The sequence below is a fragment of the Enterobacter sp. 03-F-07-AD-ECC genome, assembly GCF_047530935.1.
In the GTDB taxonomy this organism is placed as follows: domain Bacteria; phylum Pseudomonadota; class Gammaproteobacteria; order Enterobacterales; family Enterobacteriaceae; genus Enterobacter; species Enterobacter cloacae.
Map to the genome: position 1 here is coordinate 1 of NZ_JBLKBZ010000004.1, position 56,851 is coordinate 56,851.

Below are 56,851 nucleotides of genomic sequence, written 5' to 3' on the forward strand. Positions count from 1 at the left end.
GAGACGGCTGAATATAGTTAACGAGATGAAAAAGCTGGGAAAAGAGTACAGTAATATGGTCATGGTGGCATGACCATATTACTGGGGATCCCTCAGCCCTGTGGGAGAGGGTTAGGGTGAGGGCACCAGACCGCACCATCCCCTAAACCGCACAATCCATCACCCAACAATCCCCCATCCTTCACAATCATTGGTTATTATTGTTTCCGGAAAAATAATCACTTAACTAATGATTTCTGAAACCCATGACAAAAACATCTCAGGGGCTTAGCCCCGCGCTTATTCTTTTAATGTCCGTGGCAACGGGTCTGGCGGTCGCCAGTAACTACTACGCTCAACCTCTGCTCGATACCATCGCCCGGGCGTTTAACCTTTCTGCCAGCTCGGCAGGCTTTATTGTCACCGCCGCGCAGCTCGGCTATGCCGCCGGGTTGCTGTTCCTGGTGCCGCTCGGCGACATGTTTGAGCGCCGGATGCTGATTGTCTCCATGACCCTGCTGGCCGCAGGCGGCATGCTGATCACCGCCAGCAGCCACTCTTTAACAATGATGATTATCGGCACCGCGCTGACGGGTCTGTTCTCCGTGGTGGCGCAAATTCTGGTTCCACTGGCCGCCACCCTCGCCGCACCGGAAAAGCGCGGCAAAGTGGTGGGCACTATCATGAGCGGCCTGCTGCTGGGGATACTGCTGGCACGTACCGTAGCAGGTCTGCTGGCCAGCCTTGGCGGCTGGCGTACCGTCTACTGGGTGGCAAGCGTGCTGATGGTGGTGATGGCGCTCGCGCTCTGGCGCGGCTTGCCGAAGGTGAAGCAGGAAAATCACCTGAACTATCCTCAGCTTCTGGCCTCCGTGTTCAGCCTCTTTACCCGGGATAAACTCCTGCGCACCCGCGCGCTGCTGGGATGTTTCACCTTCGCCAACTTCAGCATCCTATGGACGTCGATGGCCTTTCTGCTGGCTGCACCGCCATTTAACTATTCCGAAGGGGTGATTGGTCTGTTTGGTCTGGCCGGTGCGGCGGGGGCGCTCGGCGCGCGTCCGGCAGGCGGGCTGGCCGATAAGGGCAAATCTCACATGACCACCAGCGCGGGACTGGTGCTGCTTCTGCTCTCCTGGGCGGCCATCTGGTACGGTCATACCTCCGTGCTGGCGCTGATCGTCGGCATTCTGGTGCTCGACCTCACCGTACAGGGCGTGCATATCACTAACCAGACCGTGATTTACCGCGTGAAGCCAGACGCGCGAAACCGTCTTACTGCCGGGTACATGACCAGCTACTTCATCGGCGGTGCTGCGGGCTCGTTAATTTCCGCCTCGGCGTGGCAGCATGGCGGGTGGACAGGCGTGTGCGCGACAGGGGCCGTTGTCGCCGCGCTAAACCTGGTAGTATGGTGGCGTGGATACCATCGTCAGGAAGCCATTCACTAAGTTTTACATAGCTTTGGGCCTCTTAGGGTGTAAAGGGGCCCCTCACTCTGTTAATGTAAACGTAATCATTTATCCCAGAAATTTTAATGTGGGTGACATATTTTCAAACGGCATGAATAGTTCAGACCCCTGTCCTCACATCCTCTCTTCCGCGGGTTCATCCCTCTCTCTTTCTGTGCTCACCGGGTCACGGACTTACCCGGCGCTTTCTGATAGTGACATTAGTTTGGCGGATTTAACCGCACAAATAATTCATTTACATTATTTGTCACTGTCGTTACTATATCGGCTGTAATTAATGAGGTTATGCCCAAATGGATAGTTCGTTTACGCCCATTGAACAAATGCTTAAATTCCGCGCCAGTCGTCATGAAGACTTCCCGTATCAGGAAATCCTGCTGACCCGCCTGTGCATGCACATGCAGGGGAAACTGCTGGATAATCGTAATAAGATGCTGAAAGCTCAGGGGATTAACGAGACGTTATTTATGGCGTTGATTACGCTGGAGTCTCAGGAAAACCACAGTATTCAGCCGTCTGAGCTGAGCTGCGCGCTGGGTTCGTCCCGTACGAACGCCACCCGTATCGCTGATGAACTGGAAAAGCGCGGCTGGATTGAACGCCGTGAAAGCGATAACGACCGCCGTTGCCTGCATCTGCAACTGACCGACAAAGGTCACCAATTCCTGCGTGAGGTGCTGCCACCTCAGCACAACTGCCTGCACAAACTCTGGTCTGTCCTCAGCACAAGCGAGCGCGATCAGCTTGAGCACATCACTCGCAAGCTGCTCACCCGTCTGGATCAGATGGATGAAGATGGCGCCATCCTTGAGGCGCTGCGCTAACGCGACGACACGCTCGAACATCCAGATTTAATAAAAGAAAACTGACAGGCCAGCACGTGACACTGCTGGCCTTTCTGACAACAGGTCGGCTCAGCCGATGTGAAAATAAGAAGATCGTGGAGAACAACAATGAGCGCAAATGCGGAGAACACAACCCCGCAGCAACCGGCCAACAAGAAAGGCAAACGTAAGAGCGCCCTTCTTCTGTTGACCTTGCTCTTTATCATTATTGCCGTGGCATATGGGATCTATTGGTTTTTAGTCTTGCGTCATGCAGAAGAGACAGACGACGCATACGTGGCAGGGAATCAGGTACAAATTATGGCGCAGGTGTCGGGCAGCGTGACGAAAGTCTGGGCTGACAATACCGACTTTGTGCAAAAAGGGGATGTGCTGGTCACGCTGGATCCGACCGACGCTCAACAGGCGTTTGAAAAAGCACAGACCGCGCTGGCCTCCAGCGTGCGTCAGACCCGTCAGCTGATGATCAACAGTAAGCAGCTGCAGGCCAACATCGACGTGCAGAAAACCGCACTCGCCCAGGCGCAGAGCGATTTGAACCGTCGCGTGCCGCTCGGCACCGCCAATCTGATTGGCCGTGAAGAGCTGCAGCACGCCCGCGATGCCGTTGCCAGCGCCCAGGCGCAGCTGGATGTGGCTATTCAGCAGTACAACGCTAACCAGGCGATGATTCTCGGTACCAGCCTTGAAAACCAGCCTGCGGTACAACAGGCGGCGACCGAAGTGCGTAACGCGTGGCTTGCCCTGCAGCGTACCAAAATCGTCAGCCCGATGACCGGCTACGTCTCCCGTCGTTCCGTACAGCCAGGCGCGCAGATCAGCCCAACCACGCCGCTGATGGCGGTCGTGCCGGCGGACAATCTGTGGGTTGATGCTAACTTCAAAGAGACGCAGCTTGCCCATATGCGTATCGGCCAGACCGCAACTGTTATCAGCGACATTTACGGCGACGACGTGAAGTACACCGGTAAAGTGGTGGGTCTGGATATGGGTACCGGCAGCGCCTTCTCGCTGCTGCCTGCGCAAAACGCCACCGGTAACTGGATCAAAGTGGTGCAACGTCTGCCCGTGCGTATCGAGCTTGATCCTAAACAGCTGGCAGACCATCCGCTGCGTATTGGCCTCTCCACGCTGGTGACGGTGGATACCGCTAACCGCGACGGCCAGATCCTGGCAAGCCAGGTACGCAGCACCCCGGCTTATGAAAGTAACGCCCGTGAAATTAGCCTCGATCCGGTCAACAAGCTGATCGATGACATCGTGAAGGCAAACGCCGGTTAATCCGAAGGTGAGCGTTATGCAACAGCAAAAGCCGCAAAAACCGCTGGAAGGCGCGCAGCTGGTCATTATGACCATTGCGCTGTCGCTGGCGACATTCATGCAGGTGCTGGACTCCACCATCGCAAACGTGGCAATCCCGACGATCGCCGGGAACCTTGGCTCGTCATTGAGCCAGGGAACCTGGGTCATTACCTCGTTCGGGGTGGCAAACGCCATCTCCATTCCGATTACCGGCTGGCTGGCGAAGCGCGTCGGTGAGGTGAAGTTGTTCCTGTGGTCAACGGTGGCGTTTGTGCTGGCCTCCTGGGCGTGCGGGATGTCCAGCAGCCTGACGATGCTGATTTTCTTCCGCGTCATCCAGGGGATTGTCGCCGGGCCGCTGATCCCCCTTTCGCAAAGTTTGCTGCTGAGTAACTACCCGCCTGCAAAACGCTCCGTCGCGCTGGCGCTGTGGTCAATGACCGTGATCGTCGCGCCTATCTGCGGACCGATTCTCGGCGGGTACATCAGCGATAACTACCACTGGGGCTGGATCTTCTTCATCAACGTTCCGATTGGAGCGGTTGTGGTTCTGATGACGCTGCAATCCTTGCGCGGTCGTGAGACCCGTACCGAACAGCGGCGAATCGACAGCATTGGTCTGGCGCTGCTGATCCTCGGTATCGGCAGTCTGCAGATCATGCTCGACCGGGGTAAGGAGCTGGACTGGTTCAACTCGCAGGAGATCATCATCCTGACCATTGTCGCGGTGGTGTCGCTGAGCTTCCTGATTGTCTGGGAGCTGACAGACGACAACCCGATAGTCGATCTCTCGCTGTTTAAGTCGCGAAATTTCACCATCGGCTGTCTGTGTATCAGCCTCGCCTATATGCTCTACTTCGGCGCGATTGTTCTGCTGCCGCAGCTGCTGCAGGAGGTGTATGGCTATACCGCGACCTGGGCGGGTCTGGCCTCTGCGCCTGTTGGGGTGATCCCGGTGCTGCTGTCGCCAATCATTGGCCGCTTTGCCCATAAGCTCGACATGCGCAGGCTGGTGACCTTCAGCTTCATTATGTATGCGGTGTGCTTCTACTGGCGCGCGTATACCTTTGAACCGGGGATGGACTTTGGCGCCTCTGCGTGGCCGCAGTTTATTCAGGGCTTCGCGGTAGCGTGCTTCTTTATGCCGCTGACCACCATCACGCTGTCTGGCTTACCGCCTGAGCGTCTGGCGGCCGCGTCGAGCCTGTCGAACTTTACCCGTACATTAGCGGGCTCCATCGGGACATCGATCACCACCACGCTGTGGACAAACCGGGAATCGATGCACCATGCGCAGCTGACCGAAGCGGTAAATCCGTACAACCCGAATGCGCAGCAGATGTATAGCCAGCTTCAGGGGATGGGCATGACGGAACAGCAGGCGTCCGGCTGGATTGCCCAGCAGATCACCAACCAGGGGCTGATTATCTCGGCTAACGAGATTTTCTGGATATCCGCGGGGATCTTCATCGTCCTGCTGGGGCTGGTGTGGTTTGCCAGACCGCCGTTTGGTGCCGGCGGTGGAGGGGGTGGCGCGCACTAGTCCTCTGCGTGAAATGCCCGGTGGCGCTTCGCTTACCGGGCCTACGATATGTGCACATCCGGCAGAACCCGCGCTGTTGTCCAAAACGCGACAGCAATTGTCACATCCGATAAAGCAGCGCTCCTGAAATCGATTCACGATAGTGAAAAGACAACAGGAGCGCATCATGCTGAACACACCCGCCGACAAGTACCAGCCTTATCCCGTTATTTCTCTTCCCGACCGTCGCTGGCCTGAGCAACGCATCACCCATGCCCCGCGCTGGCTCTCAACCGATTTACGAGATGGCAACCAGGCCCTGGCCGAACCCATGGACAGCACGCGCAAGCTGCAGTTCTGGGATCTGCTGTTAAGCTGCGGGTTTAAAGAGATTGAAGTTGCCTTTCCTTCTGCCTCGCAGACGGATTTCAACTTTGTTCGCCAGTTGATTGAAGAGAATCGCATCCCGGATGACGTCACAATTCAGGTGTTAACCCAGGCACGAGAAGACCTGATCGTCCGCACCTTCGAATCGTTACGTGGCGCGAAACAGGCCACCGTCCATCTGTATAACGCCACCGCCCCGCTGTTTCGCCGCCTGGTGTTCGGCCTGGAGAAAGCGCAAATCGTTGAGCTGGCAACACGCTCCACGCGGCTTATCCGCACGCTGTGCGAAGAGAACCCGGAGACGCGCTGGCAGTACGAATACTCCCCGGAGACCTTCTGCTTTACCGAGCCGGAGTTTGCGCTGGAGATTTGTGAAGCGGTGGCGGAGATCTGGCAGCCCTGCGCCGAACGGCCCATGGTGATCAACTTACCGGCCACCGTGGAGGTCAGCACGCCAAACGTGTATGCCGATCAGATCGAGTATTTCTGCCGCCACTTTAGCCGTCGCACCGATGTTTGCATCAGCGTTCACCCGCATAATGACCGCGGCACCGGCGTGGCCAGCGCAGAGCTGGCGGTGATGGCGGGTGCGGACCGGGTGGAAGGCTGTCTGTTTGGCAACGGCGAACGCACGGGTAACGTCTGCCTGGTAACGCTGGCGATGAATCTCTACAGCCAGGGGATCAGCCCGAATCTCAACTTTAGCGATATGAACCGGGTGGTAGAAGTGGTGGAAGCCTGCAACCAGCTTCCGGTACACCCGCGCCATCCGTGGGCGGGACGGCTGGCCTATACCGCCTTCTCGGGCTCGCATCAGGACGCCATTAAAAAAGGCTTTGATGCCCGCAAACCGGGCGAGCGCTGGGTGATGCCGTATCTGCCCGTCGATCCGCAGGATATCGGCTGCACGTATGAAGCGGTGATTAGGGTTAACAGCCAGTCCGGGAAAAGCGGCAGCGCCTGGCTCATCGAGCAGAATCATGGTCTGAAGTTGCCCCGCGCGTTGCAGCAGGATTTTAGCCAGCATGTGCAGCAGGAGACCGATCGCCATGGTAAAGAGATGACGCAGCACGCCCTGTGGCAGCTGTTTCGCAGCCGCTACGGGCTGGTCGCAGACCCACACTTTGCCCTGCAATCTTATCGCAGCGACAGTCAGCAGGACGGTCAGTTACGTTTGACGGCAAGCGTCGTGACGCAGGGCGCAACGCGCCAGCTTGAAGGCCAGGGCAACGGGCTATTATCCGCGGCAGCCAGTGGGTTAAGCCGCTGGCTCAACACCCCGTTTGTGATTAAAGACTACCACGAACATACGCTGGGGGAGCGCAGCGACAGCCGCTCGGTGGCTTACATCCGCTGCCTGTTCCAGGACGGCAGCAGCCGTTGGGGAGTGGGCATTGACAGTGACGTGGCGCGCGCCTCGCTCCAGGCGCTGTTTAATGCGGTGAGCTGTCTTTGAAGTAATCGCTGGGTGATGTCCCCATCACCCGGCGAAACATCGCGGTAAAGGCGCTGTGGCTACCGTAGCCCAGATCCAGCGCTACGCGTAGCACGGGCTGCCCCTGAGCCAGCCGTTGCAACGCCTCCAGCAGGCGCGCCCTTCTCAACCACTCCGCGTAGCGTAAACCGGTCTGCTGTTGAAAATGACGGTTCAGTGTGCGCTCGCTCATGCCTGCGCAGCTCGCCGCCTCAGTACTGCTCCAGCTTTCACCGGGTGCCTGGCGGATCCGCTGGCAAAGCTGGCGTAACGGCTCGCTTTCCGGCTCCGGCAGATGAAACGGCAGCACTGGCATCAAACGGATCTCATCCAGAATCAGCTCATACACCCGCTCGTCGCGGCTCCCCGGCGAGTAAGACTCATCAAGCAGCAGGGAAGCGAGGATCAGTTCGCGTAACAGCGACGAGATCTGCACGATCTGGCAGGTTGCAGGGAGATCGGCCCGCGCCAGCGGATCGATAAACAGCGTACGCGCCGCCACGTTGCCGGTGATGCGAAGCGAGTGTTGCGTTCCTGCTGGCAACCAGACGCCACGGCCCGGCGGAACAACCCAACAGCCCGATGCGGTATCCACTCTTACCACCCCGCTCAGGGTGTGCAGCAGCTGGGCACAGTCGTGCTGGTGCCACGGCTCGCTGTCACCATGAACGTAATCATGGGCAAACGGAACGAGGGGACGATGGGTAAAGGAGAAGGTAGACGTTGTGGTCATGGGTTAAACAACCCTCACCCTACCCTCTCCCGGTGGGAGAGGGAAAAGGTGCACTAGATGTGCAGTTCCTGCAGTTTTTCTTTTGGCAGGGCCAGCTCTTCGTTGCTGTTGACGCGAACATCACGCTCGATGATGTGACGCGCGATCTCCTGGGCTTCTTCCAGAGAGTGCATCTGGTATGTGCCGCACTGGTAGACGTTCAGCTCGGGGATCTGGTTCTGCTCTTTTACCTTCAGCACGTCCTGCATGGCCGCTTTCCAGGCATCAGCAACACGCTTCTCTTCAGGCTGGCCGATCAGGCTCATGTAAAAACCGGTACGGCAGCCCATCGGAGAAATATCGATAATCTCCACGCCGTTACCGTTCAGGTGGTCACGCATAAAACCAGCAAACAGGTGTTCCAGCGTATGAATGCCTTTCTCCGGCATCACTTCTTTATTCGGCACGCAGAAGCGCAGATCGAAAACGGTGATCGTGTCGCCGTGCGGGGTGTTCATGGTCTTCGCCACGCGGACTGCAGGTGCTTCCATACGGGTATGGTCGACAGTAAAGCTATCTAATAACGGCATACGTCACCTCCGATAGTGATTTTTTTTAAAATAAACTGAACTCTTCTACAGAATGCACGTCTGAGTATATGAAAGACGCGCATTTGTTATCATCATCCCTGAATTCAGAGATGTATATTTTGGCCACAGCGATGTGGCCTTTTTCTTTTCTGCTTAAGCCTGCTTAGCCAGAAACGCCTCGAACGACTCCGTATCCGCCGCTTCGACCTCTTTCTGACGTACGACAGACGCATCGCGCTCCGCCGCAAAATCCGCTTCGCTCAGGATCTCTAATGGCTCCTGCATCAGCATTTCACGGTACTCCGCGGAGAGGGCACGCCCTGTTCCGCCGATGCCCTGATCAATCATAGAACGCAGAATACGCGCCGAGAATGTCAGTTCCGGGTTATCAAAGCATTCCACTAACTGGTCGCAGACCTGTTGATACGCTTCGCCACCGTAAAGGCTGTCCATTGTCTGGGCAACGCGCTTCAGGTCGCGGAACAGATCTTTACCCACTTTCGGCAGCGGGAACTGCGCAGTTTCACAGCCGATACCCAACGTCAGGCCCGGTTTGCGTCCTTCCAGGATCACGCGGTTCCAGTTAGTGCGGGTACAGAGCAGTTCGTCTGAACTCATTTCCGGCGCATCGGCCAGCACACACCAGACCATAAACAGATCCAGGAAGCGAACCTGCTGCTCATCAACACCGACCGGTGAGAACGGGTTGATATCCAGAGAGCGCACTTCAATGTATTCGATCCCGCCGCGCTGCAACGCATCCGACGGGGTTTCACCGCTGCGCGTCACGCGCTTCGGACGAATCGGTGCGTACAGTTCGTTTTCAATCTGCAGCACATTGCTGTTGATTTGCAGACGTTTGCCGTCTTTTTCGAGGCCGATTTTCTCGTACTCTTCCGACGGGGTTTTGATCGCCCGCTTCAATCCTGCCACATATTCGTGCAATTCGTTAAACGTAATACCGAGATTGCTTTGCGATTTATTGGTATAGCCAAGGTCGCTCAGACGCAGCGAGGTGGCATACGGCAGGTAGTACATTCCGCACGCGGTCTTCTCGAACGGCAGCGTCGTCGGTTTCCCCTGCAGGAACGAGGAGCATATAGCCGGAGACGCACCAAACAGGTAAGGAATAACCCAGCCAAAACGGTAATAGTTGCGGATCAGGCGGAAATAACCCGCGGAGATCGCGTCCTTATCCGTTTCACCGCATTTCGCCTGCCAGAAAGCCATCGGCAAAGAGAAGTTGTAATGTACGCCTGAGATCGTCTGCATCAACGCGCCGTAGCGGTTTTTCAGACCCTCGCGATACAGCGTTTTCAGTCGACCGATATTCGACGTGCCGTATTGCGCCAGTTCAATCTCCTGCCCCTGCTCGATATAGCAGGGCATGCTGAGCGGCCACATACGCTCATCGCCCATATTTCGGGCGGTGTAGCGATGGATGTCGCGCAATATCGTCAGCATATGATCAATATCACCGTCCACCGGAGTGATAAATTCCAGCAGTGCTTCAGCGAAATCGGTAGTGATCCATTTATGTGTCAGCGCCGAGCCTAACGTCTTCGGGTGACCCGTCGTCGCTAAGCTGCCATCCGCGTTTACGCGCAGCGTTTCACGCTCAAGGCCACGCTGAATACCCTTCAGTGCCTGAGGGTGGTTTTCCAGCCAGGCCAGCGCCTGTGATACGTCCGGGATCAAATTGACCTCCCGCCTGTCAAAGTAATGTTACTCAGCATAATTGTAATGGTTGACGATTGAAGGTCGCGTATTCATTCCACCAATTAGTGCCACCACGTCATACCCTGTAGTGTTGCCCACGCCACAAGAACATAGCGCAACGCCTTGCCAAGGCACAAAAAAAAGAGCACCGGCCCCCAGGAGATGCGCATCCATCCCGCCAGCAGACACAGTAAATCGCCTATTACAGGCATCCAGCTTAATAACAGCGTGGCAGCGCCATAGCGTTTTAGCCAGCCGACTGCCTTTTCCTGCCAGCGCGATTTTTCACGCAGCGGAAAGAAACGCCCAAGAATAACGTTAGTCAGCCCTCCAAGGCTATTACCCATTGTTGCTATTAACACAAGCAACCAGGGCTGACTCACGCCAGACAACAGCATCGCCACCAGCACCACTTCCGAATTACCCGGTAAGAGCGTAGCACTTAAAAAACTGCTGGCGAATAATGATAAAAGTGACAGCGCGTCACTCACAGTAAGCGAACATCCACCGCATCCATTCCGGCAGCACGCGCGGCCTGCATGCCAAAGTCGGCATCTTCAAAGACAACGCATTTTGCCGCCGGCACACCCATTCGTTCTGCGCAAAGCAGGAAGGTGTCCGGTGCGGGTTTGTGATTTTTAACATGGTCGGCGGCAACCACCGCAGAAAAATAGTGGCGCAGGCCAAGATGGTTGAGCAGCGCTTCGGCGATGGTGCTTTCGCTGCCCGTGCCGACCGACATCGGGCGACGTCCGTGCCACTCTTTTACCACGTCAATAAGCGGCAGAGGACGCACGGTATCCAGCAGGATAGCTTTGACTGCATCGGTTTTTTCACGCGCGAGCTGGTGCGGATCGAGATCGGCCTGATTAAGTTCAATCACGGCCTGTGCGATACGCCAGGTAGGAGATCCGTTGAGGGCAATCATCGCCTGGAGATCGAAGCGCATACCGTAACGTCCAAGAACGTCCGTCCAGGCCTGGCGATGCGTGGGTTCGGTATCCAGAAGCGTGCCATCCATATCGAAGATCAAACCGTCATACTGTGCGTACATCGTGCTCTCGCTAACCGATTAACAAAGGGTTACTTTATCGTAAACGGGCGTTTTTGTCGCTGACAGAGAGTGTGATTGCTGACGGAACGTCGAAGGAATAAACAAACCAGGAGAAGATGGTGCATCCGGGAGGATTCGAACCTCCGACCGCTCGGTTCGTAGCCGAGTACTCTATCCAGCTGAGCTACGGATGCATCGGGATTTACTGCTATTGCTGCTGAAACTTGGTGTCACTTCAAAAGCAACACAAAGTAATAGATGGTGCATCCGGGAGGATTCGAACCTCCGACCGCTCGGTTCGTAGCCGAGTACTCTATCCAGCTGAGCTACGGATGCATCAGGGTACTGCTTTCAGAAATAGTAAATGGTGCATCCGGGAGGATTCGAACCTCCGACCGCTCGGTTCGTAGCCGAGTACTCTATCCAGCTGAGCTACGGATGCATCGGGATTTACTACTGTACTGCTCGATGTTCATATCACTTCTAAAGCAATATGAAGTAATAGATGGTGCATCCGGGAGGATTCGAACCTCCGACCGCTCGGTTCGTAGCCGAGTACTCTATCCAGCTGAGCTACGGATGCAAAATGGCGGTGAGGCGGGGATTCGAACCCCGGATGCAGCTTTTGACCGCATACTCCCTTAGCAGGGGAGCGCCTTCAGCCTCTCGGCCACCTCACCACACAACGCCTCTTTCGAGTGCTTCGAGCCACTCGTTAAGAGCTTCTCGTCGCTGCGTGGCGCATATATTACTTTCTGGGACTTATAAGTCAAACAATTTTCCAAAAGCTTTTATCGTTTGCACAAATCACAGGCAATTCGCATGTAAAAGCCGCAAAGAGAGTGTTTTATAAGCGGATTTTGCAGGCATCCTCACAGAAATCTATGAAGAGAAGCGTGTGGTTTGGACGAGATAAGCTGGCGAGAGTGGTTAAAAACAGAGCGATTGAAATCGAACGGTAACTTTAAGCAGGAAAAATAACAGGAGGGGTTGCGTCTCGCCCGACAGCGAGACGCGACAATATCAGTAACTGGACTGCTGGGATTTTTCAGCCTGGATACGCTGGTAGATCTCTTCACGGTGGACAGATACTTCTTTAGGAGCGTTAACACCAATACGTACCTGGTTACCCTTTACCCCTAAAACTGTCACGGTGACCTCATCCCCAATCATGAGGGTCTCACCAACTCGACGAGTCAGAATCAGCATTCTTTGCTCCTTGAAAGATTAAAAGAGTCGGGTCTCTTGTATCCCGGCATTATCCATCATATAACGCCAAAAAGTAAGCGATGACAAACACGTAAAGTGTAAGCAGTCACGGCATCACATTCTGTTAAACGTAAGTTTAGCCGATATACACAAACTCAACCTGACTTTATCGTTATCGATAGTGCAGTGAACAAGACGCCATAACGTTACCGCTATGGCGTCTGTTTGTGCTTTGTAGTTATTACAGTTTCGCGCTTACCCAGCTTTCAACGCTGGCCAATGCCGCAGGAAGTGCCGCCGCATCCGTACCACCGGCTTGCGCCATGTCCGGACGACCGCCACCTTTGCCACCCACCTGCTGGGCAACCATGCCAATCAGTTCCCCTGCTTTAACGCGGTCGGTCACATCCTTAGAGACGCCCGCAATCAGAGAAACCTTACCTTCTGCTACCGTCGCCAGTACGATAACCGTCGAACCAAGCTGGTTCTTGAGATCGTCGACCATGGTACGCAGCATCTTAGGCTCTACACCTGCCAGATCGCTGACAAGCAGTTTGACGCCCTTAATGTCTACAGCCTTGCTGGAGAGGTTTGCACTCTCCTGCGCCGCAGCCTGCTCTTTCAGCTGCTGCAGCTCTTTTTCCAGCTGGCGAGTACGATCCAGCGCAACACGCACTTTCTCGCCCAGATTCTGGGTATCGCCTTTCAACAGCTGCGCGATATCGTGCAACTGGTCGCTCTGCGCATGCAGGCTGGCAATCGCGCCTTCACCGGTCACCGCTTCAATACGACGCACACCTGCCGCCGTACCTGATTCAGAAACGATGCGGAACAGACCGATATCACCCGTACGCGATGCGTGTGTACCACCGCACAGCTCGGTAGAGAAGTCGCCCATGCTCAATACGCGAACACGGTCGTCATATTTCTCACCAAACAGGGCCATCGCACCTTTTTTCTTCGCCGCGTCGAGATCCATAATGTGGGTTTCGATTGGCAGGTTACGACGGATTTGCGCGTTCACCAGATCTTCCACCGCACGGATCTCAGACGGTTTCATCGCTTCAAAATGCGAGAAGTCGAAACGCAGCACTTTGTCGTTAACCAGAGAACCTTTCTGTGCAACATGCGTTCCCAGAACCTCACGCAGTGCAGCGTGCATCAGGTGCGTTGCCGAGTGGTTGAGACGGATGCGTGCGCGGCGCGCTTCGTCAACATTAGCCTGAACGCCCTCGCCCACTTTCAGGGAGCCTGAAACCAGTTTACCCAGATGACCAATCGCCTGGCCGTATTTCTGAGTGTCGCTCACGCTGAAGCTGAAACCGTTGCCTTTCAGTTCGCCTTTATCGCCAACCTGACCACCGGATTCCGCATAGAACGGGGTTTTATCCAGAATGACAACTGCATCCTGACCTGCACTGATACTGTCTACGGCTTTGCCGTCAACAAACAGGGCGGTCACTTTGCCAGTCAGTTCCAGCGCTTCATAACCTTTGAATTCAGACGCGCTGTCCACGCGGATCATCGCGTTGTAGTCTGCGCCAAAACCGCTGGACTCACGCGCACGACGACGCTGCTCTTCCATCGCCGCTTCGAAGCCTGCTTCGTCCACTTTGATGTTGCGCTCACGGCAAACGTCCGCCGTCAGGTCAACCGGGAAGCCGTAAGTGTCGTACAGGCGGAAGGCGGTTTCGCCATCCAGCGTGTCGCCCTTAAGCTTAGCGAGTTCTTCATCCAGCAGCGCCAGACCACGCTCCAGCGTACGGGCAAACTGCTCTTCTTCAGTCTTCAGAACTTGCTCAACCTGCGCCTGCTGGCGTTTCAGCTCGTCACCTGCAGAACCCATTACGCCAACCAGTGGCCCAACGAGCTTATAGAAGAAGGTGTCCTTCGCGCCCAGCATGTTGCCGTGACGGATAGCACGACGAATGATACGACGCAGCACATAGCCACGGTTTTCATTCGACGGAATAACACCGTCAGCAATCAGGAACGCACAGGAACGGATATGGTCTGCGATTACGCGCAGTGATTTGTTGTTCAGATCGGTCGCGCCGGTCACTTCTGCAACGGCTTTGATCAAGGTGCTGAACAGATCAATTTCGTAGTTGGAGTTAACGTGCTGCAGAACAGCCGCAATACGCTCCAGGCCCATACCGGTATCAACGGACGGTTTTGGCAGCGGCTCCATGGTGCCGTCGGCCTGACGGTTGAACTGCATGAAGACGATGTTCCAGATCTCAATGTAGCGATCGCCGTCTTCTTCGGGGCTGCCTGGAGGGCCACCCCAGATGTGGTCGCCGTGATCGTAGAAGATCTCGGTGCATGGACCGCAAGGGCCGGTATCACCCATCTGCCAAAAGTTGTCAGACGCGTACGGTGCGCCTTTGTTGTCACCGATGCGAATAATACGTTCGCGCGGGATACCGACTTCTTTTTCCCAGATTTCGTAGGCTTCGTCATCGGTTTCATAGACGGTAACCCACAGACGCTCTTTCGGCAGGTTGAACCAGTTTTCACCAGTCAGCAGTTCCCACGCGTATTGAATAGCATCATGTTTGAAATAGTCGCCGAAGCTGAAGTTACCCAGCATTTCGAAGAAGGTATGGTGGCGCGCGGTGTAACCGACGTTTTCCAGGTCGTTGTGTTTACCGCCCGCACGCACGCAACGCTGTGAGGTTGTGGCGCGGGAATAATTACGCTTGTCGAGACCAAGGAACACATCCTTGAACTGGTTCATCCCGGCGTTGGTAAACAGCAGAGTTGGGTCGTTGTTCGGCACCAGGGAGCTGCTGGCAACAACCTGGTGTCCCTTACTATGGAAAAAATCGAGAAACGCCTGACGGATCTCAGCGGTGCTCTTGCTCATAATTATCCTGAAATCAAGCTAACGAAATGTCGTAGCAAGCCGGTATCGGTAAACCCCTGGACAGACCTGCTACTGGAAAAAGTGGGAATAAGATAAGTTTTCTTTGGTGGGAAGTAAAATCCCGCATGCGTTCAATCGGCAAAATTACGCCAGATATCCTGAATATCTTCCATCAGAAAGCCGCGGTAGAGCAAAAAGCGCTGGATTTTGACTTTTTCTGAAAATTCACGCGGCAGCGGTTCACCGTATTTACGAATCGCCTGCTCTTTTGCCAGCGCACACCAGTCGGTGTCACAGTCGCGCATTGCTTTTTCGATGGACTCACGGGCAACGCCCTTCTGGTTCAGCTCCTGACGGATACGCGCCGGACCGTATCCCTTGCGGCCACGGCTGGCCAGGAACCGGGAAGCAAAACGGTCGTCATCCAGGTAGTGATGCTCATAGCACCAGGCAATCACCCGGTCATAATCTTCCGCGGTGGCATCAATCTCTTCCGGCCCATTTTTACTCATCACCGGGGCCGACAATTTACGCCGCAGCTCTTGTTCACTGTGGTCACGCACGGCAAGGATCCGCACCGCGCGGTCCAGTAATCGCGCATAAGCGGGTCGACGCGTTGTGGATTCGCTCATAAAAAACCTGCTGGTTCTGAAATGCAAAAAGGGCCGCATCAGCAGCCCTTCATTTTTAAACGAAAGCCTTAAAAGTCTTCGTTAGTTTCTTCAGCATCCGCACCATCAACCACAAAATCAGGTTTAGAGTCCTGGTTGTTCAGCAGAAGCTCACGCACTTTCTTCTCGATCTCTTTCGCTGCAGCCGGGTTCTCTTTCAGCCAGGAGATCGCATTCGCTTTACCCTGACCAATTTTATCGCCGTTGTAGCTGTACCATGCGCCCGCTTTTTCGATCAGCTTCTCTTTCACGCCCAGGTCAACCAGTTCGCCGAAGAAGTTGATACCTTCACCGTAGAGGATCTGGAATTCAGCCTGTTTGAACGGCGCGGCAATCTTGTTCTTCACGACCTTCACGCGGGTTTCACTCCCCACCACGTTCTCACCCTCTTTCACCGCACCGATACGGCGGATATCCAGACGGACAGAAGCATAGAATTTCAGCGCGTTACCACCGGTAGTGGTTTCCGGGTTACCGAACATTACGCCAATTTTCATACGGATCTGGTTGATGAAGATCAGCAGCGTGTTGGACTGCTTCAGGTTACCGGCCAGCTTACGCATTGCCTGGCTCATCATACGTGCGGCGAGGCCCATGTGAGAGTCGCCGATTTCGCCTTCGATTTCCGCTTTTGGCGTCAGCGCAGCAACGGAGTCGACCACGATAACGTCAACCGCACCGGAACGCGCCAGCGCGTCACAAATCTCCAGCGCCTGTTCACCTGTATCTGGCTGAGAACACAGCAGGTTATCGATATCCACGCCCAGCTTACGAGCATAAACAGGGTCCAGCGCGTGCTCGGCATCGATAAAGGCACAGGTTTTACCTTCGCGCTGCGCCGCGGCAATCACCTGCAGCGTCAGGGTGGTTTTACCGGAGGATTCTGGCCCGTAGATCTCTACGATACGGCCCATTGGCAGACCGCCCGCGCCGAGCGCGATATCCAGAGAAAGCGAACCGGTGGAGATCGTTTCCACATCCATGGTACGGTCTTCACCCAGGCGCATGATGGAGCCTTTACCGAATTGCTTTTCGATCTGGCCCAGTGCTGCCGCCAACGCTTTCTGTTTGTTTTCGTCGATAGCCATTATTACTCCTGTCATGCCGGGAGAAGCGACTGTGCTTCACCGTGGATTTCTGTTCTGTTGGTGCAATTATACTGTATGGTCATACAGTATCAAGTGTTTTGTAGAAATTGTTGCCAGAGCGTTTTTAACGCATAAACGGTGGCCTGACGACGCACGCTTTCACGATCGCCGCTAAAGCACTCGCGACGCGTGATCCCTTCACCTTTAGAGGTGGCAAAACCAAACCAGACGGTGCCGACAGGCTTCACGTCACTGCCGCCGTCCGGGCCGGCGATACCGCTAATAGAGATGGCATAATCTGCACGCGCCGCTTTTAGCGCACCAATTGCCATCTCAATCACCACCGGTTCGCTGACCGCGCCATGCTGTTCAAGCGTGGATTCGTGCACGCCAATCATTTGCGCTTTAGCTTCGTTACTGTAGGTCACAAAGCCGCGTTCAAACCAGGCGGAACTGCCTGCAATATCGGTAATGGCTTTAGCAACCCAGCCGCCGGTACAGGATTCGGCAGTCGTGATAGTCGCGCCACGTTGCTTAAGCGCCAGTCCTACGACTTCGCTAAGCTGCATCAATTCATGGTCAGTCATTCTCGCTCCGGGCATCAGAAAAACGTGCAGCACAAGATAGCACTTTCTCGTCAGATATGGAGATGAGGATCATGTTTTACGAGGGGGGTTCAGAAAAAAGCCGATGCGAAGGCACCGGCTGAGAAAAAGGTTACTTCATGCTCCTGGCGAGGGTATTCACGTTATGGCGAAACGCCTTAACGTAGGTATCCGCCACGCCGCCTTTGGCCGACAGCGCCTCCGGGTAAAGTTCGCCCCCCGGCTGCGCACCGGTGGCCGTGGCAATTTGTTTAACCAGGCGCGGGTCGAGCTGGTTTTCCATAAACCAGGTTTTCACCCCGTCCGCTTTAATCTGATTGATAATCTCAGCCACCTGCGCTGCGCTGGCTTCGCTCTCTGACGACAAGCCCTGCGGCGCGATAAAGGTTACGCCATAGGCGCGGCTGAAGTAGCCGAAGGCGTCATGGCTGGTGAGGACTTTACGTTTTACCTGCGGGATCTGGCTGAACTGCGTTTTGGCCCAGCTGTCCAGTTGCATAAGCTGCGCGATATAGGGTTGACCGGTGGCCTCCAGCGCCGCCTTATCTTCAGGATCGGCTTTTACCAGACCGGCAAGGATATTTTGCGCATACAGTGCCCCGTTCGCCGCGCTGTTCCAGGCATGCGGATCGGTCACGGTTTTCCCGTCCTCTTCAAGCGTGTGGGTTTTCACCCCGGTCGAAGCCACCACCAGCTGGCCCTTAAATCCGGAGGCCTTCACCAGACGGTCGAGCCAGCCCTCCAGCCCCAGACCGTTCACCACCACTACATCGGCCTTGCTGAGCGCCGCACTGTCTTTCGGCGACGGTTCAAAGGTATGCGGATCGCCGTCCGGCCCCACCAGCGTGGTCACATTGACCCGGTCGCCCCCTACCTCACGCGTAATGTCTCCCAGAATGGAAAAACTGGTGACCACATTGAGCGTTTTCGCCATCACGCCCTGTGACAACATCCCGAGCGCGAGCGCCATTATTAACCCTGTACGTTTCATCATTTCCCCTTGCGTTAAAAAAGCGCACGCAGGCTGCCAGCCAGGTGGCTTCGTGTGCCAAATAAAACAGAAATAAAGAACAGCGCGCTGGCGGTCAGCACGATGGACGGCCCGGCGGGTAAACTCACCGCCCAGGAGAGGCTTAACCCCAGCCATGCGCAAAAAACGCCGCTGATGCCCGCCAGGCAGAGCAACCCTGGCAGGGTGCGCACCCAGCAGCGTGCCGCCACCGCCGGCAACATCATCAGCCCGACGGCCATCAGCGTGCCGAGAACCTGAAATCCGGCCACCAGGTTAAGCACCAGCAGCGCCAGAAACAGCCCGTGCAACAGGCCTGGCAGCCAGCGGGCGTTAACCTGTAGCCAGGCGGTATCGAGCGCCTCGGTCACCAGTCCACGATAGAAAACCGCCAGCGTCACCAGCGTGAAGATGCACACGCCAGCCACAAACAGCGCGGCATCGTTATCCACCGCCAGAATGGAGCCAAACAGCAGGTGCAGCAGATCGACGTTCGAACCACGCAGCGACACCAGCGTCACGCCCAGCGCCAGCGAGCCGAGATAGAACCCGGCAAAACTGGCATCCTCTTTGAGCGGGGTACGTCGACTGACCAGCCCGGCCACCAGCGCCACGGCGATCCCGGCGATAAACCCGCCGATGCTCATCGCCAGCAGTGACATACCGCTCAGCAGATAGCCCACCGCAACGCCGGGTAAAATGGCGTGTGAAAGGGCATCGCCCATCAGGCTCATCCGGCGCAGCTGAAGAAATACGCCCAGTGCCGTGGTGCTGACGGACAGCGCCAGGCACACCACCAGCGCGCGACGCATAAAGCCGTATTCGATAAAAGGCTGAAAGAAGAGATGCCAGATCATGCCACCCTCACCCGCTCGGTTTTCCAGTGCGGAATAGCCGTATCCAGCCGTAGTGTTTGCGGAAAATGACGCGATACGCGCTCGCTGTCATGCAATACCGCAAGCAGGGTCTGGCCCTGCATGTACATCTCAAGCATCAGGTCCATTAGCACGTTACAGGTAGCTTCATCGACGCCGGTAAAAGGTTCATCCAGCATCACCAGCGGCGCCTGTTGCACCAGGATCCGCGCAAACAGCATGCGCTGAAACTGGCCGCCGGAGAGTGCATCGATGGTAGATAACGCCATGGCGTCCAGCCCGACACGCTCCAGCGCGCTGGCAATGCGCGAGCGTGTTTCCCGACGAAAGCCGGAAAAGAGCGACACACGCGGCCAGCAGCCCATACTCACCACATCCTGCACCGTCAGCGGAAACTGCGCCTCCAGCGCGTGACGCTGTGCCAGCCAGCCAATCACCGGGCGTTTCTCCTGCCAGCGAAAACGGCCGCTCACCGGCGGAATAAACCCGGCGAGCGTTTTGAGCAGCGTGGATTTTCCACATCCATTGGCCCCGATAATGGCGGTCATACTTCCGCGTTCAATCACGCCCGACAAGGCACGCGTAACGGGCATGCGGTCGTAACCCGCAACCAGTTCATCCATGACAATCATGGCAATGCCACCGCCCAGCGCACGGCCAGCCCGATAAACACGATAATCACCAGCGCCAGCAGAAACCTAACTGCCGCAGACAAAGAGAAAAGGGACGTTGACATGTTGCCACCACATTAAATGTTATAACGTAACAATAATGAAAGGCGTTTGAGATGTAAATGGCGCGTTTGCAAAGGGAGTGTGGCGAAATGTTTCTGCAAAATTCCCCTCTCCCGTGGGAGAGGGAGGAATAAAGCGACTTACTGACTAAACGGCGATGCCGCAGGGACGCGCGCCTGCGATACCGCCAGGCCCAGCTGCCACACGGCCATCGCATAGTGCGTGCTGTGGTTATAGCGGGTGATGGTGTAGAAGTTTGGCATACCGTACCAGTACTGATACCCGGTTCCTACATCCAGACGCAACAGGCTCACCTGATCGACATTACCCAGCGGCTGCGTTGGCGTTAAACCTGCTGCCGTCAGCTGCGCAACGCTGTATTTGGTTTTGAAGCCGTTTTCCAGACCAAACGCTTCGCCGTTAGCCTGCACGGCAACCTGCCCACCCGGCGTCCAGCCGTGTGCCTTGAAGTAGTTCGCCACGCTGCCGATGGCATCCACCGGATCCCACAGGTTGATGTGACCATCTCCGTTAAAGTCGACGGCATACTGTTTGTAGGAAGAGGGCATAAACTGGCCGTAGCCCATCGCTCCGGCAAACGACCCTTTCAGATCGAGCGGGTCATCCTGTTCGTTACGCGCCATCAGCAGGAAGGTTTCCAGCTCGGAAGAGAAGTACTCGGCACGACGCGGATAGTTAAACGAGAGCGTGGCCAGCGCATCAAGAATGCGCGTTTTACCCATCACGCGGCCCCAGCGCGTTTCCACGCCAATAATGCCGACGATGATTTCAGGCGGCACGCCGTAGACCTGCCACGCGCGATTGAGGGCATCTTCATACTGATTCCAGAACACCACGCCATTTTGCACGTTGTCCGGGGTAATAAACTGTTTGCGATAGCGCAACCACGCACCGTTTGGCCCGGTTGGCACCTGCGCTGACGGTGCCTGCCTGTCCATCAGGCGCAGCACGTAGTCCAGACGTTTCGCCTGCGACAAGATTTCATGCAGTTGCTGTCTGTCAAAGCCGTGTTTGCTCACCATTTTATCGATGAACTGTTCGGCCGCCGGGTTATTCGCGAAGTCGCCCCCCATCTGCATCATATTGTGCTGCGGCTCCAGCAGGAATCCTCCTGAAGGCGCGCCAGCCGTCTGCACAGCGGCTTCAGTCTTGGGTTTACTACTACAGGCGGACAGCAGAATAAGCGCAGGTAACAACGCTGCATAACGACGCTTGAACATGGGACATCCATTTAACGGGTTCGATAAGAACCCAGTATGGTAAAGCATCCGCAACACCTCAAGGAAGCGGTACGCGCCTTACCCACCAAATCTTTACGCTCCTCAACGCAAATCTGCGCTTTTTTCAACCAAAATGCGTCTCCCCCGCCCATTAACTTTCAAAATAATCCATTTTTCTTTCATTGTGAGATCTGATTAACACTTTAAAACCTTTCAAAGTGATTATTATTAGTCCCGGTAATACAAAACAAAAAAAGCCTCACAGGAGAGAAGAATGATAGAAACCATCACCCACGGCGCCGAGTGGTTCATCGGGCTGTTTCAGAAAGGCGGAGAAGTCTTCACCGGCATGGTGACCGGGATCCTGCCCCTGCTGATCAGCCTGCTGGTGATCATGAACGCGCTGATTAATTTTATCGGCCAGCAACGCATTGAACGCTTCGCCCAACGCTGTGCCGGGAACCCGTTATCCCGTTACCTGCTGTTGCCCTGCATTGGAACCTTCGTTTTCTGCAACCCCATGACCTTAAGCCTCGGCCGCTTTATGCCAGAAAAATACAAGCCGAGTTATTACGCCGCCGCCTCATATAGCTGTCACTCCATGAACGGCCTGTTCCCGCATATCAACCCGGGGGAACTGTTTGTTTATCTCGGCATTGCCAGCGGCCTGACCACGCTTGGTCTGCCGCTCGGCCCACTGGCGGTGAGCTATCTGCTGGTCGGCCTGGTCACCAACTTCTTCCGTGGCTGGGTGACCGATCTCACCACCACCATTTTTGAGAAAAAAATGGGCATCCAGCTTGAGCAACGCGTTCATTTGTCAGGAGCCACAGCATGAGCCGGATCCGCATTGAGAAAGGCACGGGTGGCTGGGGCGGCCCGCTGGAGTTCGACGCCACCGAAGGCAAAAAAATCGTCTATATCACCGCAGGCACACGTCCGGCGATTGTCGACAAACTACGCGAGCTGACCGGCTGGGAAGCGGTCGACGGCTTCAAAGAAGGCGAACCGCCGGAGGCGGAAATCGGCGTGGCAGTTATCGACTGCGGTGGCACCCTGCGCTGCGGCCTCTATCCGAAGCGTCGCATTCCGACGGTGAATATTCACTCTACCGGAAAATCAGGCCCGCTGGCGCAGTACATCCTCGAAGACATTTATGTCTCAGGCGTGAAGGAGGACAACATCACGCTGGTGAATGGCACTTCCGCGCCGCAAAAAGCCGCACCGCGTGATTACGACACCAGTAAGAAGATCACCGAGCAGAGCGACGGCCTGCTGGCGAAGGTCGGCATGGGAATGGGATCCGCCGTGGCGGTACTGTTCCAGTCCGGGCGCGACACCATCGACACGGTGCTAAAAACCATTCTGCCGTTTATGGCCTTCGTCTCCGCGTTAATCGGCATCATCATGGCCTCCGGTCTGGGAGACTGGATCGCCCACGGCCTCGCCCCGCTTGCCAGCCACCCGCTCGGTCTGGTGACGCTGGCGCTGATCTGCTCCTTCCCGCTGCTGTCGCCGTTCCTCGGCCCGGGGGCGGTGATTGCTCAGGTCATCGGCGTCCTGATTGGCGTGCAGATTGGTCTGGGCAACATTCCTCCGCACCTGGCTCTGCCTGCGCTGTTTGCCATTAACGCTCAGGCAGCCTGCGACTTCATTCCCGTTGGCCTGTCGCTGGCCGAAGCGCGCCAGGACACCGTACGCGTGGGTGTGCCGTCTGTGCTGGTCAGCCGTTTCCTGACGGGCGCACCGACGGTGCTGATTGCCTGGTTCGTTTCCGGCTTTATTTATCAATAAGAGGTTCCTGCGATGACCGTGATTTATCAGACCACCATCACCCGCATCGGCCAGAGCGCGGCCGATGCGCTCAGCGACCAGATGCTGATCACTTTCCGTGAAGGTGCACCGGCAGATATCGAAGAGTTTTGTTTTATCCACTGCCACGGCGAGCTGCACGGAGCGTTAAAGGCAGGAAGCCAGCTGGAGCTGGGTGACACCCGCTATGCCGTCACTGCCGTGGGCGACGTGGCCGAGCAAAACCTGCGCGAACTGGGCCACATCACCCTGCGGTTCGATGGCCAGCCGCAGGCAGAGTATCCCGGCACGGTTCACGTGGAGGGGCCGGTTCCGCAGGCTGTTACCCCAGGCTGCACATTAAAATTTGTTGCGTAATTAAGGAGAGCGTTATGAGTCAGGTTGCCGTTGTCATTGGTGGAGGACAAACCTTAGGAGAGTTTCTCTGCCGTGGGCTTGCCGCAGAAGGTTACCGCGTGGCGGTAGTGGATATTCAGAGTGAGAAAGCCGCCCGCGTGGCGGATACCATCAATACCGAGTTTGGTGAGGGGATGGCGTACGGGTTTGGTGCCGATGCCACCAGCGAGCAGAGCGTCATGGCGCTGGCTCGCGGGGTAGACGAGATTTTTGGCCGTACCGACCTGCTGGTCTACAGCGCAGGGATCGCGAAAGCGGCGTTTATCAGCGATTTCGAACTGGGGGACTTTGACCGCTCGCTGCAGGTGAATCTGGTGGGTTACTTCCTCTGCGCCCGCGAATTTTCCCGTCTGATGATCCGCGACGGTATTCAGGGGCGCATCATTCAGATCAACTCCAAATCGGGCAAAGTGGGCAGCAAGCATAACTCCGGCTACAGCGCGGCGAAATTTGGCGGCGTAGGGCTGACCCAGTCTCTGGCGCTGGATCTGGCCGAATACGGGATTACCGTTCACTCGCTGATGCTGGGCAACCTGCTGAAGTCGCCAATGTTCCAGTCGCTGCTACCTCAATACGCCACCAAGCTTGGCATCAAAGAAGACGAAGTGGAGCAGTATTACATCGACAAAGTGCCGCTGAAGCGCGGGTGCGACTATCAGGACGTGCTGAACATGCTGCTGTTTTACGCCAGCCCAAAAGCCTCGTACTGCACCGGCCAGTCGATTAACGTCACCGGTGGGCAGGTGATGTTCTGATCGAACAGTCTGATGCCCTCACCCTCACCCTCTCCCACCGGGAGAGGGAATATAACAAGGAGCCGATATGGTAACCGCACTCATCACCGTCGCCGCCCTCGCCTGGATCTGCCAGATGGCATTCGGCGGCTGGCAGATCCATCAGTTTAACCGCGCGTTTGACGCCCTGTGCCAGAAGGGCCGCGTGGGCGTCGGGCGCTCCGGGGGGCGCTTTAAACCGCGCGTTGTGGTTGCAATTGCGCTGGATGAACAGAATCGGGTATGCGACTCCCTCATCATGCGCGGGATGACGGTGTTTGCCCGCCCGGTGAAAATTCAGGCAATTAACGGCATATCGTTGCAGGAATTACAGCCTGATGTGATCTTCCCCCACGATCCACTCTGTCAGAATGCACTATCATTAGCGCTTAAATTGAAACATGGATAATTTCGTTGTGAACGCGATAAGCTTGCGAAATTATCATTTCGCAACGTAAGGAACGAAGCGCCTATGAAACCTCGTCAGCGGCAGGCGGCCATTCTTGAGCATCTGCAAAAGCAGGGAAAATGCTCAGTAGAAGAGCTGGCCCACTACTTTGACACCACCGGCACAACGATACGCAAGGACCTGGTATTGCTCGAAAACGCAGGCGCGGTCATTCGAACCTACGGTGGGGTGATGCTCAACAAAGATGAAGCCGACCCGCCTATCGATCACAAAACGCTGATCAACACCCACCAGAAAGCGCTGATTGCCGAAGCCGCCGTGAAATTTATCCATGACGGTGACTCCATTATTCTTGATGCGGGCAGTACCGTCCTGCAGATGATCCCGCTGCTCAACCGCTTTAACAACATCACGGTGATGACCAACAGTCTGCACATCGTCAACGCCCTGGCAGAGTTCGACAGCGAACAAACCATTCTGATGCCCGGCGGTACCTTCCGTAAAAAATCGGCGTCCTTTCACGGCCAGCTGGCGGAAAATGCCTTCGAACACTTCAGCTTTGACAAACTGTTTATGGGCACCGACGGCATCGACCTGAACGCCGGTGTCACCACGTTCAACGAGGTGTTCAGCGTCAGTAAAGCCATGTGCAACGCCGCCCGGGAGGTGATTTTGATGGCGGATTCCTCGAAGTTTGGCCGTAAAAGCCCCAACATTGTCTGCAGCCTTGAAAGCGTCGATACACTGATTACCGACGCAGGGATCGATCCGGCGTTCAAAAAAGCGCTGGAAGAGAAAGGCATCGATGTGATCGTAACGGGAGAAAAAGATGAGTGATTTTCTGTTAAACGCAGGCCGTCAGACCCTGATGCTGGAGCTACAGGAGGCCAGCCGCCTGCCGGAACGGCTGGGCGACGATTTTGTCCGCGCCGCCAACACTATCATCCAGTGTGAAGGCAAAGTGATTGTCTCCGGGATCGGCAAGTCCGGCCACATCGGCAAAAAAATTGCCGCAACGCTGGCGAGCACCGGGACACCGGCGTTCTTCGTGCACCCGGCTGAAGCCCTGCACGGCGATCTGGGGATGATTGAAAGCCGCGACGTGATGCTGTTTATCTCCTACTCCGGCTCGGCCAAAGAGCTGGACCTCATCATCCCGCGCCTGCAGGAAAAATCGATCGCCCTGCTGGCCATGACCGGTAAATCCCGCTCGCCGCTGGCGCTGGCGGCCAAAGCGGTGCTGGATATTGCCGTGGAGCGCGAAGCCTGCCCGATGCACCTCGCCCCCACCTCCAGCACCGTCAACACCCTGATGATGGGCGACGCGCTGGCAATGGCGGTGATGCAGGCGCGCGGTTTCAATGAAGAAGATTTCGCCCGTTCACACCCTGCCGGGGCGCTCGGCGCACGGCTGCTGAATAATGTTCATCACCTGATGCGCTCTGGCGATGCCATCCCGCAGGTCAAACTCGATACCAGCGTGATGGACGCGATGCTGGAGCTGAGCCGCACCGGGCTGGGGCTGGTCGCCGTCTGCGACGATACGCGCCAGGTTAAAGGCGTCTTTACCGACGGCGACCTGCGCCGCTGGCTGGTGGGCGGCGGCAAGCTGGAGGCACGCGTTTCAGAAGCGATGACCTCTGGCGGGTTAACGCTGAATGCCAACAGCCGCGCCATTGAAGCCAAAGAGGTGCTGATGAAACGTAAAATCACCGCCGCGCCGGTGGTGGATGACGCTGGCCGCCTGTGCGGCGCCATCAACCTGCAGGATTTCTACCAGGCAGGCATTATTTAACCCTTCAGTCCCAGACGCTTCGCCAGCCGGTGCAGGTTGGCGACGTCCATTTCCAGCGCCCGCGCGCACGCCGCCCAGCTGCGGTTGTTCTGTTCCAGCGCGCGGGTAATCATCTGACGCTGAAATTCTTCCGTCGCTTCACGCAGGTTCTCGTTCACGCTTTCAGGCGCAGCGGGCTTCACGGACGGTATATTTTCATCATGCAGGGCAAAATGGCGCGCATGAATCACGATGTCATCCCCCGAGCGCGTCGCCCGCGCCAGCACCACCGCGCGATGGATGGCGTGCTCCAGCTCGCGTACGTTACCCGGCCAGCCGTAGGTCAGCAGATGGCCTCGCGCCCCCGGGCTTAATACCACGCGCGACAAGCCCATTTTGAGCCGACACTGTTCGCAGAAAAAACCCGCCAGCAGCACCACATCGTCCCCACGCTCGCGCAGCGGCGGCACGGTAAGCGGAAAAACACTCAGACGATGGAACAGATCGGCGCGGAAATTGCCGTTCAGCACCGCTTCGCGCAGGTCGCGGTTGGTTGCCGCCAGCACACGCACGTTGACCCGTAAGCTGCGGTCGTCTCCCACGCGCTGAATATCACCGTACTGTAATACGCGCAGCAGCTTGGCCTGCAGCGACAGCGAAAGCTCGCCTATTTCATCGAGGAACAGCGTGCCGTTATCGGCCATTTCAAACTTGCCGCTGCGGTTGCTGATGGCCCCGGTAAATGCCCCTTTGACGTGACCAAACAGCTCGCTTTCCGCCACGCTTTCCGGCAGTGCGGCGCAGTTAAGGTAGACCAGCGGGTTGGCCGCACGCGGTGAAGCTTCGTGAATGGATTTCGCCACCAGCTCTTTACCGGTGCCGGTCTCACCGAAGATCAGCACGTTCAAATCGGATGCCGCGACGATCTCAATCTCTTTTTTGAGCTGCACCATGCCTGGCGAGAGGCCAATCATCTCCGTATGCGCGACCTGTTCAAACGCCGCCGGGCTGCCGGGAAGAATATTCTGGCTCTCCAGTTGTTCAATCAGCAGAGCATTGTTCAGCGCCCCGGCCGCCAGGGCCGCAATCAGGCGCAGTTCTTCGTCGCTGAAGGTATCGAACTGGTCCGGCGACATGCCGTCGAGGGTCAGCGCCCCAATCAGGTTTTGTCCGGCAAACAGCGGCAGGCCGATACAGGCGTGCACCTTCAGGCTCTCCTGTCCGGGTATAAGGCCATCGTACGGGTCGGGCAGATCGCTGTCTGCCGGAAAACGCACTACGTCACCCGCCCGGGCGATAGTTTCCAGCCGCGGGTGACCTTCCAGCGTAAAGCGTCGCCCGAGCACGTCCTGCGCCAGCCCGTCGATGGCCAGCGGAATAAACTGCCGTCCCTCGTAGCGCAGCAGCGCCGAAGCATCGCAGTCCAGCACGTGGCGCAGCGTGGAGATCAGCCGCTGAAAACGATCCTGATGCCCGATGCCGGTTTGCAGTTCAATGGCGATTTTCGCCAGCACGTCTACGGAAAAGCTCATGTCTGCCTCGCTGTCATTTTGACAATACATAGTGTCATATTGACATCTTTAACGATAGTCATAATGACTACCCATTCGGGGGCATAAAAAATTTAATCCATAAAAATCAACAAAATAAAAGTTGGCACGTAAGTTGATATAGACAAAACATCTTTTTCAACACGCCGTATTATTTGAGGTTGCTATGTCTATTCTGGTTAAAAATAACATTCATTGGGTTGGTCAACGTGACTGGGAAGTGCGTGATTTTCACGGAACGGAATATAAAACGCTGCGCGGCAGCAGCTATAACAGCTATCTCATTCGTGAAGGTAAAAACGTGCTGATCGATACCGTCGATCATAAATTCAGCCGCGAGTTCGTGCAGAACCTGCGCAGTGAAATCGATCTGAACGACATCGACTACATCATCATCAACCACGCGGAAGAGGATCACGCCGGGGCGCTGACCGAGTTGATGTCCCACATTCCGGATACCCCGATCTACTGCACCACCAACGCCATCGACTCCATCAACGGTCACCATCACCATCCGGAGTGGAACTTCCACACCGTGAAAACCGGCGACACGCTGGATATCGGTAACGGTAAACAGCTGATCTTCGTAGAAACCCCGATGCTGCACTGGCCGGACAGCATGATGACCTACCTGACCGGCGACGCGGTGCTGTTCAGCAACGACGCCTTTGGTCAGCACTACTGCGACGAGCGCCTGTTTAACGATGAAGTGGATCAGACCGAGCTGTTTGAACAGTGCCAGCGCTACTACGCCAACATCCTGACTCCGTTCAGCCGTCTGGTGACGCCCAAAATCACCGAGATCCTCGGCTTCAACCTGCCGGTGGATATGATTGCCACCTCCCACGGCGTGGTGTGGCGTGAAAACCCCACCCAGATCGTTGAGCTGTACCTGAAATGGGCGGCGGATTATCAGGAAGACCGCATCACGATTTTCTACGACACCATGTCCAACAACACCCGCATGATGGCAGACGCCATCGCCCAGGGCATCAACGAGGTGGACCCAAACGTGGCGGTGAAAATCTTCAACGTGGCGCGCAGCGATAAAAACGAGATCCTCACCAACGTCTTCCGCTCTAAGGGCGTGCTGGTGGGCACCTCCACCATGAACAACGTGATGATGCCGAAAATTGCTGGCCTGGTGGAAGAGATGACCGGCCTGCGCTTCCGTAACAAACGTGCCAGCGCCTTTGGCTCCCACGGCTGGAGCGGCGGCGCGGTAGATCGTCTCTCCACCCGCCTGCAGGATGCCGGTTTTGAGATGTCCATGAGCCTGAAGGCCAAATGGCGTCCGGATCTTGACGCGCTGGAAGTCTGTCGTCAGCACGGCCGCGATATTGCTCGTCAGTGGGCGCTTGCACCGCTTCCTGAGGCCGCAGCACTCCCCGCCGAACAGCCGCAAACCTGTGCCGGGGCAGCCAGCGCCGATCTCGGTCCACGCATGCAGTGCAGCGTCTGCCAGTGGATCTACGACCCGGAACTGGGCGAGCCGTTGCAGGACGTGGCTCCAGGTACGCCGTGGAGTGAGGTGCCGGACAACTTCCTCTGCCCGGAATGTTCCCTCGGAAAAGACGTCTTTGACGAACTGGCAATGGAGGCAAAATGAGCAACGGTATCGTCATCATCGGCTCGGGCTTTGCCGCCCGCCAGCTGGTGAAAAATATCCGCAAACAGGACGCTAACGTGCCGCTGACGATGATCGCGGCCGACAGCATGGACGAGTACAACAAGCCCGATTTAAGCCATGTGATTAGCCTGAACCAGCGCGCCGACGACCTCACTCGCCAGACGGCGGGGGAGTTCGCGGAGCAGTTCAACCTGCGTCTGTTTCCGTACACCTGGGTCACCGATATTGACGCCGATGCCCACGTGGTAAAAGCGAAAGATAAAACCTGGCAGTACGACAAGCTGGTGCTGGCGACGGGGGCCTCTGCGTTCGTGCCGCCGGTTACCGGCCGCGAGCTGATGATGACGCTTAACAGCCAGCAGGAGTATCGGGCCAGCGAAACGCAGCTTCGTGATGCAAAACGGGTAATGATTGTTGGCGGCGGTTTGATTGGCACCGAGCTGGCGATGGATTTTTGTCGGGCGGGTAAAGCCGTCACCCTGGTCGACCACGCGGCAAGCATTCTGTCGGCCTTGATGCCTGCAGAAGTAAGCAGTCGCTTACAGCACCGTCTGACCGACATGGGCGTGCATCTGCTGTTGAAATCGCAACTGCAACATCTGACCGAAACCGAAGGCGGCATTCGCGCGACGCTTGACCGCCATCGCAGCCTGGAAGTCGATGTGGTGGTTGCCGCGACGGGGTTGCGCCCGGAAACGGCGCTGGCGCACCGCGCAGGCGCTGAAACAGGCCGTGGCGTGAAGGTGAATAGCTACCTGCAAACCACGCAGCCCGACATTTACGCCCTGGGGGACTGCGCGGAAATCAACGGCCAGGTACTGCCTTTCCTGCAGCCGATCCAGCTTAGCGCCATGTATCTGGCAAAAAACCTGCTCGGCAACAGCGCGCCACTGAAATTACCGGCCATGCTGGTGAAGGTGAAAACGCCAGCGTTGCCGCTGCATCTGGCAGGTGAAACCCAGCGCCAGGATCTGAACTGGCAGATCGCTGTGGAAGCTCAGGGAATGGTCGCGCGCGGCTCTGACGCCGATGGCCAGCTCCGCGCCTTCGTGGTTAGCGAAGATCGGATGAAGGAGGCTTTCGCGCTACTGAAATCACTGCCCGCTTAACCCTTAACCTTTTACCACGCTTACTTAACCTTGGGATTTTATTATCCGCAGCCCCGATGTCCCGGGGCTTTTTTTTACGTAATTTATTAGCAAGATAAATACAAAAGAGGTAAATCATCGCCATCTGTCCTTAACTTATCATTTGACTGAATATAAAAGTGTAAAAACCTTCATAAACAGCAAGATATTCATTCCATTTTTCCAGCAAAACGGCACCCTGCTTCGCTTTACCGGAACGACATCATGGCGATTTTACCCCTCAAACACAATGGTTTTAGCGCAGCGCTCAGGAATGTATGACCAGCGCGTCGTAGCCTCGCCAGCGGTAGTTGATCATGGAGATCAGCCAGCAGGCGACAAACAGCCCGACCACCACAAAACCGGCGTTGCCGAGGTTATCGTTGACGGCACCAATGCGATCCCAGATTCCGCCGCTGAGGGCAAATTTATCCATCAGCAGCCCCAGCGCTTCCAGCCCGCCGATAAACACCGCCACCACCACAGAGGTACCGGTAATGGTCATGTTGTAGTAGAGCTTGCGCTGCGGCTTGTTAAATGCCCAACCGTAAGCCCCCACCATCAGCAGGTTGTCGAGGGTATCCACCAGCGCCATGCCGCTGGCGAAAAGCGCCGGGAAGATCATGATTGACCACACCGACATACCGTTTGAGGCGCTGGCGGCAGAGATCCCGAGCACGCCGATTTCAGTGGCGGTATCAAAACCAAGCCCGAACAGAAAACCGACCAGATACATCTGCCAGCTTTTGTTGACCAGGCGGAAAGTCGCGCCAAACAGCCAGTTCATTATTCCGCCCTGCGCCGGGAGGGAGATGTCACCCTGAACCGCCTGCCCGTTTTTCAGCGCCTGAAAATTGCGCCAGACGCCGCGCAAAATCACCATATTGACTAACGCCATCGCCAGCAGGAACGTCGCGGAGACGGCCGTGCCAATCAGGCTGCCGGTTTCATGAAACCAGGCCATATTTTTCTGAAACGCGGTCGCCGTCGCGGCTATGGCGATGGAAGCCAGCACCACAATGGTGGAGTGCCCCAGTGAGAACCACGCCCCGACGCCTGAGGGGCGCTTGCCCTGCTGCATCATCTTGCGTGTCACGGTATCAATGGCCGCGATGTGGTCAGCATCCACCGCGTGACGCAACCCATAGCACCAGGCAAGCAGGCTTGCGGCCATTAACGCAGAACTGCTGCTAAAGGCGTTCCACGCCCAGCCCCACGCCAGAAGATTAGCCATTACCAGCGCCAGCAGCAGGAGCGCGGCGCGAGGTTCATTGCGTAAGCGTCGTAACATTTTACATCCTTTTTGAACATGACCGGGCTGCGGCAACCACCGCCTGCCCGAAGGAGATAGCCCCGTCACCCGCAGGCAGATGATGGGGAAAAAGAAGCGTGAAATCAGAGAGGTGTGCACGCAGACGCGCCCGCAGCAGGCGGTTATGCAACACGCCGCCGCTGAAACAGACGGTAGAGAGCGACAGGCGTCGGGCATGGTGTCGGGCTAACGCCGCCAGCCCTTTTGCCAGCGCGTCGTGAAAGGCCCACGCGCGCTCGCAGGGTTGCGCCTGCCAGGCCAGCCACTGCCGCCAGAAGAACGCAAGGTTTTCAACCTGAAGCGTCACCGGGTGCTCAACACCCGGGCACTGCGCGGCCAGCGCCTCCAGCCTGCAGGCGGCTTCGCCTTCATAGCCTTGTGTTTCAATACCCAGAGCACAGGCCACCGCATCAAACAACCGCCCGCAGGACGACGCCAGCGGCGCGTTAAGGCCGCGCTGAACGGCGGTCGCTAAAAGCGGCCAGTTTTGCGAACGTACGGCACGGGTTTCCGGGTAGCGTTGCCAGTCAGGAACAAACGCCAGGCAGTGTGCCAGCAGATTTCGCCAGGGCTGCATGGCCGCGAGATCGCCGCCCGGCATCGCCACGGCGGGCAGGCCGCCCAGATGCTCGCACTCAAGGTAGTTCACCCGCAGACACTCCCCGCCCCACAGCGCGCCGTGCTCGCCCATGCCGATCCCGTCCAGCGTCAGGGCGATGGCGTCGCCACCGTCGAGCGGCCAGCCGTTTTCGGCAAGGCAGGCCGCGGCATGCGCGTGATGATGCAGTACGGTATCGACCGGCAGCGCCTGCTCCTGTGCCCAGTGCCGGGCGTGATAGCCAGGATGGGCATCGCACACCAGCCGCTCTGGCTGAAAGGCGTAGATCTGCTGCATCAACGACAGTGCTGAACGCCACTGGGCCTCGACACCGTCGTCACTGAGATCGCCAAAATGCTGGCTCAGCACCGCCTGGTTACCGCGCACCAGACAGAAGGTATTCTTCATGTCGGCACCGGTCGCCAGAATAGAGGGAACAGGGCTAAAACCGGCGGGTAACGTGATGGCATCCGGCACGAAACCGCGCGCCCGACGCAGCATGGCCCCGTCCTGATCCAGTACGGAATCGTCCATCCGCTGCAGGATGTCGCGGTTATGGAGCAGAAAACCGTCAGCGATCTCTGCGAGCTGTTCCAGTGCCTGTGGATTACTGATGGCAGGCGGTCTGCCGCTGAGGTTGCCGGAGGTCATCACCAGCGGGCGTTGCGTCTCCTGCATCAGCAAATGGTGCAGCGGATTGGCCGGGAGCATCACACCGAGGCTATCCAGGCCCGGCGCGATGTCGTCCGGGAAGGCCGGCAGCCAGGCTTTAGGGATCAGCACTATGGGCGCGGCAGGCGAGCGCAGCCGCGTTTGCACCGGCTGCGGAAGGCCGTCGGCGCTGGGGATCATCACCGCCAGCGGTTTCCCCGGACGCTGCTTACGTGCCCGCAGCATTGCCACCGCCTGCGGGTTAAGCGCGTCGCAGGCCAGATGAAATCCGCCCAGCCCTTTGATAGCCACGATGCCACCGTTTTTCAGCATCTGCACCGCCGCGTTCAGCGCCAGCTCGCGGGTAACAACCCGATCGGCCGCACGCCACTCAAGCTCAGGGCCGCAGTCCGGGCAAGCCACGGGCTGGGCGTGAAAACGTCGGTCCGCAGGGTTGCGGTATTCCGTTTCGCACGGCGAGCAGAGCGGGAATGGCGCCATGGCCGTGGCCGGGCGGTCATACGGCATGGCGCGGATAATGGTAAAACGCGGGCCGCAGTGGGTGCAGTTAATAAACGGGTAACGATAGCGGCGCTCGTGCGGATCGTTCATCTCCGCAAGGCACGCGGGACAGGTGGCGGCATCCGGTACAATCTGGGTGTCCATTGCCCCGCCCGCGCTGTGGCGAATGGTGAATGTCTCCGGCACCGTTGACCAGTGGAACGGCTGCGTGTCGATACTCTCGATGCGCGCCAGCGGCGGGCAGTCCTGGCGCAGCCTCGCGGTGAAATGCCCCCCATTACCCGCGAGGCGCACCAGCACGCCCTCTCCGTCGTTGCAGACATCGCCGGTCAACTGCAGCGCCTGAGCCAGTTGCCAGACGAAGGGCCGAAAGCCCACGCCCTGCACCTTGCCACGCACCCGCAACTGTACGCCGTTACCGCCCATGACGGATCAGAACAGCAGAGATGAGGTGGTATCGAACGCTGCGCGACGGCGCTTTTCGGCGCTCATCTGCTCGAGCTTATCGCGATCCACGCAAACCAGCGCGTGTGTCGGGCAGGCCTCCATACAGGCCGGACCGGCGTCACGGTGATAGCAAAGATCGCATTTGTTGGCTTCGGCTTTTTCCGCCCGCACATTCAGCCCCATGCCGCTGTTGCGGACCACCGGACGAACCACCACCTCCATCGCGCCGTACGGGCAGGCGACCACGCAGGTTTTACAGCCGATACAGCGCGCCTGCATCACATGCACAAAGCCTTTTTCACGTTTGATTGCCCCGTTAGGGCAGACGTTGGCGCACGGCGCGTCTTCGCACTGACGGCAGATAGCGGCGGTGGAAATATTCACGCCTTTGATGACGTGGATCCGCGGCAAAAAGGTCTCTGGCGTAAGCGAAGCGCAATCCTGCTCCGCCTGATGAGACACCACGCACGCCACTTCACAGGTACGGCAGCCAATGCATTTACTGGCATCAGCCATAATAAAACGGTTCATCTGCTTCTCCAGCATTACAGTCATGCGCGGAGATATTCATAAACCGTGCCAGTTTTTAACTCGTTGATTTATAGTGATTTAGAAAATGTCGCGGGGGCTGTCATTGTCACTTCTGACGATGACAGCTGTCGACATCAGCGGTGCGGGCCGTCGATGACAGAGTCGCGCAGGATAAGCTCACCCGAGAAGGTTTGCTGATACTTAAACTCGCCGCCGTCGAGCATAAAAATCAGGCGGCTGATGGTCTCTTTAATCATCTCCGTAACCGGAATACGCACGCTGGAGAGCGAGGGCACGATGTAGGGCGCAATCGCCACATCGTCGAAGCCTACCACCGACACCGCATCAGGCGTGGCGACGCCGCTGTCGTGAAGCTGTTTCATGGCGCCAATCGCCATATCGTCGTTACTCGCCACCAGCGCGGTAAAGGTTTCGCCGCGCGAGAGCAGCTCAGACACGGCCGCCGCGCCGCTGGCCGGGTTCCATTTGCCGTGGGCGATCAGCGTCGGACGCAGCGGGATCTGGTGCTGCGCCAGGGCATCTTTGTAGCCGGAGAGACGCTCCACGCCCGTGGGCGAATCCAGCGAGCCGGTGATAAACGCAATGTCACGGTGCCCTTTCTCAATTAGCTGTGACACCGCTTCCTGACAGGAGGCTTTATGATCTGACCAGACGCTGTGGCTGCTGTTTTTACGCAGGCGACGGTTCAGTACCATGATCGGCTGCTCGTATTTCTCGACGATCTCGTCCATCTCTTCCACGCTCAGAAAACGCGGATAGATAATGACCGCGTCACAGCGCATATCAAGCAGGTACTGGATGGCTTCTCGCTCTTCATCGGCGCTGTGCTTGCCGTCCGCCAGGATCAGCTGCCGCCCCTTCTCTTCCGTCATGCGGGCGGCGTGAAACAGCAACTCACTAAAATAGACGCCGTGATACAGGGTGTTGGTCACCACCAGTCCCAGCGTCTGGGTGCGTTTGGTCGCCAGGTTGCGCGCCAGCAAATTGGGGCGATAGCCGCTCTCTTCGATGGCCTGAAACACCCGGTCTTTGGTCTCCTGGCTGACATAGCCATTCCCCGACAGCACCCGGGAAACCGTCGCTTTCGAAACGCCTGCCCGCTTCGCCACTTCAAGCATCGTGGTCATGTTGTTATTCCCTTTCATACTGATGGCACGCAGTGTACTGCACTGCAAAACAATTGTCGCAACGACACGCTCACGCTTTTTGAACCGTCTGGTGATCGCCATCACGAAATGAAAAAATGGTCAAAATGCGATCTTGTTTCATTCAAAGAAACTCATGATGATTATGTGGAACCGGTTTCCTACATACTCTCACAACGACAACAGGATCACATCCGATGGCCAAAAATTATGCCGCGCTGGCGCAAGACGTTGTCAGCGCGCTTGGCGGCAAAGACAACATCGTCGCCGTCACCCATTGCATGACGCGACTGCGTTTCGTCCTGAAAGACGAAACCGCTACCGATACCGCACGCCTGAAAAATATCAGCGGCGTACTGGGCGTGGTACGTAACGACAACCAGTGCCAGGTGATTATCGGCAATACCGTTTCTCAGGCGTACCGTGAGGTGGTGAGCCTGCTGCCAACCGACCTACAGCCTGCCGTACCGGAAGGCCCACAGAAATTGACCCTGCGCCGCATCGGTGCCGGGATCCTCGACGCGCTGATTGGCACCATGTCGCCGCTGATCCCGGCGATCATCGGCGGCTCGATGGTCAAGCTGCTGGCGATGATCCTTGAGATGACCGGCGTGCTGGAGAAAGGCGCGCCGACGCTCACCATTTTGACCGTCATCGGCGACGGGGCGTTCTTCTTCCTGCCGCTGATGGTGGCAGCATCTGCCGCGGTGAAATTCAAAACCAACATGTCGCTGGCGATCGCCATTGCAGGCGTGCTGGTGCACCCGAGCTTTATCGAGCTGATGGCGAAAGCCGCGCAGGGTGAGCACGTCGAATTCGCGTTTATCCCGGTGACGGCGGTGAAATACACCTACACCGTGATCCCGGCGCTGGTGATGACCTGGTGCCTGTCGTATATCGAACGCTGGGTGGATCGCATTACGCCTGCGGTGACGAAAAACTTCCTCAAGCCGATGCTGATCGTGCTGATTGCCGCCCCGCTCGCCATCGTGCTGATTGGGCCGCTGGGGATCTGGATCGGCAGCGCCATCTCCGCGCTGGTCTACACCATCCACGGCTATCTGGGCTGGCTCTCCGTGGCGATCATGGGCGCGCTCTGGCCGCTGCTGGTCATGACCGGGATGCACCGCGTCTTTACCCCGACTATCATTCAGACCATTGCCGAAACGGGTAAAGAGGGGATGGTGATGCCGTCGGAAATCGGTGCCAACCTGTCGCTCGGCGGTTCATCCCTGGCGGTGGCATGGAAAACGAAAAACCCGGAGCTGCGCCAGACGGCGCTGGCCGCGGCGGCTTCCGCCATCATGGCGGGCATCTCTGAACCGGCGCTGTATGGCGTGGCGGTTCGCCTGAAACGCCCGCTGATTGCCAGCCTGATTAGCGGCTTTATCTGTGGCGCGGTGGCCGGTATTGCGGGGCTTGCCAGCCACTCAATGGCGGCGCCGGGGCTGTTTACCAGCGTGCAGTTCTTCGATCCGGCCAACCCGATGACCATTGTCTGGGTATTCGGCGTCATGGCGCTGGCGGTCGTGCTCTCCTTCGTGCTGACCCTGATATTAGGCTTTGAAGATATCCCGGTCGAAGACGAGGCTGAAAAAGCCCGCGCCCTGCAGAGCGCGCCGGTGCAGGCCAAAACCGCACAAGTTTAACCGTATAACGAGGTAGAAATGTCTGTTTTTCCACAAGGATTTTTATGGGGCGGCGCGCTTGCCGCCAACCAGAGCGAAGGCGCTTACCGTGAAGGCGGCAAAGGGCTGACCACGGTCGACATGATCCCTCACGGCGCAAACCGCCTGGCGGTGAAGCTTGGTAAGGAAAAGCGTTTTTCGCTGCGTGACGACGAGTTTTACCCAAGCCACGAGGCGATCGATTTTTACCATCGCTACAAAGAGGACATCGCTCTGATGGCGGAGATGGGCTTTACGGTGTTCCGCACCTCGATTGCCTGGAGCCGCCTCTATCCGAACGGCGACGAACCGCTGCCGAACAAAGAGGGCATTGCCTTCTATCGCGCGGTGTTTGAAGAGTGCAAAAAGTACAACATTGAGCCGCTGGTCACCCTGTGCCACTTCGATGTGCCGATGCATCTGGTGACGGAGTATGGCTCCTGGCGCAACCGCAAGATGGTCGATTTCTTTGCCCGCTACGCCCGCACCTGTTTCGAAGAATTTAACGGTCTGGTGAAATACTGGCTCACCTTCAACGAGATCAACATCATGCTGCACAGCCCGTTCTCCGGCGCGGGGCTGGTGTTCGAAGAAGGTGAAAACGAAGATCAGGTGAAATACCAGGCCGCGCACCACGAGCTGGTCGCAAGCGCGCTGGCGACCAAAATCGCCCACGAGGTAAACCCGGAAAACCAGGTCGGCTGCATGCTGGCGGGCGGGAATTTCTACCCTTACTCCTGCAAGCCGGAAGACGTATGGATGGCGCTGGAGAAGGACCGCGAGAACCTGTTCTTTATCGACGTGCAGGCGCGCGGCAGCTATCCGGCCTACTCCGCCCGCGTGTTCCGCGAAAAAGGGGTGGTGATTGTGAAAGATCCGGGCGACGACGAAATGCTGAAAAACACCGTCGATTTTGTATCGTTCAGCTATTACGCCTCGCGCTGCGCGTCGGCCGATATGAATGCGAATAATACCAATGCGGCGAACATCGTCAAATCCCTGCGCAACCCGCATATTCAGGTGAGCGAATGGGGCTGGGGCATCGATCCGCTCGGCCTGCGCATCACCATGAACATGATGTACGACCGTTATCAGAAACCGCTGTTCCTGGTGGAAAACGGCCTTGGCGCAAAAGATGTCATTGATGAAAACGGCGAAATTAACGATGACTACCGCATCAGCTATCTGCGCGAACATATCCGCGCGATGGGCGATGCCATTGAGGACGGTGTGCCGCTGATGGGCTATACCACCTGGGGCTGCATTGACCTGGTGGCGGCCTCAACGGGCGAAATGAGCAAGCGCTACGGGTTTGTCTACGTTGACCGCGACGATGCCGGAAACGGCACGCTGGAGCGCAAACGCAAGAAGTCGTTCTGGTGGTATAAGAAGGTGATTGCGAGTAACGGGGGGGATCTGGCGTAGCCTGTTGCCCTCACCCTAACCCTCTCCCACAGGGAGAGGGGACAAAAAACACCCTCTCCCCTTTGAGGAGAGGGGTTCAAACCCACCCTTTCCAACCCACCCCGCAAGCCGTGAATAGACCACTTCCACCGCGGCTTTCACCGGGGGTGTCATCGGGTAATAAAATCCGACGATGTCCGGCTGAATGCCCAAAAACAGCACCTCGCCCACGTCCTCTTTGATCTGATCCACGAGATAGTTAAGCGGCATATTATGCGTGGTCATCATGAACATGTCGGCAATGTCGTCCGGGTCGATCAGGCGGATGTCCCCCGGGTTCAGCCCCATATCCGTAGCATCGACAATCAACAGCCGATCAGGGTGAAGCTCGCGGATGGCCACCACATCGTTTTCCGGCGCGCTGCCGCCGTCAATCACCACCCAGTTGCCCTGCGGGTTCGCGGCACACATCTCTGCCAGCAGCGGGCCTGCGCCGTCGTCGCCCATCATGCTGTTGCCGACACACAGTAAAACGTCAGTCACGTAATCTCCTCACCATCAGGTAGATAGCACTTTCCTGATGAATATCATGCAGCATGCTGAGCAGCGTTTTGCTCCACGCCTGCTGTTCGGGGGTTTGCCGTTTCAGCGCCGCGTCAAACGCATTCGCCAGCATCGCAATATGGTTGGCGTCGATAACGATCTCACCGTACTTCGGTACCCCTTCCATTTTGCGCCGCGCCGTACTGCCCTCCTCCAGCGTGGCGATCCACGCCAGATAGTCGGACCACGGGCAGCTCAGCGCCGCCTCCAGGCAGTCGATCACCCCGAGGTGATGCCCAATCGCCAGGCTGTAATAGACCACCTGCTGCGCCGCGTCCGGCGTGGCATCGTTCTCATCAATAAATTTACGGCTCAGCTGACTGAACACCACCGTCTCACTCATCGGATACGCGCCTCATCCACAATGCTGTTCAGGTTCGCCACAATCTCATTGAGACGCGGGTCGTTTTCCGCCTCCAGCCAGCGCGCCACCTGGTGCTCGCCCTGGCTCAGCAAGCGCAGGTAATCGTCGGCAATCTGGCGGCCATAGCGATAGCCCGCCAGCCTGCGCGCCGTGCGGTCTACCTTCACCCGCAGCGGCTGCACCATGTCCGGGTGCAGGATCATCGCAGGCTGATTGTCGGGTTCACCCGGTTCACGGGCGTGGATTTTCTGCTCCAGCAGGCCGAGCGCCATGGCAAAGCCGTACAGCGTGGCGGCAGGCGTCGGCGGACAGCCCGGAATGTAGACGTCCACCGGTACGATTTTGTCGGTGCCGCCCCACACGCAGTAGAGGTCGTGGAAGATGCCGCCGCTGTTACCGCAGGCGCCGTAGGAGATACAGATTTTCGGATCGGGCGCAGACTGCCAGGCGCGCAGCGCGGGCGAGCGCATGGCGCGGGTGACGGCCCCGGTGAACAGCAGAATGTCGGCATGACGCGGAGACGGCACCACTTTGATGCCGAAGCGTTCGGCGTCAAACAGCGGTGACAGCGTGGCGAAGATCTCAATCTCGCAGCCGTTGCAGCCGCCGCAGTCCACGCGGTAAACGTAGGCCGAGCGTTTGATTTTTTTCAACAGCGACGCTTTCATGCTGGCGATGGACTCCTCCACCGTCATCGGCACCGGAATGCCCCGCTCGTCGCGCGGACCGAGTAAGTTTTCCATCAGCTGGCCTCTCTCATATGACGGGTGATATCGATGCGGTCGGACGGCAGCAGGCATTTCTGCCGTTTGCATTCCGGGCAGGTTTCAAAGCTTTCGCGATGATGCTCCGCGCGGGCATCGCCGTTGTGCTTAAGCAGCGCGATGGCATAGTCGATCTCTTTTTGCACGGCGAACGGACGTTTGCAGACGCGGCAGTTACACAGGGCAAAACGCGACTGCTGCAAAAAGTCCTCTTTCTTCCACACCGCCAGCTCGTACTCCTGAGACAGACGAATGGCGACCGTCGGGCAAACCTCTTCGCAGCGGCCGCAGAAGATGCAGCGACCGAGGTTAAACTGCCAGGCCAGTTCGCCGGTTTTCAGATCCGTTTCCACCGTCAGGGCATTCGACGGACAGGCGTTGACGCAGGCCGCACAGCCGATGCACTGCTGCGGGTTGTGTTCCGGCTTGCCGCGAAAGTTTTTATCCACCGGCATCGGCTCCAGCGGGTAGCGGCTGGTGGGCGTGCCGGTTTTGATCACTTTTTTGATAAAGGTAAACATGACAAGTCCTTATTTCAGCGGCGAGTTCTTACGCTCGATGCTGTAGCGCTCAAGCTCTTTGTACGGCACCACCTGGCTTTTCTTCTTGCGCACGTCCACCACGGTCATGCGGTCGGTGCAGGAGTAGCACGGGTCGAGGCTGCCGATGATCAGCGGCGCGTCGGAGACCGTGTTGCCGCGCAGCATATAGCGCAGGGTTGGCCAGTTGGCGTAGGTGGCCGCACGGCAGCGCCAGCGGTAAAGCTTCTGGTTATCGCCGGTCATGCTCCAGTGGATGTCGTCCCCGCGCGGCGCTTCGGCAAAGCCGAGGGCAAAGCGGTTCGGGATGTAGGTGAAGCCCTCCACCATCAGCGGGCCGCCCGGCAGGTTATCGAGCCCAAAGTCGATCATATTCAGCGCGGTGAAGACCTCGTTGATACGCACCTTCAGGCGGGAGATGACGTCGCAGCCCTGTTCGCTGTGTACGGTCATTGGCAGCAGGCCGTAACCGACAAACGGGTGATCGGCGCGGGTGTCGCGGGCGTGGCCGCTGGCGCGCACCATCGGGCCAACGTTGCTGAAGTCGCGGGCGATCTCCGGATCAAGGCGGCCGATCCCCACGGTACGCTGCTCGATGTTGGGCGTGCTGAGCAGCATATCCACCAGCTCCTGCACGTCGCGACGCATCTGCTGTGCCAGCTGTCGGGTCTGGATCATGTCGTTTTTAAGCAGGTCACGGCGGATCCCACCGATCAGGTTCAGACCGTAGGTTTTACGCGCCCCGGTGAGGATCTCCGCCATCTTCATCGACGCCTCGCGCACGCGGAAGAACTGCATAAACCCGGAGTCGAAACCGACAAAGTGACAGGCCAGACCGAGATTCAGCAGGTGCGAGTGCAGACGTTCCACTTCCAGCAAAATGGCGCGGATCATCTGCGCGCGCTCCGGCACCACGATCCCCATGCCGTTCTCCACCGAGGTGGTATAGGCGGTGCTGTGGGCGAAGCCGCAGATGCCGCACACGCGGTCCGAGAGGAATGTCACCTCGTTATAGCCCATCCGGGTTTCCGCCAGCTTTTCCATGCCGCGATGGACGTAGAACAGACGGTAGTCGGCGTCGATAATGTTTTCGCCATCAACAAACAGGCGGAAGTGGCCTGGTTCATCAGAGGTGACGTGCAGCGGGCCAATCGGCACCACGTTGTTCTTTTTGTTGCCGAGTTCGTTAATGAACTCGTAGGTTTCGCTGTCGGTGGTTGGGGCCGGACGCTGGCGGTAATCCATGCTGTCCTTGCGCAGCGGATACAGTTCGTCCGGCCAGTCGTCCGGCAGCACCAGGCGGCGTTCATCCGGCAGCCCCACCGGCACCAGGCCATACATGTCACGCACTTCGCGCTCGCCCCAGACGGCGGCAGGCACGCGCGGTGTGACGGACGGGTACTCCGGCTTGTTCGGGTCGACTTCCACGCGTACGGTAAGCCAGCACTTCTCGCCCTGCTCCATCGACATCACGTAGTACACCGCGTAATTGCCGCACAGCTGACGCTCGTCATTGCCGAACAGCACCGACAGCCAACCGCCCTGCTGGTAGTAAAGAAACTCCACCACTTCCGGCAGATAGTTCACCTTAATGGTGACGGTTACCTGGTCTTTGGTCTGCCATCCTTCATCCAGCACAACACCCGGAAAAGCCTGATGCAACGCGGCGAGATACTGCTGACCTTTCTTTTCTTCAGACATAAATACTCTCTTTAATCACGCCACCAGCAAGGAGACGAACGCTAAAAATGCAAAACCAAAACCGGCCCAGGTGATGCGCGAGGTCGCGACAAAGCGCAGACGTGCCATGCTGTTTTCAAACAGGGCAATCACCAGCACGCCGACCAGCAACTTGAGCGCGGCAACCACCACGGCCAATACCAGCCCCCCAGCGGAGAAGTGCGTCATCTGCCCCCACGGGAAGAAGACGCCAACAAACATCTGCAGGACCACCAGCTGCTTAAGGCTGATGCCCCACTTAAGCACCGCAAAGCCGTAGCCGCTGTATTCGGTCAACGGCCCTTCCTGTAGCTCCTGCTCGGCTTCTGCGAGGTCAAACGGCAGTTTGCCCATCTCAATAAAGGTGGCGAACGCGCAGGCGCAAAGGGCCAGCACCAGCGGGAGGGTACGTGACACCGGCCAGTGGTAAACGGTGTGGGTGATAAAGCTGATATGGGTGGAACCCGCGACCTGCGCGGCCACCCATAGCCCCAGCAGCAGGATCGGTTCGACCAGCACGCCCAGCATCGCCTCGCGGCTGGCGCCGATACCGGTAAACGGGCTGCCGGTATCCAGACCCGCAATAGCAAAGAAGAAGCGGGCAATGGCGAAGAGGTAAATCAGCGTAATCAGATCCCCAAGTGCAGGCAGCGGCGAGCCCACCGTCACCACCGGCAGCGCGGTGGCGATGGTCAGCATCACGCCGACCATCACGAACGGCGTCAGGCGGAAGACCCAGCCTGCGGCATCCGGCGCCACGCTCTGGCGGGAGAGCAGCTTGAAGAGATCGCGGTACTCCTGGAGCACGCCAGGCCCGCGACGGTTGTGCATCCGGGCGCGCGCCACGCGCGTGATGCCCGACAGCAGTGGCGCAACGGCGAACAGCACCAGCGCCTGAAGTATTGCCAGTAACAGACTCATGTCAGGCTCCTCGTGAAATCACAATGACCACCAGCACCGCCAGCTCGATCAGCGCCAGACGGCGGAACAGCGCAGGTACAGCGGCGCTCTGCCAGCCCGGCATCCATCCCACCGGGTTCAGCCAGTGGCGCAGCTTCAGCACGGCAGCGAAGTTCTCTTTCACCGGCATGGCAAAACCGTGGGCGGTGATGACCATCGATTGTTCGTGTTCGTAGCCACAGGCCCAGGCCGCCCCGCGCGAGCGGGAGGGGAGTCGGTCGCGCCTGAAGAACAACATCAGCACAAACGGCAACAGCGGTGCGGCAATCAGCAGCAGCGCCATCATCGGCTGGGAGACGGTGGTATGCGCAAGGGTCAGCGGCAGTGGAATGGCGTTATCCAGCAGCGGCAGCAGCCATGGGGCGGCGACCCCGCCCGCGATGCAGCACAGCGCCAGCGCGACCACGCTGGCACACATCAGTACCGGGGCGCAGCAGGCGTTTTCCGCTTCCCGCGTGCGCGGTGCGCCGAGGAAGGTGACGCCGTAGACTTTTGCCATACACATCACCGCCAGCGCCCCGGTTATCGCCAGCCCAACCGCCAGCAGCGGGCCGAGCAGTCGGGCGATAAAGGCGTCGCTCTGACCGAGCGCGAAGAAGGACTGGTAGATCACCCACTCGCCCGCAAAGCCGTTCAGCGGCGGCAACGCGGCCATCGCCATCAGCCCGACCAGCATGGCGAGAGAAATCACCGGCATCTTTTTGCCGATGCCGCCGAGTTTTTCGATATCCCGATGACCGGTACGGAACCAGACGCTGCCCGCGCCCAGGAACAGGGTGCTTTTAAACAGGCTGTGGTTAACGAGGTGATACAGCCCCCCGATAAACCCGGCGGCAATCAGCGCCGGTTGATTAAGTGCCAGGCCGGTCACGCCTGCGCCGATGCCGAGCAGGATAATGCCGATATTTTCCAGGGTGTGGTACGCCAGCAGACGCTGAATGTTGTGCTCCATCAGCGCATACAGCCCGCCGACAAAGGCGGTAATCATACCTGCGATAAGCAGCGCGACACCCCACCACAGCGGCGGCTGGCCGCCGGTCAGGGTGATCGTCAGAACGCCGAACAGACCGACTTTCATCACCACGGTGGAAAACAGCGCGGCGGCGGGTGCAGAGGCATTCGCGTGCGCCTGCGGCACCCAGCCGTGCAGAGGGATGACCCCGGCCAGCAGGCCAAAGCCCACCACGCCCAACAGCCAGACGTCGTTTCCCAGCGGCTGACCGTTAAGCGCTGCGAAGTCGAGCGTGCCGAAACGTTGCCACACCAGCCAGCAGGCCAGCGCCAGCAGCAGCGTGCCGAGGCGACCGAGCGCAAACCACAGCTTGCCGGAGGCGCTACATCCCGTCAGGAATACGCCGCAGAGCGCCATGATCTCCGCCATCACCACCAGCGCGCCGAGGTTGCTGGCAATGACGGTGCAGACCGCCGACGCCAGCAGCAGGTTAACCAGCAGACCATTCGCGCGGGTGTGCTGATGGCGGTGCCAGTCAATATTGAACAGGCTGATAAACACCCCGCACAGGCCAAAAGTCACCAGCCAGATGGCGTTCAGCGGCGTGAGCTGAACGGTATGACGGACGATCGGAATCATTGCTTCGGCGGTCTGGCCGCTGAGTAACACTGCCGTACCTGCTGCCAGCGTCATCAGGCTGCCCACCGCCCCGCCGATACCGGCGATCCAGCCGCTCAGGGTTTTATGGAATGACAGGAGCCACGCCAGCACAGCAGCGGCGGCAAAGTACGCCACGGCGCTGTTAATCATAGATATCGCGTTCATTTCGCCCCCTCGTTAAGCGCCTGAAGCAGAGAAAGATCGCCGACGTCGGTATTAATGGTCAGCTCGCGCTTGCGTTTGCTGGTGCGGGCAATATCGCGAATGTTGACCAGAATCAGCGCTTTGGTCGGGCAGGTGCGCACGCAGGCCGGGCCCTGCTCATCAAAGCTGCACAGGTCGCACTTCACCGCCACCGCACGCACGCCGGGCACCCAGTCAAGCAGCGTACTGACACGTGCCGGAGCCGGGGGAGCAGGTGGCGCTTTTGGGGTGTTGGCATTCGCCGGAATATGCAGCGGACGGCTGCCGGAAAATTCAATCGCACCGAACGGGCAGGCTATGCCGCACAGCTTGCAGCTCACGCACAGGCTTTCGTTCAGCTGTACCGCGCCGTCAACGCGGGTGATGGCATTCACCGGACAGACGCCCGCGCACGGCGCATCTTCACAGTGGTGGCAGAGCTGCGGGGCAGACTCTTTTTCATTACGCATGACGCGCAGGCGCGGCATGGACTGGAGCCCGTGCAGGCGGTGCGTTTCCGAACAGGCCGCCTCACAGGTTCGACAGCCAATACAGACCGTCGAGTCAGCAATTACAAAACGGTTCACCGGGTCATCCTCTGGTGATAGTCATTTTTGACGAAAAACTGTCATGTCGACACTTCTCGACACGTGATGATCAGGCCACGTCCGCTGAGGCGTGTTCATCCATCAGCTGCTTCAGGTTGACCGGGAGATCGTGTTCAACGGCGGTGTACAGACCGTTATAAACCGGCGCGATTTTTTCCAGATAGTGCTCCAGCACCTGCTGGCGATCGCGGTTGCTGACGTGACCGTCAACCATGCCGTCGGCCATCAGTTGCGCCTTCGCAATACACTGTTTTTCACCCTCTTTTGTCTCGACGTAGTACTCAATGGTGTGGCTGTTGAAGGTGTCGGCCAGGGTGACGTAAATCGTGAAATGGCCGAACAAAACAAAGCGCATATCCCCCTGCGCCGCACAGCTCATGGCGTGGTGAAGACGGGCTTTGGAGAGGGTGATCCCCTGGACCAGTGAGTTGCAGTAAAGGTGCCACTGGTCCTGTAACTGCTGGTGACGCTGCGCGATGTAATCCGCTTTTTCGCTAATTTCCCAAATAGTCATAGAAGGTATCCGGTTAATGGAGATAGCGGCTGTTAAGCAGATTCCATGCCATTTTTTAATGCATTGATATTTAATGGGTTTAATTCAAAACAGGCTGTCAACAAGAGGGTGTCGACGTGTCATTTCGACAGCGTTGACATCGTCACCCCCTAACCAAAACCAGGCTGGCATTGTTATTGCATTAACGGGGCAATTCATTAAGGAGGCGTCATGCACGAAATCACCCTCTGCCAGCGGGCACTGGAACTCATCGAACAGCAGGCAGCGCAAAACCACGCGACGCGCGTGACCGGCGTCTGGCTGAAGGTCGGGGCCTTTTCCTGCGTCGAAACCAGCGCCCTCACCTTCTGTTTTGAGCTGGTGTGCCGCGGCACGCTGGCGGAAGGCTGCGAACTTCATATTGAAGAGCAACAGGCGGAGTGCTGGTGCGAGCAGTGTCAGCAGTACGTCACCCTGCTGTCGTCGAAGGTCCAGCGCTGCCCACAGTGTCAGCACACCGGCCTTCGCATCGTGGCGGATGACGGGATGCAGATCCAACACCTTGAAATCGAGAAGGAGTAAAGTATGTGTAGCACCTGCGGTTGCGCCGAAGGCAACCTGTATATCGAAGGGGATGAACACCGTCCTCACTCCGCGTTTCGCTCCGCCCCTTTTAACCCCGCACCGCGTCCGGCAGCGGCACTCACCGGCATTCGCTTTGCGCCTCAACGCTCCGATATGGGCGATCTTCATTACGGCCACGGCGAGGCGGGTACCCATGCGCCGGGCATGAGCCAGCGCCAGATGCTGAACGTAGAAATCAACGTACTCGATAAAAACAACCAGATCGCCGCCCGCAACCGCGCCCGGTTTGCCGCACGTCAACAGCTGGTGCTCAACCTCGTCTCCAGCCCCGGCTCCGGCAAAACCACGCTGCTGACGGAAACGCTCAAACGCCTGAACGAACGCGTCTCCTGCGCGGTGATCGAAGGCGATCAGCAAACGGTCAACGATGCCGCCCGTATTCGTGAAACCGGCACCCCGGCGATACAGGTCAATACCGGTAAAGGCTGCCATCTGGATGCGCAGATGATTGCCGATGCCGCGCCGCGTCTGCCACTGGAGGATAACGGTATTCTGTTTATCGAAAACGTCGGCAATCTGGTCTGCCCGGCCAGCTTCGATCTCGGGGAGCGGCATAAAGTGGCGGTCCTCTCGGTGACCGAAGGAGAAGACAAGCCGCTCAAATATCCGCATATGTTTGCCGCCGCGTCGCTGATGCTGCTAAACAAAGTCGACCTGCTGCCGTACCTGAATTTCGACGTGGATAAATGCCTGGCTTATGCCCGTGAAGTGAACCCGGACATTGCGATCCTGCTGGTCTCCGCCACACGCGGCGACGGCATGGCGCACTGGCTAAACTGGCTGGAGAGTGAACGATGTGCATAGGCGTCCCCGGACAAATCCATTCCATTGACGGAAACCAGGCCAAAGTGGAAGTCTGCGGCATATTGCGCGACGTCGATTTAACGCTGGTGGGCAGCACCGATGAGACGGGCGTCTCGCGCCTTGGTCAGTGGGTGCTGCTACACGTGGGGTTTGCCATGAGCGTGATTAATGAAGCGGAAGCGCGCGACACGCTGGATGCCCTGCAGAACATGTTCGATGTGGAGCCGGACGTCGGCGCGCTGCTGTACGGCGAGGAACGGTAATTATGCGTTACGTTGATGAATACCGCGCACCTGAGCAGGTGATGCAGCTTATCGGTCATCTGAAAACGCGGGCCGCCCTGCTGAAACACACGGCGGAAAAGCCGCTGCGGATCATGGAAGTCTGCGGCGGGCACACCCATGCCATTTTCAAATTTGGCCTCGATCAGCTGCTGCCGGACAACATTGAGTTTATCCACGGCCCGGGCTGCCCGGTTTGCGTGCTGCCCATGGGGCGCATTGACAGCTGTATCGAGATCGCCAGCCAGCCTGACGTCATTTTCTGTTCCTTTGGCGACGCGATGCGCGTGCCGGGGAAAAAGGGCTCGCTGCTGCAGGCCAAAGCGCGCGGCGCGGATGTGCGCATCGTGTACTCGCCGATGGATGCCCTGAAGCTTGCAACCGATAACCCTGGCCGAAAGGTGGTATTTTTCGGGCTGGGTTTTGAGACCACCATGCCCGCTACGGCGATCACGCTGCAGCAGGCAAAACGCAGCAGCGTCACCAATTTTTTCTTTTTTTGTCAGCACATTACGCTTATTCCGACGCTGCGCAGCCTGCTGGACGCCTCGGACAACGGCATTGACGCGTTCCTGGCACCGGGCCATGTCAGCATGGTGATCGGTACCGGGGCCTACGGCTTTATCGCTGACGATTACCATCGCCCGTTAGTCGTCGCTGGTTTCGAACCTCTTGATCTACTGCAAGGCGTCACCATGCTGGTTGAGCAGAAAATAGCAGCCCTGAGCGCGGTGGAAAATCAGTACCGCCGCGTGGTGCCGGATACCGGAAATGAACGGGCGCAGCAGGCGATAGCTGACGTATTTAGCGTTGAGGGCGACAGCGAGTGGCGCGGGCTGGGGTTGATTGCTGAATCCGGCGTGCGCCTGACCCCAGCCTACCGGTCGTTTGATGCAGAAACGCATTTCCGCCCACAGCCACAACAGGTTTGCGACGATCCCCAGGCCCGCTGCGGCGAGGTCCTTACCGGAAGATGTAAACCCCACCACTGCCCGTTATTTGGCAACACCTGTAACCCGCAAACGGCATTTGGCGCGCTGATGGTCTCTTCCGAAGGGGCATGTGCCGCGTGGTATCAGTACCGCAACCAGGAGAGTGAAGCATGAACACGGTTGAAATGGCGCACGGCAGCGGCGGTCTGGCGATGCAGCAGCTGATAAACCGGCTGTTTATGGAGGCCTTTGATAACCCCTGGCTCGCCGAGCAGGAAGACCAGGCCCGCATTGACCTCGCTTCCCTCACCGCCCAGGGCGACAGGCTGGCCTTCTCCACCGACAGCTATGTGATTGACCCGCTATTCTTCCCCGGCGGCGATATCGGCAAGCTGGCCGTCTGCGGTACCGCGAACGATGTCGCCGTCAGCGGTGCCATTCCGCGCTACCTCTCCTGCGGATTTATCCTTGAAGAAGGTTTGCCGATGGAGACGCTCGCGGCGGTGGTCAGCAGCATGGCGCACACCGCGCACGAGGCAGGGATTGCTATCGTCACCGGCGATACCAAGGTGGTGCAGCGCGGCGCGGCGGATAAGCTCTTTATCAACACCGCCGGGATGGGGGCGATCCCCGCCGATATTCACTGGGGCGCGCAGCAACTGGCCGTGGGCGACGTGCTGCTGGTCAGCGGCACGCTGGGCTGTCACGGGGCGACCATCCTTAACCTGCGCGAAGGGCTGGGGCTGGACGGGGAACTGCGCAGCGACTGCGCGGTGCTCACCCCGCTTATCCAGACGCTGCGGGCGATCCCCGGCGTGAAAGCCCTGCGGGATGCCACCCGTGGCGGCGTCAATGCCGTGGTGCATGAGTTCGCGGCCTGCTGCGGCTGCGGTATTGAACTTACTGAGCGCAGCCTGCCCGTCAAGCCTGCGGTTCGCGGGCTGTGCGAGCTGCTGGGGTTGGATCCACTCAATTTTGCTAATGAAGGCAAGCTGGTGATAGGCGTTGAGCGCGCCGCGGCCGAAACCGTACTTGAACAGTTGCGGGCGCATCCGTCAGGAAAAGAGGCCGCGATAATTGGTGAGGTGGTTGAGCGCAAAGGGGTGCGCCTGGCCGGACTGTATGGCGTGAAGCGCACGCTGGATCTGCCGCACGCGGAACCGTTACCCCGCATTTGCTAGAACCGCGTGAAAAGCGGTCGGCACGGAATTTTTTTTTGCCCGTTTCTACTGGAAAGCACTATGCCGTATACACCGATGAGCGATCTCGGACAGCAGGGTCTGTTCGACATTACGCGAACACTTTTACAGCAGCCCGACCTGGGTGCGCTGAGCGATGCCCTGACGCGCCTGGTCAGGCAATCTGCACTGGCAGACAGCGCCGCCATTGTGCTCTGGCATAGCGGGAGCCATCGTGCGAGCTACTTCTCCACACGAGAAAACGGAAAAGCGTTTGAATACGAAGACGAAACGTATCTCGCTCACGGGCCGATACGCCGTATTCTTTCCCGGCCGGAAGCGCTGCACTGCAATTTTGAGGAGTTCCGTCAGGCGTGGCCCATGCTGGCCCGGAGCGCCTTATATCAGCCGTTTGGTCATTACAGCCTGCTGCCGCTGGCGGTGGAAGGCCACATTTTTGGTGGCTGCGAGTTTATCCGTAATACCGACCAGCCATGGAGCGAGGCGGAATATGAGCGTCTGCACACCTTCACCCAGATAGTGGCCGTCGTCGCCGAGCAGATCCAAAGCCGCGTCAGCAATAATGTGGATTACGACCTGCTGAGCCGTGAGCGTGACAACTTCCGCATTCTGGTGGCAATCACCAACGCCGTGCTCTCCCGTCTCGACATGGATGAGCTGGTCAGCGAAGTGTCGAAGGAGATCCATCACTACTTCAAAATTGACGCCATTAGCATTGCCTTGCGCGGCCATCGCAAGGGCAAGCTCAACATTTACTCCACGCACTATCTCGACGAAGCGAACCCGGCCCATGAGCAGAGCGAGGTGGATGAAGCGGGAACCCTTTCTGAACGGGTGTTTAAAAGCAAGGAGATCCTGCTGCTCAATCTCAGCGAGCAGGATGTGATGGCGCCTTACGAGCGAATGCTGTTTAACATCTGGGGCAACAAAATCCAGACCCTGTGCCTGCTGCCGTTGATGTCCGGTAACACCATGCTGGGCGTTCTCAAGCTGGCGCAGTGTGAGGAAGGGGTGTTCACCACCGCCAACCTGAAGCTGCTGCGTCAGATTGCCGAGCGTATCTCCATCGCGCTGGATAACGCGCTGGCGTATCAGGAGATCCACCGTCTGAAAGAACGGCTGGTGGATGAAAACCTGGCGCTGACGGAACAGCTTAACAATGTCGACAGCGAGTTTGGCGAAATCATTGGACGCAGCGATGCCATGTACAGCGTGCTCAAACAGGTGGAGATGGTCGCGCAAAGCGACAGTACAGTGCTGATCCTGGGCGAAACCGGTACGGGTAAGGAGCTGATTGCCCGCGCGATCCACAATCTCAGCAACCGCAACAGCCGCCGGATGGTGAAAATGAACTGTGCCGCCATGCCTGCGGGTCTGCTGGAAAGCGATCTCTTTGGCCATGAGCGCGGTGCGTTTACCGGTGCCAGCAGCCAGCGTCTGGGCCGTTTCGAGCTGGCGGATAAAAGCTCGCTGTTCCTCGACGAAGTGGGCGATATGCCGCTGGAGCTACAGCCTAAACTGCTGCGTGTGCTGCAGGAACAGGAGTTCGAACGTCTTGGCAGCAATAAGCTGATTCAGACCGACGTGCGGCTGATTGCCGCCACCAACCGCGATCTGAAAAAAATGGTCGCCGACCGCGAGTTTCGCAGCGACCTCTACTATCGCCTGAACGTGTTCCCGATTTGCCTGCCGCCCCTGCGCGAGCGCCCGGAAGATATCCCGCTGCTGGTCAAAGCGTTTACCGCCAAAATTGCCCGCCGGATGGGACGCAACATCGACAGCATTCCCGCCGAGACGTTACGCACCCTTTCCTCGATGGAGTGGCCCGGCAACGTGCGCGAGCTGGAAAACGTCATTGAGCGTGCGGTGCTGCTGACGCGCGGTAATGTGCTGCAACTCTCCCTGCCGGAGGTTTCTCTGCCGGACTCTCCCGCAGCCGCGACCGACGTGGCCCAGGACGGGGAAGATGAATATCAATTGATTGTCCGCGTGCTGAAAGAGACCAACGGCGTAGTGGCCGGGCCGAAAGGGGCAGCCCAGCGTCTGGGGTTAAAACGCACCACCCTGCTGTCGCGCATGAAGCGCCTTGGAATAGATAAAGAGAGCCTGATTTAAGGCGCATTCCGGCGGTGCTTTCTGGCACCGCCTTTTGTCACCCTGCGTTATTGTCCCTCATTGACACACAATATTTTCCTCTGTATAAAATTCCGCCTTAATAATGAGTTTCATTTGCATCAAAAATAACTTTAATGAAGGGTAGCGTTTAATGAAGAAGGTCATCTGCGCGTTAGGCCTGGCGGTTGCGTCGGTCAGTTCTGCTCTGGCAACCACTTATCCTCTGACCATTGAAAACTGCGGTTATAAAGAGACCTTCACCAAAGCGCCGGAACGCGTCGTGGCCCTTGGTCAAAATACCGTTGAGATTTTGCTTCTGCTGGGTCTGGAAGATAAGGTGAAGGCCAGCGCCTTCTGGCCGACCAAAGTGCTGCCGCAGCTGGCCGAACAGAATGCCAAAATCAAAACGCTCACCGTCGAAATTCCTACGCTGGAATCTATCCTTGCGCAAAACCCCGATTTTGTTCCTGCACAATTGCCGCTGCTGCTCGGGCCAGAAAGTAAGGTCGCAAAACGTGAGGATCTGGCTACCGTCGGCGTGAACAGTTATTTATCACCGGGCATGTGCGCCACTAAAAAAGCCTCGGGCGATATGTACGGCAGCCGCCAGAAGCTGTGGGACATGACATACCTTTATAAAGAGATTGAAGATTTCGCCAAAATTTTCAACGTTGAAGACCGTGGTCAGGCCGTTATCGCCAGCTTTAAAAAACGTGAGGCAGACCTGCGCAAAGAATTTGGCAAAAGCAAAAAAGACCTCTCCTTTGTGTTCTGGTTCTCAAGCGCCTCTCCTTCTGCTGATGCCTACGTGGGCGGTAAAAACAGCGCCTCAGGCTTTATCGCTGACGTACTGGGTGGCCATAACGCCATCACCGCCGAGGCCGAATGGCCAACCGTGGGCTGGGAAAGCATCATTGCCGCTAACCCGGACGTGATTGTGGTCTCAAGCCTCGACCGTAACCGCTGGGCGCTGGATAACGCGGAAGCGAAAATCAAATTCCTGAAAAGCGATCCGGCCGTCAGCCAGCTTGAGGCCGTCAAAAAAGGCCATATCGTGGTGATGGACGGCCAGGCAATGAACCCGACGATCCGTACCATTTATGGCGCTGAACAGGTGGGCGAACAGCTCAGAAAACTGGGGCTGAACTGATGACGGCAGCTGTACTTCAGGCCCGACAGGGCCTGTTCCTGACCACTTCCGCCCTGCTGGCTATTGTCCTGCTGTTTCTGGTGATCGCCCTTGGCGTAAGCGTCGGAGAGTTGTCGATTCCGCTGTCCAATGTCTTTTATGCTATCGGTAATAAGCTGGGGCTGACCGCGATTCCGCTCAACCGCATCTATGAGAGCGTGATCTGGGACTTCCGCCTGAGCCGCGCGCTGGTGGCGGCCTGCTGCGGCGCGGGGCTGGCTATCTGCGGCGCGGTTTTGCAGAGCCTGCTGAAAAACGCGCTGGCTGAACCTTACGTGCTCGGCGTCTCTGCGGGGGCGTCCACCGGCGCGGTTTCCGTCGTGGTGCTGGGGATGGGGACCGGCGCGGTGTCGCTCTCTGCGGGCGCGTTTGCTGGCGCATTCGCCGCCTTTGCGTTTGTCGCCTTTCTGACCAACGGCGCGCGCGGCGGCAACGAGCGTACCATCCTGGCGGGCGTTGCCGCCTCTCAGCTCTTCAACGCCATCACCGCCTATACCATCAGCACCTCTGCCAGCGCGCAGCAGGCGCGTGATGTGATGTTCTGGCTGCTGGGCAGCTTTAGCGGTGTACGCTGGCCTGAATTCCAGCTGGCACTGGTTGTGGTACTGATTGGGTTAGCCATTTGCCTCTACTATTCCCGGGCGCTGGATGCCTTTACCTTTGGTGACGACGCCGCGGCCTCGCTGGGGATTGCCGTCCCCTGGGTGCGCCTGGCGCTCTTTACCACCACCGCATTGATCACCGCAACCATCGTCAGCATGGCGGGCTCAATCGGCTTTGTCGGGCTGGTGGTTCCGCACGTCATGCGTTTCTTGTTCGGTCCTCTGCATCGAACCCTGCTGATTGCCAGCGCACTGGCGGGGGCGATCCTGATGGTGCTGGCAGATATCGCCTCGCGCATGCTGATTGCCCCGCAAAGTCTGCCCGTCGGGGTGGTAACCGCCCTGGTTGGCGTGCCGTTCTTTGCCGTGATCATCTACCGCTCAAGGAATAAGTAATGAGTATCTGCGCTGAAAATATTACCTGGAAGGTAGGCAAAAAGGTCATCGTCAATAACGTGTCGCTCAAGGTGGCGCGCGGTGAAACGGTAGGACTGCTTGGCCCTAATGGTTGCGGTAAATCATCGCTTCTGCGCATTCTGGCTGGCCTGCGCCGCCCGGATGCGGGCTGTGTGACGCTGGACGGTCAGGACATTTCCCGCATCGCCAAAAAGCAGCTTGCGCGCCGGGTGGCCTTCGTTGAACAGCACGGTATGACCGATGCCAATATGCGCGTTCGCGATGTCGTCAAACTCGGTCGCATCCCGCATCACTCCCCGTTCTCGAACTGGAGCAAGCAGGATGACGAGACCGTTACCGCCGCCCTGCAGCGCGTGGATATGCTGGAAAAAAGCGATCAGGGCTGGCTGAGCCTCTCCGGCGGGGAGCGCCAGCGCGTGCATATCGCCAGGGCGCTGGCGCAGACGCCTACAGAAATTTTGCTGGATGAACCGACCAACCACCTGGACATTCACCATCAGATGCAGCTGATGCACCTGATAAGCGACCTGCCGGTGACCAGCATTGTGGCTATTCACGATCTCAACCATGCATCAATGTTCTGCGATTCGCTGATTGTGATGCAGCAGGGGCAAATCGTGGCCACCGGAACGCCGCAGGAGATCCTCTCTGAGGCGTTGCTCTGGGATGTTTTTCGGGTCAAAACCAAAATCGAGATCTCGCCGTTCCATGGCAAAAAGCACATTCACTTTATCGTTTAAGCGCCCGTAACATGATGCCCCTGCGCCCTGCCACAACGCTCTGGCCGCCCGTCTTACTGGGCAGCCAGTTTGTGTTTAACATCGGTTTTTACGCGGTCGTCCCCTTCCTGGCGATCTTTTTGCGCGACGACATGCTGCTTTCCGGCGGCCTTATCGGGCTGATTCTGGGGCTGCGTACCTTTTCGCAGCAGGGGATGTTCATCGTCGGCGGTGCGCTCTCAGACCGCTTTGGTGCCAAAATCATTATCCTCTGCGGCTGCGTCATCCGCGTTGCGGGTTATCTGCTGCTGGCATTTGGACACGCGCTCTGGCCCATCATCCTTGGCGCCTGTCTGACCGGCATTGGCGGCGCGTTGTTCTCTCCCTCCATCGAAGCGCTGCTGGCCAGGGCGGGTACGCATAGCGAGACTAAAGGTCAACGCAGCCGTGCAGAGTGGTTTGCGCTGTTTGCCGTCTGCGGTGAACTCGGCGCGGTGCTGGGCCCGGTTGTCGGGGCGTTGCTCACGGGGCTGGGGTTTCGCCAGGTGGCGCTGGCGGGGGCGGGGGTCTTCGTCGTCGCGCTGATTGTGCTCTACTTCTGCCTTCCGGCTGCGCAACACAGCAAGCAGGCACTCAATATTGTTCCCTGGTGGACAACCTTCCGTCAGCCGCGCTTTGTCGCCTTTATCATCGCCTACAGCTCGTGGCTGTTGAGCTACAACCAGCTCTATCTGGCGCTGCCCGTAGAGATCCAGCGTGCCGGTGGTAACGAGAAAGATCTCGGCCCCCTGTTTATGCTGGCCTCTGTGCTGATCATCACCTTGCAGCTTCCGCTGGCCCGCTTTGCACGACGCGTGGGCGCGGTGAGAATTTTGCCGGTGGGCTTTTTACTGCTCTCGGCATCTTTTGCGAGCGTGGCGGTGTTCGCCCCGACGGTGCCGCCGGAAGGCTGGCTGCGCTTGCTGCCGTCGGTATGT

54 protein-coding genes and 5 tRNA genes (1 of these 59 cut by a window edge) are annotated in these 56,851 nt (G+C 57.8%); 26 read left to right on the plus strand and 33 right to left on the minus strand.

Annotation, left to right across the window (positions count from 1 at the left end; translation table 11 throughout):
- The first annotated feature begins 245 nt into the window (after positions 1 to 245).
- From ACMWKA_RS07270 to leuA, 5 genes are all read left to right on the plus strand, one after another.
- A complete protein-coding gene (locus ACMWKA_RS07270) occupies positions 246 to 1,430 on the plus strand; it encodes an MFS transporter (RefSeq protein ID WP_013098426.1) in 1,185 nt (394 codons plus the stop codon).
- A gap of 314 nt (positions 1,431 to 1,744) precedes the next feature.
- Positions 1,745 to 2,275 carry a transcriptional repressor MprA gene (gene mprA, locus ACMWKA_RS07275; RefSeq protein WP_013098427.1) on the plus strand — a complete coding sequence of 177 codons (531 nt, stop codon included), beginning with the start codon at positions 1,745 to 1,747 and terminating at the stop codon, positions 2,273 to 2,275.
- 129 nt (positions 2,276 to 2,404) lie between these two features.
- Positions 2,405 to 3,577 carry a multidrug efflux MFS transporter periplasmic adaptor subunit EmrA gene (emrA, locus tag ACMWKA_RS07280; RefSeq protein ID WP_013098428.1) on the plus strand — a complete coding sequence of 391 codons (1,173 nt, stop codon included), beginning with the start codon at positions 2,405 to 2,407 and terminating at the stop codon, positions 3,575 to 3,577.
- 16 nt (positions 3,578 to 3,593) lie between these two features.
- Positions 3,594 to 5,141, plus strand: coding sequence for a multidrug efflux MFS transporter permease subunit EmrB (gene emrB / locus ACMWKA_RS07285; RefSeq protein WP_013098429.1), 1,548 nt, complete (start codon positions 3,594 to 3,596; stop codon positions 5,139 to 5,141).
- 166 nt (positions 5,142 to 5,307) lie between these two features.
- A complete protein-coding gene (gene leuA / locus ACMWKA_RS07290; protein WP_316372082.1) occupies positions 5,308 to 6,963 on the plus strand; it encodes a 2-isopropylmalate synthase in 1,656 nt (551 codons plus the stop codon).
- Here the strand turns inward: leuA and ACMWKA_RS07295 are convergent.
- From ACMWKA_RS07295 to mltB, 19 genes are all read right to left on the minus strand, one after another.
- Positions 6,941 to 7,714 (minus strand): AraC family transcriptional regulator, encoded by a 774-nt coding sequence (locus ACMWKA_RS07295; RefSeq protein WP_013098431.1) that lies wholly within the window; start codon positions 7,712 to 7,714, stop codon positions 6,941 to 6,943. The genes leuA and ACMWKA_RS07295 overlap by 23 nt on opposite strands.
- Positions 7,715 to 7,767: 53 nt before the next feature.
- A complete protein-coding gene (luxS, locus tag ACMWKA_RS07300) occupies positions 7,768 to 8,283 on the minus strand; it encodes an S-ribosylhomocysteine lyase (RefSeq protein ID WP_013098432.1) in 516 nt (171 codons plus the stop codon).
- 153 nt (positions 8,284 to 8,436) lie between these two features.
- Positions 8,437 to 9,981, minus strand: coding sequence for a glutamate--cysteine ligase (gene gshA / locus ACMWKA_RS07305; RefSeq protein WP_013098433.1), 1,545 nt, complete (start codon positions 9,979 to 9,981; stop codon positions 8,437 to 8,439).
- 83 nt (positions 9,982 to 10,064) lie between these two features.
- Complete coding sequence (locus ACMWKA_RS07310; RefSeq protein ID WP_014833021.1) at positions 10,065 to 10,493, minus strand: YqaA family protein; 429 nt, start codon at positions 10,491 to 10,493, stop codon at positions 10,065 to 10,067.
- Positions 10,490 to 11,056, minus strand: a complete 567-nt coding sequence (gene yqaB, locus ACMWKA_RS07315) for a fructose-1-phosphate/6-phosphogluconate phosphatase (protein WP_347481642.1) — start codon at positions 11,054 to 11,056, stop codon at positions 10,490 to 10,492. Before yqaB ends, ACMWKA_RS07310 begins: the two co-directional genes overlap by 4 nt.
- A gap of 117 nt (positions 11,057 to 11,173) precedes the next feature.
- Positions 11,174 to 11,250 (minus strand) — tRNA-Arg (locus ACMWKA_RS07320).
- Positions 11,251 to 11,315: 65 nt separating this feature from the next.
- Positions 11,316 to 11,392: transfer RNA gene (locus ACMWKA_RS07325), tRNA-Arg, on the minus strand.
- 29 nt (positions 11,393 to 11,421) lie between these two features.
- Positions 11,422 to 11,498, minus strand: a tRNA-Arg gene (locus ACMWKA_RS07330).
- Between the two features lie 64 nt (positions 11,499 to 11,562).
- Positions 11,563 to 11,639, minus strand: a tRNA-Arg gene (locus ACMWKA_RS07335).
- A gap of 4 nt (positions 11,640 to 11,643) precedes the next feature.
- Positions 11,644 to 11,736 (minus strand) — tRNA-Ser (locus ACMWKA_RS07340).
- A 343-nt stretch (positions 11,737 to 12,079) separates the two neighbouring features.
- Positions 12,080 to 12,265, minus strand: a complete 186-nt coding sequence (gene csrA / locus ACMWKA_RS07345; protein ID WP_000906486.1) for a carbon storage regulator CsrA — start codon at positions 12,263 to 12,265, stop codon at positions 12,080 to 12,082.
- 241 nt (positions 12,266 to 12,506) lie between these two features.
- The gene (alaS, locus tag ACMWKA_RS07350) at positions 12,507 to 15,134 is read right to left on the minus strand and encodes an alanine--tRNA ligase (protein WP_248048446.1); all 2,628 of its coding nucleotides are present in this window, start codon (positions 15,132 to 15,134) and stop codon (positions 12,507 to 12,509) included.
- Positions 15,135 to 15,265: 131 nt separating this feature from the next.
- Positions 15,266 to 15,766, minus strand: coding sequence for a recombination regulator RecX (gene recX / locus ACMWKA_RS07355; protein WP_013098437.1), 501 nt, complete (start codon positions 15,764 to 15,766; stop codon positions 15,266 to 15,268).
- A gap of 68 nt (positions 15,767 to 15,834) precedes the next feature.
- Positions 15,835 to 16,893 carry a recombinase RecA gene (gene recA, locus ACMWKA_RS07360; protein WP_013098438.1) on the minus strand — a complete coding sequence of 353 codons (1,059 nt, stop codon included), beginning with the start codon at positions 16,891 to 16,893 and terminating at the stop codon, positions 15,835 to 15,837.
- Positions 16,894 to 16,982: 89 nt separating this feature from the next.
- Positions 16,983 to 17,480, minus strand: a complete 498-nt coding sequence (gene pncC / locus ACMWKA_RS07365) for a nicotinamide-nucleotide amidase (RefSeq protein ID WP_013098439.1) — start codon at positions 17,478 to 17,480, stop codon at positions 16,983 to 16,985.
- A gap of 130 nt (positions 17,481 to 17,610) precedes the next feature.
- Positions 17,611 to 18,489 (minus strand): metal ABC transporter substrate-binding protein, encoded by an 879-nt coding sequence (locus ACMWKA_RS07370; RefSeq protein ID WP_029883886.1) that lies wholly within the window; start codon positions 18,487 to 18,489, stop codon positions 17,611 to 17,613.
- A gap of 14 nt (positions 18,490 to 18,503) precedes the next feature.
- Positions 18,504 to 19,364: a metal ABC transporter permease gene (locus ACMWKA_RS07375; protein WP_414760100.1), complete on the minus strand. Its 861-nt coding sequence runs from the start codon at positions 19,362 to 19,364 to the stop codon at positions 18,504 to 18,506.
- Positions 19,361 to 20,014 carry a metal ABC transporter ATP-binding protein gene (locus tag ACMWKA_RS07380; protein ID WP_013098442.1) on the minus strand — a complete coding sequence of 218 codons (654 nt, stop codon included), beginning with the start codon at positions 20,012 to 20,014 and terminating at the stop codon, positions 19,361 to 19,363. The genes ACMWKA_RS07375 and ACMWKA_RS07380 overlap by 4 nt, the downstream gene beginning before the upstream one ends.
- 242 nt (positions 20,015 to 20,256) lie before the next feature.
- Positions 20,257 to 21,357 carry a lytic murein transglycosylase B gene (gene mltB, locus ACMWKA_RS07385; RefSeq protein WP_023620633.1) on the minus strand — a complete coding sequence of 367 codons (1,101 nt, stop codon included), beginning with the start codon at positions 21,355 to 21,357 and terminating at the stop codon, positions 20,257 to 20,259.
- 274 nt (positions 21,358 to 21,631) lie between these two features.
- On the opposite strand from mltB, the gene srlA reads away from it, so the two are divergent.
- The 7 genes from srlA (at position 21,632) to gutQ (ending at position 26,542) form a co-directional block, all read left to right on the plus strand.
- On the plus strand, positions 21,632 to 22,195 hold the full coding sequence (gene srlA, locus ACMWKA_RS07390) for a PTS glucitol/sorbitol transporter subunit IIC (protein WP_013098444.1): 564 nt from the start codon (positions 21,632 to 21,634) through the stop codon (positions 22,193 to 22,195).
- Positions 22,192 to 23,151: a PTS glucitol/sorbitol transporter subunit IIB gene (locus tag ACMWKA_RS07395; RefSeq protein WP_020689263.1), complete on the plus strand. Its 960-nt coding sequence runs from the start codon at positions 22,192 to 22,194 to the stop codon at positions 23,149 to 23,151. Before srlA ends, ACMWKA_RS07395 begins: the two co-directional genes overlap by 4 nt.
- Before the next feature lie 12 nt (positions 23,152 to 23,163).
- On the plus strand, positions 23,164 to 23,526 hold the full coding sequence (srlB, locus tag ACMWKA_RS07400; protein WP_013098446.1) for a PTS glucitol/sorbitol transporter subunit IIA: 363 nt from the start codon (positions 23,164 to 23,166) through the stop codon (positions 23,524 to 23,526).
- A 14-nt stretch (positions 23,527 to 23,540) separates the two neighbouring features.
- Complete coding sequence (srlD, locus tag ACMWKA_RS07405; protein ID WP_013098447.1) at positions 23,541 to 24,320, plus strand: sorbitol-6-phosphate dehydrogenase; 780 nt, start codon at positions 23,541 to 23,543, stop codon at positions 24,318 to 24,320.
- Positions 24,321 to 24,387: 67 nt separating this feature from the next.
- Positions 24,388 to 24,747: a transcriptional regulator GutM gene (gene gutM, locus ACMWKA_RS07410; protein ID WP_013098448.1), complete on the plus strand. Its 360-nt coding sequence runs from the start codon at positions 24,388 to 24,390 to the stop codon at positions 24,745 to 24,747.
- Positions 24,748 to 24,810: 63 nt separating this feature from the next.
- Entirely contained in the window at positions 24,811 to 25,584 is a 774-nt protein-coding gene (gene srlR / locus ACMWKA_RS07415) for a glucitol operon DNA-binding transcriptional repressor SrlR (RefSeq protein ID WP_013098449.1), read from the plus strand.
- On the plus strand, positions 25,577 to 26,542 hold the full coding sequence (gene gutQ / locus ACMWKA_RS07420) for an arabinose-5-phosphate isomerase GutQ (protein ID WP_013098450.1): 966 nt from the start codon (positions 25,577 to 25,579) through the stop codon (positions 26,540 to 26,542). The genes srlR and gutQ overlap by 8 nt, the downstream gene beginning before the upstream one ends.
- On the opposite strand, the gene norR is transcribed toward gutQ, so the two are convergent.
- The gene (norR, locus tag ACMWKA_RS07425; protein WP_150058256.1) at positions 26,539 to 28,053 is read right to left on the minus strand and encodes a nitric oxide reductase transcriptional regulator NorR; all 1,515 of its coding nucleotides are present in this window, start codon (positions 28,051 to 28,053) and stop codon (positions 26,539 to 26,541) included. The genes gutQ and norR overlap by 4 nt on opposite strands.
- A 184-nt stretch (positions 28,054 to 28,237) precedes the next feature.
- Here norR and norV point away from each other — a divergent pair, with 184 nt between their 5' ends.
- Both norV and norW read left to right on the plus strand, forming a co-directional pair.
- Entirely contained in the window at positions 28,238 to 29,680 is a 1,443-nt protein-coding gene (norV, locus tag ACMWKA_RS07430; RefSeq protein WP_139936989.1) for an anaerobic nitric oxide reductase flavorubredoxin, read from the plus strand.
- Positions 29,677 to 30,810, plus strand: a complete 1,134-nt coding sequence (gene norW / locus ACMWKA_RS07435; protein WP_139936988.1) for an NADH:flavorubredoxin reductase NorW — start codon at positions 29,677 to 29,679, stop codon at positions 30,808 to 30,810. Before norV ends, norW begins: the two co-directional genes overlap by 4 nt.
- 286 nt (positions 30,811 to 31,096) lie before the next feature.
- Here norW and ACMWKA_RS07440 read toward each other — a convergent pair whose 3' ends face one another.
- The 4 genes from ACMWKA_RS07440 to ACMWKA_RS07455 form a co-directional block, all read right to left on the minus strand.
- Positions 31,097 to 32,119 (minus strand): HoxN/HupN/NixA family nickel/cobalt transporter, encoded by a 1,023-nt coding sequence (locus tag ACMWKA_RS07440; RefSeq protein ID WP_029883946.1) that lies wholly within the window; start codon positions 32,117 to 32,119, stop codon positions 31,097 to 31,099.
- A gap of 1 nt (position 32,120) precedes the next feature.
- Positions 32,121 to 34,337: a carbamoyltransferase HypF gene (hypF, locus tag ACMWKA_RS07445; protein WP_414760101.1), complete on the minus strand. Its 2,217-nt coding sequence runs from the start codon at positions 34,335 to 34,337 to the stop codon at positions 32,121 to 32,123.
- Between the two features lie 6 nt (positions 34,338 to 34,343).
- Positions 34,344 to 34,889 carry an electron transport protein HydN gene (gene hydN, locus ACMWKA_RS07450; RefSeq protein WP_014833044.1) on the minus strand — a complete coding sequence of 182 codons (546 nt, stop codon included), beginning with the start codon at positions 34,887 to 34,889 and terminating at the stop codon, positions 34,344 to 34,346.
- Positions 34,890 to 35,023: 134 nt separating this feature from the next.
- Positions 35,024 to 36,037, minus strand: a complete 1,014-nt coding sequence (locus tag ACMWKA_RS07455; protein ID WP_029883949.1) for a LacI family DNA-binding transcriptional regulator — start codon at positions 36,035 to 36,037, stop codon at positions 35,024 to 35,026.
- A gap of 215 nt (positions 36,038 to 36,252) precedes the next feature.
- Between ACMWKA_RS07455 and ascF the strand changes: the two genes are divergently transcribed.
- Complete coding sequence (gene ascF, locus ACMWKA_RS07460; protein ID WP_013098459.1) at positions 36,253 to 37,704, plus strand: PTS cellobiose/arbutin/salicin transporter subunit IIBC; 1,452 nt, start codon at positions 36,253 to 36,255, stop codon at positions 37,702 to 37,704.
- An 18-nt stretch (positions 37,705 to 37,722) separates the two neighbouring features.
- Positions 37,723 to 39,147 (plus strand): 6-phospho-beta-glucosidase, encoded by a 1,425-nt coding sequence (locus tag ACMWKA_RS07465; RefSeq protein ID WP_038420482.1) that lies wholly within the window; start codon positions 37,723 to 37,725, stop codon positions 39,145 to 39,147.
- A 15-nt stretch (positions 39,148 to 39,162) separates the two neighbouring features.
- Here the strand turns inward: ACMWKA_RS07465 and hycI are convergent, their stop codons facing one another.
- The 9 genes from hycI to hycA all read right to left on the minus strand — a co-directional run bounded on the left by hycI (position 39,163) and on the right by hycA (position 46,992).
- Positions 39,163 to 39,669 (minus strand): hydrogenase maturation peptidase HycI, encoded by a 507-nt coding sequence (gene hycI, locus ACMWKA_RS07470; protein WP_414760102.1) that lies wholly within the window; start codon positions 39,667 to 39,669, stop codon positions 39,163 to 39,165.
- Complete coding sequence (locus ACMWKA_RS07475) at positions 39,662 to 40,072, minus strand: formate hydrogenlyase maturation HycH family protein (protein ID WP_014833049.1); 411 nt, start codon at positions 40,070 to 40,072, stop codon at positions 39,662 to 39,664. The genes hycI and ACMWKA_RS07475 overlap by 8 nt, the downstream gene beginning before the upstream one ends.
- Positions 40,069 to 40,836 (minus strand): NADH-quinone oxidoreductase subunit B family protein, encoded by a 768-nt coding sequence (locus ACMWKA_RS07480; protein WP_014833050.1) that lies wholly within the window; start codon positions 40,834 to 40,836, stop codon positions 40,069 to 40,071. The genes ACMWKA_RS07475 and ACMWKA_RS07480 overlap by 4 nt, the downstream gene beginning before the upstream one ends.
- Positions 40,836 to 41,378 carry a formate hydrogenlyase complex iron-sulfur subunit gene (locus ACMWKA_RS07485; protein WP_013098464.1) on the minus strand — a complete coding sequence of 181 codons (543 nt, stop codon included), beginning with the start codon at positions 41,376 to 41,378 and terminating at the stop codon, positions 40,836 to 40,838. The genes ACMWKA_RS07480 and ACMWKA_RS07485 overlap by 1 nt, the downstream gene beginning before the upstream one ends.
- A gap of 9 nt (positions 41,379 to 41,387) precedes the next feature.
- A complete protein-coding gene (gene hycE / locus ACMWKA_RS07490; RefSeq protein WP_029883192.1) occupies positions 41,388 to 43,097 on the minus strand; it encodes a formate hydrogenlyase subunit HycE in 1,710 nt (569 codons plus the stop codon).
- A gap of 15 nt (positions 43,098 to 43,112) precedes the next feature.
- Positions 43,113 to 44,036: a respiratory chain complex I subunit 1 family protein gene (locus ACMWKA_RS07495; protein ID WP_013098466.1), complete on the minus strand. Its 924-nt coding sequence runs from the start codon at positions 44,034 to 44,036 to the stop codon at positions 43,113 to 43,115.
- A gap of 1 nt (position 44,037) precedes the next feature.
- Positions 44,038 to 45,852, minus strand: a complete 1,815-nt coding sequence (gene hycC, locus ACMWKA_RS07500) for a formate hydrogenlyase subunit 3 (RefSeq protein ID WP_414760103.1) — start codon at positions 45,850 to 45,852, stop codon at positions 44,038 to 44,040.
- Positions 45,849 to 46,457 (minus strand): 4Fe-4S dicluster domain-containing protein, encoded by a 609-nt coding sequence (locus tag ACMWKA_RS07505; RefSeq protein ID WP_013098468.1) that lies wholly within the window; start codon positions 46,455 to 46,457, stop codon positions 45,849 to 45,851. Before ACMWKA_RS07505 ends, hycC begins: the two co-directional genes overlap by 4 nt.
- Positions 46,458 to 46,527: 70 nt before the next feature.
- Positions 46,528 to 46,992 (minus strand): formate hydrogenlyase regulator HycA, encoded by a 465-nt coding sequence (gene hycA, locus ACMWKA_RS07510; protein ID WP_013098469.1) that lies wholly within the window; start codon positions 46,990 to 46,992, stop codon positions 46,528 to 46,530.
- A 210-nt stretch (positions 46,993 to 47,202) separates the two neighbouring features.
- Here hycA and hypA point away from each other — a divergent pair, with 210 nt between their 5' ends.
- The 10 genes from hypA to ACMWKA_RS07560 form a co-directional block, all read left to right on the plus strand.
- Entirely contained in the window at positions 47,203 to 47,553 is a 351-nt protein-coding gene (gene hypA / locus ACMWKA_RS07515; protein ID WP_414760104.1) for a hydrogenase maturation nickel metallochaperone HypA, read from the plus strand.
- A 3-nt stretch (positions 47,554 to 47,556) separates the two neighbouring features.
- Positions 47,557 to 48,420, plus strand: a complete 864-nt coding sequence (gene hypB / locus ACMWKA_RS07520) for a hydrogenase nickel incorporation protein HypB (RefSeq protein WP_414760105.1) — start codon at positions 47,557 to 47,559, stop codon at positions 48,418 to 48,420.
- On the plus strand, positions 48,411 to 48,683 hold the full coding sequence (locus tag ACMWKA_RS07525) for a HypC/HybG/HupF family hydrogenase formation chaperone (RefSeq protein ID WP_369706670.1): 273 nt from the start codon (positions 48,411 to 48,413) through the stop codon (positions 48,681 to 48,683). Before hypB ends, ACMWKA_RS07525 begins: the two co-directional genes overlap by 10 nt.
- Positions 48,684 to 48,685: 2 nt before the next feature.
- Positions 48,686 to 49,807 (plus strand): hydrogenase formation protein HypD, encoded by a 1,122-nt coding sequence (gene hypD / locus ACMWKA_RS07530; RefSeq protein WP_414760106.1) that lies wholly within the window; start codon positions 48,686 to 48,688, stop codon positions 49,805 to 49,807.
- Entirely contained in the window at positions 49,804 to 50,814 is a 1,011-nt protein-coding gene (gene hypE, locus ACMWKA_RS07535) for a hydrogenase expression/formation protein HypE (RefSeq protein WP_414760107.1), read from the plus strand. Before hypD ends, hypE begins: the two co-directional genes overlap by 4 nt.
- A gap of 60 nt (positions 50,815 to 50,874) precedes the next feature.
- Positions 50,875 to 52,947 (plus strand): formate hydrogenlyase transcriptional activator FlhA, encoded by a 2,073-nt coding sequence (flhA, locus tag ACMWKA_RS07540; protein ID WP_029883188.1) that lies wholly within the window; start codon positions 50,875 to 50,877, stop codon positions 52,945 to 52,947.
- Positions 52,948 to 53,098: 151 nt separating this feature from the next.
- Complete coding sequence (locus ACMWKA_RS07545) at positions 53,099 to 54,097, plus strand: ABC transporter substrate-binding protein (protein ID WP_414760108.1); 999 nt, start codon at positions 53,099 to 53,101, stop codon at positions 54,095 to 54,097.
- Positions 54,097 to 55,134, plus strand: coding sequence for a FecCD family ABC transporter permease (locus ACMWKA_RS07550; RefSeq protein ID WP_128310971.1), 1,038 nt, complete (start codon positions 54,097 to 54,099; stop codon positions 55,132 to 55,134). The genes ACMWKA_RS07545 and ACMWKA_RS07550 overlap by 1 nt, the downstream gene beginning before the upstream one ends.
- Positions 55,134 to 55,895 (plus strand): ABC transporter ATP-binding protein, encoded by a 762-nt coding sequence (locus ACMWKA_RS07555; RefSeq protein ID WP_013098479.1) that lies wholly within the window; start codon positions 55,134 to 55,136, stop codon positions 55,893 to 55,895. Before ACMWKA_RS07550 ends, ACMWKA_RS07555 begins: the two co-directional genes overlap by 1 nt.
- A 14-nt stretch (positions 55,896 to 55,909) precedes the next feature.
- Positions 55,910 to 56,851, plus strand: partial view of an MDR family MFS transporter gene (locus ACMWKA_RS07560; RefSeq protein WP_029883185.1) — the 5' portion only. Its footprint extends 279 nt past the window's final position; 942 of the gene's 1,221 nt are visible here — the first part of the coding sequence; it begins with the start codon at positions 55,910 to 55,912; its stop codon lies off the right edge, out of view.

Coding starts and splice junctions, on each gene's coding strand:
- hydN (WP_014833044.1), bottom strand. CDS start 34,889: ATGAACCGTTTTATTATGGCTGATGCCAGTAAATGCATTGGCTGCCGT.
- hycA (WP_013098469.1), bottom strand. CDS start 46,992: ATGACTATTTGGGAAATTAGCGAAAAAGCGGATTACATCGCGCAGCGT.
- flhA (WP_029883188.1), top strand. CDS start 50,875: ATGCCGTATACACCGATGAGCGATCTCGGACAGCAGGGTCTGTTCGAC.
- srlR (WP_013098449.1), top strand. CDS start 24,811: ATGAAACCTCGTCAGCGGCAGGCGGCCATTCTTGAGCATCTGCAAAAG.
- ACMWKA_RS07485 (WP_013098464.1), bottom strand. CDS start 41,378: ATGTTTACCTTTATCAAAAAAGTGATCAAAACCGGCACGCCCACCAGC.
- csrA (WP_000906486.1), bottom strand. CDS start 12,265: ATGCTGATTCTGACTCGTCGAGTTGGTGAGACCCTCATGATTGGGGAT.
- mltB (WP_023620633.1), bottom strand. CDS start 21,357: ATGTTCAAGCGTCGTTATGCAGCGTTGTTACCTGCGCTTATTCTGCTG.
- ACMWKA_RS07375 (WP_414760100.1), bottom strand. CDS start 19,364: ATGATCTGGCATCTCTTCTTTCAGCCTTTTATCGAATACGGCTTTATG.
- hypB (WP_414760105.1), top strand. CDS start 47,557: ATGTGTAGCACCTGCGGTTGCGCCGAAGGCAACCTGTATATCGAAGGG.
- ACMWKA_RS07545 (WP_414760108.1), top strand. CDS start 53,099: ATGAAGAAGGTCATCTGCGCGTTAGGCCTGGCGGTTGCGTCGGTCAGT.
- ACMWKA_RS07370 (WP_029883886.1), bottom strand. CDS start 18,489: ATGAAACGTACAGGGTTAATAATGGCGCTCGCGCTCGGGATGTTGTCA.
- recX (WP_013098437.1), bottom strand. CDS start 15,766: ATGAGCGAATCCACAACGCGTCGACCCGCTTATGCGCGATTACTGGAC.
- norW (WP_139936988.1), top strand. CDS start 29,677: ATGAGCAACGGTATCGTCATCATCGGCTCGGGCTTTGCCGCCCGCCAG.
- norV (WP_139936989.1), top strand. CDS start 28,238: ATGTCTATTCTGGTTAAAAATAACATTCATTGGGTTGGTCAACGTGAC.
- alaS (WP_248048446.1), bottom strand. CDS start 15,134: ATGAGCAAGAGCACCGCTGAGATCCGTCAGGCGTTTCTCGATTTTTTC.
- srlA (WP_013098444.1), top strand. CDS start 21,632: ATGATAGAAACCATCACCCACGGCGCCGAGTGGTTCATCGGGCTGTTT.
- ACMWKA_RS07480 (WP_014833050.1), bottom strand. CDS start 40,836: ATGGAAAACTTACTCGGTCCGCGCGACGAGCGGGGCATTCCGGTGCCG.
- ACMWKA_RS07395 (WP_020689263.1), top strand. CDS start 22,192: ATGAGCCGGATCCGCATTGAGAAAGGCACGGGTGGCTGGGGCGGCCCG.
- leuA (WP_316372082.1), top strand. CDS start 5,308: ATGCTGAACACACCCGCCGACAAGTACCAGCCTTATCCCGTTATTTCT.
- srlD (WP_013098447.1), top strand. CDS start 23,541: ATGAGTCAGGTTGCCGTTGTCATTGGTGGAGGACAAACCTTAGGAGAG.
- hypD (WP_414760106.1), top strand. CDS start 48,686: ATGCGTTACGTTGATGAATACCGCGCACCTGAGCAGGTGATGCAGCTT.
- hypE (WP_414760107.1), top strand. CDS start 49,804: ATGAACACGGTTGAAATGGCGCACGGCAGCGGCGGTCTGGCGATGCAG.
- norR (WP_150058256.1), bottom strand. CDS start 28,053: ATGAGCTTTTCCGTAGACGTGCTGGCGAAAATCGCCATTGAACTGCAA.
- ACMWKA_RS07455 (WP_029883949.1), bottom strand. CDS start 36,037: ATGACCACGATGCTTGAAGTGGCGAAGCGGGCAGGCGTTTCGAAAGCG.
- hycC (WP_414760103.1), bottom strand. CDS start 45,852: ATGAACGCGATATCTATGATTAACAGCGCCGTGGCGTACTTTGCCGCC.
- mprA (WP_013098427.1), top strand. CDS start 1,745: ATGGATAGTTCGTTTACGCCCATTGAACAAATGCTTAAATTCCGCGCC.
- gutQ (WP_013098450.1), top strand. CDS start 25,577: ATGAGTGATTTTCTGTTAAACGCAGGCCGTCAGACCCTGATGCTGGAG.
- hycE (WP_029883192.1), bottom strand. CDS start 43,097: ATGTCTGAAGAAAAGAAAGGTCAGCAGTATCTCGCCGCGTTGCATCAG.
- ACMWKA_RS07550 (WP_128310971.1), top strand. CDS start 54,097: ATGACGGCAGCTGTACTTCAGGCCCGACAGGGCCTGTTCCTGACCACT.
- ACMWKA_RS07440 (WP_029883946.1), bottom strand. CDS start 32,119: ATGTTACGACGCTTACGCAATGAACCTCGCGCCGCGCTCCTGCTGCTG.
- ACMWKA_RS07555 (WP_013098479.1), top strand. CDS start 55,134: ATGAGTATCTGCGCTGAAAATATTACCTGGAAGGTAGGCAAAAAGGTC.
- gutM (WP_013098448.1), top strand. CDS start 24,388: ATGGTAACCGCACTCATCACCGTCGCCGCCCTCGCCTGGATCTGCCAG.
- emrA (WP_013098428.1), top strand. CDS start 2,405: ATGAGCGCAAATGCGGAGAACACAACCCCGCAGCAACCGGCCAACAAG.
- ACMWKA_RS07270 (WP_013098426.1), top strand. CDS start 246: ATGACAAAAACATCTCAGGGGCTTAGCCCCGCGCTTATTCTTTTAATG.
- ACMWKA_RS07465 (WP_038420482.1), top strand. CDS start 37,723: ATGTCTGTTTTTCCACAAGGATTTTTATGGGGCGGCGCGCTTGCCGCC.
- emrB (WP_013098429.1), top strand. CDS start 3,594: ATGCAACAGCAAAAGCCGCAAAAACCGCTGGAAGGCGCGCAGCTGGTC.
- recA (WP_013098438.1), bottom strand. CDS start 16,893: ATGGCTATCGACGAAAACAAACAGAAAGCGTTGGCGGCAGCACTGGGC.
- hypF (WP_414760101.1), bottom strand. CDS start 34,337: ATGGGCGGTAACGGCGTACAGTTGCGGGTGCGTGGCAAGGTGCAGGGC.
- pncC (WP_013098439.1), bottom strand. CDS start 17,480: ATGACTGACCATGAATTGATGCAGCTTAGCGAAGTCGTAGGACTGGCG.
- ACMWKA_RS07495 (WP_013098466.1), bottom strand. CDS start 44,036: ATGAGTCTGTTACTGGCAATACTTCAGGCGCTGGTGCTGTTCGCCGTT.
- srlB (WP_013098446.1), top strand. CDS start 23,164: ATGACCGTGATTTATCAGACCACCATCACCCGCATCGGCCAGAGCGCG.
- yqaB (WP_347481642.1), bottom strand. CDS start 11,056: ATGTACGCACAGTATGACGGTTTGATCTTCGATATGGATGGCACGCTT.
- hypA (WP_414760104.1), top strand. CDS start 47,203: ATGCACGAAATCACCCTCTGCCAGCGGGCACTGGAACTCATCGAACAG.
- ascF (WP_013098459.1), top strand. CDS start 36,253: ATGGCCAAAAATTATGCCGCGCTGGCGCAAGACGTTGTCAGCGCGCTT.
- ACMWKA_RS07475 (WP_014833049.1), bottom strand. CDS start 40,072: ATGAGTGAGACGGTGGTGTTCAGTCAGCTGAGCCGTAAATTTATTGAT.
- ACMWKA_RS07380 (WP_013098442.1), bottom strand. CDS start 20,014: ATGATTGTCATGGATGAACTGGTTGCGGGTTACGACCGCATGCCCGTT.
- luxS (WP_013098432.1), bottom strand. CDS start 8,283: ATGCCGTTATTAGATAGCTTTACTGTCGACCATACCCGTATGGAAGCA.
- ACMWKA_RS07525 (WP_369706670.1), top strand. CDS start 48,411: ATGTGCATAGGCGTCCCCGGACAAATCCATTCCATTGACGGAAACCAG.
- ACMWKA_RS07295 (WP_013098431.1), bottom strand. CDS start 7,714: ATGACCACAACGTCTACCTTCTCCTTTACCCATCGTCCCCTCGTTCCG.